Origin of the sequence: Streptomyces sp. NPDC056883 (genome assembly GCF_042788835.1) — a bacterium.
GTDB lineage: Bacteria > Actinomycetota > Actinomycetes > Streptomycetales > Streptomycetaceae > Streptomyces > Streptomyces stoeckheimensis.
In genome coordinates, this window is sequence record NZ_JBHUBS010000027.1 from 20,920 (window position 1) to 78,590 (window position 57,671).

The window sequence follows — 57,671 nt, forward strand, 5'->3', positions numbered from 1 at the left end:
GAGCGAAAACACCCCCCCCCCCCCCCCTATCCCTAAGGGCAAGGGCCCCTAAAACAACCACCCCACCACCCCGCCCCCCCCCCCCGCGCCCCCCCCGGCCCCCCCCGCCCCTGTTCGCGTGGTGGGCGCGGCCGGACTCAGGTGTAGTACTGCATCGCCTCCGCGACGGTCACCACGGGGATCCCGCGGGCGTCGATCTCCTTCATCATCGCGTCGAAACCCTTCTGGCTGATCTCCGTGCTGGATGCGGGGGCGCCCTCGACGATCTTGTGCATGCAGAGAATGAGCCAGTCACCGTTCTTCGCGCAGCGGTCCAGCTTGCCGCCGAGGCCCGTCACCTTCGACAGCTGCGTACCACCGATCCCCGCACCGTCATTGATACCGGTGAGTGCCTTGAGCCGGTACGGCATGGCCGGGGCGTACGACTCGATCGTCTCGGAGATGATCGAGCGGGCCGTGCTGAAGTGCCGGCTCGCGAGCAGGTCGACCGGGACGCCGTCGGACGTCTTCTGGAACGCCCCGTGCGGGTACGCGAAGTGCTCGCTGGTGAAACCGTTGGACACCAGCCACTCGCGCAGGCGACGGAAGTCTTCGTCCGCCTGCTGCGCCGTGAGCTTGGGGTAGCTCGCCGTGTGAGTGGCGGTCGCGTACGAGTGACCGGCCATCTCCCAGCCGGACGTGTCCTGCATCGACCGCATCTGGTCGATCGTGAGGAAGTCCTTGGTGCCGATCGCATCGGCGATGTTGTAGACCGTGCCGGAGTATCCGTGAGCGTCCATCGCGGGCCGCGCCAAGTCGTGGATCGACCTGTGGGAGTCGTCGAAGGTGATCGACACCGCGCCGTTCGGGAAGACCGAGCTGGTGTCCGGAACCAGCTCGACGGCCTGGAGGTGGTAGGTCACCTGGCCGGCCGAGTCGTCGTACGCCGCGAAGGAAAGATCGGTGATGCCCGTTCTCGTGGACGGCACGCCGGAGGACGAGATCGAGTAGGCACCCGCGGCGCCGGCGATGTCGGCCCACTGGAGATGGACGGTCACCCACTCCCCGGACTGGACGTAATTGGCCGACGTCTTGGAGTGGGCGTGGAACTGCCAGACGAAGTGGTTCGCCAGGGAGCCGCTGCCCGCATAGAAATCCAGTTTGGCCAGGTGGGCCACGTCCGTCACACGGAAGACGAGTCTGATCATCTTTCCGGTGAGGTCCATCGCGGGCAGCCCGACCTTGCGTACGTACGACTGCTTGCCCGTGCCGTTCGTCGTCACCCGCACCGACTGCGTCCCCCGGACGAAGGACGCCGTGTCGTTCGCCTCCGACGAAGCCGTGCCGGCACCAGCCGGAGTCCAGCCGTGCTGCGCCTGGAACTGCTGCGACCACGTCGCCCGCCGGTACTTGGGGCGGCGGCCCGTCGGCGCGAACGACGGAGTCGTCAGGCCCTCGACCGGCTGCCCGCCCGTGACGCTCATCTCGCCGGCCCCCGAGCCGGCCGTGGCGGGCTGCGCCGGCACGGTGAGCAGTGCGCCGCCGGCCGTGAGGAGCGCACCCTTGCCGGCCAGGCGCAGCGCGGAACGCCGGCTCACCGGATCCGGCGGATGACGGGACGTGTCGGACCCTGCAGAGGCTCCGGATATGGATTGATCACGGCGCACGGGACTCCCCCAAAGTGGACGCTGGTCGGATTACGCAGGGTTCAGCGGCTTCGTCATGCAGCGGCTGGAATCGTGGAAGCGGTAGTGGCCGAACTTGGCGTCCGTCAGGGTGTAGCCCTCGGAGAGGTAGAGGGCGATGGCCTCCGGCTGCTGGTCGCCGGTTTCCAGGGCCATGCGCACGCGGCCGGCCGCGCGGGCGTCCGCTTCGAGGGCGGCGAGGATGCGGCGGGCCAGGCCCAGGCCGCGGGCCTCGGGGATCACGTACATCCGCTTGAGCTCGGCGTCGCCGTCGGCGTAGCCCTCGTCGTTCGCCTCGTGGCTGCGCCAGCCGCCGCTGGCGACCGGCGCGCCCGAAGCGTCGTAGGCGAGGAGGTAGAGGCCCTTCGGCGGGACGAACATCGCCGGGTCGAGGAACGTTTCATCGCCCTCGCCCTCGTAGCGCTCCTGGTATTCGATCTGCACTTGGTCATTGAGCTTGACCGCGTCCGGGTGGTCGTACGACACGGCGCGGAGCTGGATCTCCTGAGACATTTGAGCATCCTACGGACCACGGCTCACTGCCCAAGTGGTGTAGCCCGCACCAAGGCCCCGGGGCTGTGCGTGGTGGCGCCCTTCGGAGGGCGCGTGCGCTACTTGCCCTTCAGGATTTGATCGACGCGACCGGTCGAGAGGCTCAGTCGCTCGGCGATCTCGCGCAGCTTGAGTGTCTTGCGTAGCTCGGTTACATCGCCCGTGCGGATCTTTCGCAGGTCCGCTTGCGCTTCCCGTAGGGCGCCAAGCAGTTCGGTCACCGCGACTGCGCGCTCCGCACCACCGGGCATGGCGTGCACGGCTTCGATGGCCGTTCGGAGGAGGGCTGCGGGGGCCTGAGTGTCCATGTCAGGGATTCTAGCCACCTTCGAAGATCTGCGTTCTAGGCCCCTTGAAAGTTTTTCTAGGTGTCTATAAAATTTGGCGCATCGAGGGGTTCTGCGAGAGCCGGTGCACCTTGCGTGCCCGTGAGTAAAGGAGGGGTGTGCGCGATGCGTGCACCGGACCGCCTGTCCAGGCTTGAGCGCTACGTCGGCTACATCCGGGTCTCGACCTGGAAGGAAGAGAGGATTTCCCCCGAGCTGCAGAGGGTGGCGATCGAGGACTGGGCCCGCCGTACGGGACGTCGAATCAGCGAGTGGGTTATCGATCTCGATCAGACCGGGCGTAACTTCGATCGCAAGATCGTGAGGGCCATCGCCATGGTCGAGAAGGGTGAGGCGGCTGGCATCGCGGTCTGGAAGTACAGCCGATTCGGGCGTTCTCGTGACGGCATCGCCGCGCATCTCCAAAGGGTCGAGGATGCGGGAGGCCAACTGGAATCGGCAACCGAGCAGATTGATGCCCGGACGGTGACCGGCCGCCTCCAGCGGGGCATCCTGTTTGAGTTTGCGGCCTACGAGTCCGACAAACTCGGTGAACAGTGGCGCGAAACCCACGACTACCGCCGCTACAAGCTGAGGATCCCTGCCACCGGGCGGCCCCGCAGCGGTTACATCTGGCATCCGCGTCGACTGCCCGACGGCAAGGGTGGCTGGACCGTTCAGAAAGAACGGTATGAACCTGACGTCGACGGTGATGCGCCCGTGTATGCGGAGGCGTACCGCCGCTATGTCGACGGCACGTCGTACTACGCCCTGTGCGGCTGGCTCAATACCCACGGTTGGCTCACGGTGCGGGGCAACCCGTGGAGCGTTCAAGTGCTCATGCGGTACATGGACTCGGGCTTCCCGGCTGGGCTCCTTCGCGTACATGACCCGAAATGTGCGTGTGGGCACAGCGGTAACTGTCCAAACCACATCTTCATACCCGGTGCGCACGAGGAACTCATCTCGCCGGAACTGTGGCAGCAGTACCAGGATGAACGCGACAGTCGGCGCAAGAGGCCACCGCGCTCCGTCAAGCCCCTCTATCCGCTCACCGGCCTTGCCAGATGTGATCAATGTCGTGGTACCGCCCCGGTCGAGTCCGGGGAGCGCAAAGGTCCGGACGGGCGGAAGCAGCTCGTACGGGGGTACTCCTACTGCTGTGGCCGACGCTCGGTGACGAGTACGCATGGTTGCCCCGGCTTCTGGGTTCGGAGGTCCGTGGTTGAGGGTGAGTTGTACGACTGGATCGTTCGCGAGGCAATGCTTGATCGCGCAGGCTTTGAGGCGCTGATCGTTGGGCTGGCGCAGGAGTGGGACGTGCTCCTGCACTCCGAAAAGAACGCGCTGCTCAAGCAGCTCGTTCGTCGAGTCACCTTCAGGCGGCGAGAGGGGGCATCAAGCGTGATCATCACCGTGCATCCGCTGTGGGAGCCGGACCCATGGGCCGATGTCGATGAGACGAACACTCTTCCGGATGGCGCCGCCGAGTAGGCTGTTCCCGTTTTGTGTGATGTGGGGAGCATGTCTTGATCACTGTGACGTCCGTAAACGTGAACGGAATCCGCGCCGCCGCCAAGAAGGGGTTCTCCCCGTGGCTCGCCGGGTCGGATGCCGACGTCGTCTGCCTGCAGGAAGTGCGGGCCGAGGAGGGCCAGATTCCGGAGGAGGTGCGGTCGCCCGAGGGGTGGCACACCGTGTTCGCGCCCGCCGCCGCCAAGGGGCGGGCCGGGGTCGCGCTCTACACCCGGCGGGAGCCGGAGCGGGTGCAGATCGGATTCGGGAGCGACGAGTTCGACGACAGCGGGCGGTACCTGGAGATCGACCTCCCCGGTGTGACCGTCGCCAGCCTCTACCTGCCCTCCGGGGAGGCCGGGACCGAGAAGCAGGACGAGAAGTACCGGTTCATGGAGGAGTTCCTCGTCTATCTGGAGGGGCTCAAGGTGCGGGCCGCCGCGGACGGCCGGGAGGTCGTCGTCTGCGGTGACTGGAACATCTGCCACCAGGAAGCCGACCTGAAGAACTGGAAGACCAACCGGAAGAACGCCGGCTTCCTGCCCGAGGAGCGCGAGTGGCTCGGGAAGGTGTACGACACCGCCGGGTACGTGGACGTGGTGCGGAGCCTGCACCCGGACACCGAGGGCCCGTACTCCTGGTGGTCCTACCGCGGGCGGGCCTTCGACAACGACGCCGGCTGGCGGATCGACCTGCAGGTCGCGACGCCGGGGCTGGCGGCCAAGGCCGTCAAGGCGTTCGTGGAGCGGGCCGAGACGCACCCCGAGCGGTGGTCGGACCACGCGCCCGTGACCGTGGTCTACGAGCTCGGCGTCTGAGGAGTCCCCGTGTGAGGGGTCCCCGGCTGAGGAGTCCCCGTCGGAGGGCGCAGGCGCTCCATGGCCATCGTGAGTTCCGCTTCGACCACGCTCTTGGCCAGGGGGCGCAGCCGCGGGACGGCTTCCTCCGAGATGTGGGTGGAGATGAGGTCCGCGAACAGGGCCGCCATCGCGTCCGCGTGCTCGCGCACCCGGCGGCCCGCCTCCAGGACGGCCGAGAGCGGTACGCCCTCGCGGACCAGGGCCGAGGAGACGTCCAGGAGCCGGCGGCTGACGTGGACGATCTCCTCGCCGTCGGTGGCGAGGTAGCCGAGGTCGAGCGAGGCCGCCAGGTTCTCCGGGGTGACCTCGCCCTCGAAGTAGTCGGCGAGCGCCTCGGGCGTCAGGCGGACCGGGGTCTCCTCGGACCGGTCGATGCCGAGCAGCTCACCCAGCTGGCCGACGTCGCGGCCGTTCTCGAAGGCGACGGTCAGCTCGGCGATCCCGCCGAGGGTGTGGCCGCGCTCCAGCAGGGCGGCGATGGTGCGCAGCCGGGCCAGGTGCTGGTCGTCGTACCAGGCGATGCGGCCCTCGCGGCGCGGCGGCGGCAGGAGCTTGCGCTCACGGTAGAAGCGCAGGGTGCGTACGGGTATGCCGGCGGCCTCGGCCAGCTCTTCCGTGCGGTATTCGCGCACTGTGGTCCTTGCCCCTGTCGCTTCTGCGGTTCGGATGGGGGGTGTGCCGCGTCCTGCGTCGCATTGTGCGGCACGTGCGCAGCCTAGGGCGTACTCCCGGTAACTTTCCCGGCGCGACCCCTACCCATGAGTACGGGGCTGCTCTACTCTCCCGATTGTGCCAGTGATTGCTGGCAGCATCTGAATGGGCGTTGGCATCGGCATCCGAAGGTGGCTGGCATGGGCGGTGGCATGGACGGGCGCGAGCAGGAACGCGAACACGTACGCGTGGCGGTGATCGGGTCCGGGTTCGGCGGGCTGGGCGCCGCGGTGCGGCTGCGGCGCGAGGGGATCACGGACTTCGTCATCCTGGAGCGCGCCGATTCCGTCGGCGGCACCTGGCGGGACAACAACTACCCCGGGTGCGCCTGCGACGTGCCCTCCCATCTGTACTCCTTCTCCTTCGCTCCCAATCCCGACTGGCCCCGCACGTTCTCCGGGCAGCCCGCGATCAGGGAGTACCTGGAGCACGTGGCCGACACCTTCGGGCTGCGCCGCCACATCCGGCTGAACCACGAAGTCCTGATGATGCGGTGGGACGCGGACGCGATGCGGTGGGAGGTGGAGACCTCGGCCGGGGACTTCACCGCCGACGTGGTCGTCTCCGCCACCGGGCCGCTGTCGGACCCGAAGATGCCGGACGTACCCGGACTCGCCGGCTTCCCCGGCAAGGTCTTCCACTCGGCCCGCTGGGACCACGACTACGACCTGCGCGGCAAGCGCGTGGCCATGATCGGTACGGGCGCCTCCGCCATCCAGATCGTGCCCGCCATCGCGCCCGAGGTGGAGCGGCTCACCCTCTTCCAGCGCACCCCGCCGTGGGTGATGCCGCGCACCGACCGGGCGATCACCTCGGTGGAGCGCTGGCTGCACCGCCAGCTCCCCTTCACCCGGGCGGCCCGCCGCGGGCTGCTGTGGGGGATCCGGGAGCTCCAGGTCAGCGCCTTCACCAAGCGGCCGAACCAGCTAGGGCTGATCGAATCCCTGGCCAAGGCGAACATGGCACGCTCGATCAAGGACCCGGAGCTGCGGGCCAAGCTGACGCCCTCGTACCGCATCGGCTGCAAGCGGATCCTGCTGTCCAGCGAGTACTACCCGGCGCTCGCCCGGCCCAACGTGGACCTCGTGGCCTCCGGGCTGAAGGAGATCCGGGGTTCGGTGCTGGTCGCGGCCGACGGGACCGAGACCGAGGTCGACGCGATCGTCTTCGGCACCGGCTTCCACGTCACGGACATGCCGATCGCCGACCGGGTGGTGGGCGTGGACGGCAAGACCCTCGCGGAGGCCTGGAAGGACGGGATGCAGTCCCTGCGCGGGGCCACCGCGGCGGGCTTCCCGAACTGGATGACGATCATCGGGCCGAACACCGGGCTCGGGAACAGCTCGATGATCCTGATGATCGAATCGCAGCTGAACTACATGGCGGACTACATGCGCCAGCTGGGCGTCCTGGGTGGGAAGGTCGCGCTGGCGGCGCGGCCGTCCGCGGTCAACGCCTGGAACCGGCAGGTCCAGACCCGCATGGAGCGGACCGTGTGGAACACCGGCGGCTGCACCAGCTGGTACCTGGACGCGCAGGGCCGCAACACCACGGTCTGGCCGGGCACCACCGGGGAGTTCCGCAAGGAGACCCTGGGCGTGGACCTGAGCGAGTACGAGGTCGTACGCCACCGGGAGCGCGAGCGGGTGGCTGCCGCCGGGGTGCCCGGCGCGAAGCGGGGCCGGGGCCGGGCTGGATCCGCGGAGCAGGAGGGGGCCGCGTGAGCCGGCTGATGCACGTGACCGCCGGGCCGTACGCGCCGCCCGCCGCCCGCCGGGAGCTGGTCGCCACCTCCGCCGACGGTGCGCGCCTGCACGTCGAGGTGCACGGCGAGGACGGAGCCCCGACCGTCGTGCTCTCGCACGGCTGGACCTGTTCCACCGCCTTCTGGGCCGCGCAGATACGGGCCCTGTCCACCACCGGGCACCGGGTCGTCGCCTACGACCAGCGGGGCCACGGCCGCAGCCCCGCCGGCTCCGTGTCCGGCTACGGCACCGAAGCCCTCGCCGACGACCTCGTCGCGGTCCTGGGGGCCACCCTCGCCCCCGGCGAGAAGGCCGTCGTCGCGGGCCATTCCATGGGCGGGATGACCGTCATGGCGGCCGCCGCCCGGCCGGAGTTCGCCCGGTACGTCGCCGCCGCGCTGCTGTGCAGCACCGGCAGTGGCCGGCTGGTCGAGGAGTCGCAGGTCCTGCCGTGGCGCGCCGGCCGCGCGAGGACCCGTATCACCGGAGCGGTCCTGGGATCCCGGGCCCCGCTCGGACCCGTCACCCCCGTCGCCCGCAAGGTGCTGAAGTACGCCACGATGGGCCCCGGATCCGCGCCCGACAAGGTCGAGGCCTGCGCGCGGATCGTCCACGCCTGCCCCACTCCGGTGCGGCACGCCTGGTCCGGGGTGCTGGCCTCCCTGGACCTCGACGCGCAGCTGGCCGCGCTCACCGTGCCCACCGCCGTCATCGGCGGCAAGAACGACCGGCTGACGCCGATCGTGCACGCCCGGGGGCTGGCGGCAGCGCTGCCGAACTGCGTGGGGCTCACCGAACTGACCGGGGTGGGGCACATGAGCCCCATCGAGGCCCCGGAGGCCGTCACCACCGCCGTGCGCGAGCTCGCCGCGGTGTACGTCAGCCGGTCCGACGAACGTGCAGACGTCAACGAACCCGCGAAGGAGAAGACCCCGTGAGTGCTCGCAAGAGTCTGGAAGGACAGGTCGCCGTCGTCACGGGTGCCGCGCGCGGGGTCGGCGAGCTGCTCGCCCGCAAACTGTCCGCCCGCGGCGCGAAGGTGGCCCTCGTGGGCCTGGAGCCCGAGGCCCTCAAGGAGGTCTCCGGCCGGCTGCACACCGACAGCGACCACTGGTACGCCGACGTCACCGACCACGAGGCCATGGCCCGGGTCGCGCAGGAGGTCAAGCAGCGCTTCGGCAAGGTGGACATCGTCGTCGCCAATGCCGGCGTCGCCTCCGGCGGGCCGTTCGCCGACTCCGACCCCGACGCCTGGCGCCGGGTCATCGAGGTCAACCTCATCGGCGGCGCCGTCACCGCCCGGGCCTTCCTGCCCGTGCTGATGGAGAGCCGCGGCTACTTCCTGCAGATCGCCTCCCTCGCGGCGATCACCCCGGCGCCGATGATGACCGCCTACTGCGCCTCCAAGTCCGGGGTCGAGGCCTTCGCGCACTGCCTGCGCGCCGAGGTCGGCTACAAGGGGGTCAAGGTGGGCGTCGGCTACCTGTCCTGGACCGACACCGACATGGTGCGCGGCGCCGACCAGGACGAGGTCATGCGCGAACTGCGCCAGCGGCTGCCGTGGCCGTCGAACCAGACGTACCCGCTGGGGCCGGCCGTCGACCGGATCGTGGCGGGCATCGAGCGGCGTTCCGCGCACGTCTACGCGCAGTGGTGGCTGCGCGGCATGCAGGGGGTCCGCGGGTACCTGCCCGGGATCATCTCGGCAGTCGGACAGCGCGAGATGAAGCGGTTCGAACCGCGACTGGCCAGTGTTTCCAAGGGGCTTGTGGGGGCCGGCGGGGCCGCGGACGAGCAGGAGCGCAGCCAGAGCCGCTGACCGGAATGCGAGGAATGTCCACCTGGGCGAGACTGGTCGGGTTCCCCTTACCGAACACCGTTGCAGGAGTGAGGACACATGGGTATCAAGGACCAGTTCCAGGACAAGGCCAAGGAACTCGCGGAGCGGGCGAAGGCCTCCGGCAAGCAGGACGAGGTGTCCGAGCGCGCCTCCCAGGTTGCCGACCAGGCCAAGGACAGGGCCCGCGACACCTTCGACGAGAACTTCGACAAGTAGGCCAGTGAGCTGAAGGGGTGCGACCCGCCGTCCCGGGTCGCACCCCTTTCGCATGCCCTACGGTCGCCCGCCCCGCCGAGTCACCCCCGCGGCGGCAGCTTCGGCCGGCGCCGGTCCGGTACGTCCGTGTAGCCGGGCGGTACCGCGGCCGGGTCCTGCTCCAGCAGCTCCAGCGCCAGGTGCACGGCATCGTCGAGCTGGGCGTGCCGCCCCTCCGCCCAGTCGAGCGGGGTGCGCAGGATCGGCAGGTCGGGTTCCACGCCGTGGTTCTCCACGGACCAGCCGTACTCGGGGAACCAGGCCGCGTTCATCGGCACCGTGATCACCGTGCCGTCGCCGAGGGTGTGCCGGCCGGTCATGCCGACCACCCCGCCCCAGGTGCGCTGGCCGACGACCGGGCCGAGCCCCAGCAGCTTGAAGGCGGCCGTGATCATGTCCCCGTCGGAGGAGGTCGCCTCGTCGGCCAGGGCCACGATCGGGCCCCGGGGCGCGTTGGAGGCGTAGGAGACGGGCTGCGCGTTGCGGGTCAGGTCCCAGCCGAGGATCGAGCGGGTCAGCTTCTCCACCACCAGCTCGCTGATGTGCCCGCCGGCGTTGCCGCGTACGTCCACGAGCAGGGCCGGCTTGGACATCTCGGCGCGCAGGTCGCGGTTGAACTGCGCCCAGCCCGAGCCGCCCATGTCGGGGATGTGCAGGTAGCCGCACTTCCCGCCGCTGACCTCCCGGACCACCTCGCGGCGCTTGGCCACCCAGTCCTGGTAGCGCAGCGGCCGGTCGTCGATGAGGGGGACGACCGCGACCCGGCGCGCGCGGCCCTGTCCCTCGGCCGGTTCGAAGGTGAGCTCCACGGTGGTGCCGCCGGCCGCCGACAGCAGCGGGTAGGGCCCGGTGACCGGGTCCACGGGCCGGCCGTCCACGTGGGTGAGGACCGCGCCCTCGCGGATGCCGGTGCCCGCGAGCGGGGAGCGGGCCTTGGAGTCGGAGGACTCGCCGGGCAGGATCCGGCCGACGACCCAGGCCCCGTCGCGGGGGAAGAGGTTGGCGCCGAGCAGGCCGATGGCCCGCTGGTAGTGCGGAGGGCCTTCGTTGCGGCGGGCCGGGGACACGTACGCGTGCGAGGTGCCGAGCTCGCCGAGCACCTCGCGCATCAGGTCGGCGAACTCGTCGGGGGAGGCGACCCGTTCGACGAGGAAGCGGTACTGGCGCAGCACCCCGTCCCAGTCGATGCCGCACATCTTCGGCTCCCAGAAGTAGGCGCGGATCAGCCGCCCCGCCTCCTCGTAGGCCTGGCGCCACTCCGCCGCCGGGTCCACCTCGTGCAGGATGCGCCGCAGGTCCAGGTAGACGGTGGAGTCGCTGTCGCCCGACTCGGTCGCCGGGACGGCCCGCAGGTCGCCGTCCTCGTTGACCACGAGCCGGGTGCCGTCGCCGCTGACCGCGAACCAGTCCAGCCCGGAGGCCAGTTCCGTCTTGCGGGCCTTGGTGAGGTCGAAGTACTCCAGCGTCGGCTTGCCGCTGACGTCGGCCGGATTGGCGAAGGTCTCGCCGAGCGCGCCCGAGATCGGCCAGCGCAGCCACACCAGCCCGCCGCCGTGCACCGGGTAGAGGGCGGAGTACTTGGAGGCCGACACCGGGAACGGCGTCACCCTGCTCTCCAGCCCCTCCACCTCCACGGTGACCGCGCCGTCGCCGGACTCGGAGTCCCCCTCGACCGGGTCGAGTCCGCCCGCCGCCGGGCGCCCGTCGGGGGAGAAGGCGAAGGGGGAGGGGGTGGCCGAGGACAGCGGCACCAGGTACGGGCGGCAGCCCAGCGGGAAGGACAGGTCGCCGGTGTGGACGTCGTAGACGGGGTCGAAACCGCGCCAGGACAGGAAGGCGAGGTAGCGCCCGTCCCGGGTGAAGACGGGGTTCTCGTCCTCGAAGCGGCCGTTGGTGACGTCCACGATCGTGGGGGAGCCGGGTCCGGCGATCTTGGCCATCTTGATCTGGCGCAGCGAGCGGCCGATGCCCGGGTGCGACCAGGTCAGCCAGCAGCCGTCGGGGGAGAAGGCGAGGTCGGTGACGGGCCCGTTCTCGGACCGGATCAGCTCGCTGGCCTCCCCGTTGGACTCCTCGGTGGCGTCGATCAGCAGCAGCCGGCCGTCGTTGGAGGCGATCGCGAGCCGCTCCCCGTCCGGATCGGAGAGCAGCTCCAGTACGCGGCCCAGCGCGCCCGAGGCGAGCCGGCGCGGCTCGCGGTCGCCCGAGGCGCGGGGCAGGTAGGCGATCTCGATCGCGTCCTCGCCCTCCGCGTCGGTCACGTACGCCACCTGCCCGCCGCTGCCGAGCATCTCCGGCAGCCGGACCCGTACGCCCGGGGTGTCGGCGATGGTGCGGGCGGGCCCGTCGCGGTGCGTGAGCCAGTACAGGCTGCCGCGCACGACGACGGCGCTGGCCCGCCCGGTGGCGTCGACGGACAGGGAGTCGACGTGGCTGGCGGCCGGGACCTGGTAGGTGCGGCGGCCGGCGCGGGGGCCGCCGAGGCGGACCTCCAGCTTGCGCGGGGAGGCGCCTTCGGCCAGCGATTCCACGATCCACAGGTCGCCGGCGCACTGGTAGACGATCCGGGAGCCGTCGCTGGAGGCGTGCCGGGCGTAGAACTCCTCGTGGTCGGTGTGCCGGCGCAGGTCCGTGCCGTCGGGCAGGCAGGAGTAGACGTTGCCGATGCCCTCGTGGTCGGAGAGGAAGGCGATCCGGCCGTCCACGAACATCGGCGAGTCGAGGTGGCCCTCGACGCCCTCCAGCAGCCGCTCGCCGTGCAGCCACAGCCGGCCGGTGGCGCCGCCGCGGTAGCGCTTCCACGCGGCGGGCTCGTGCGGGGGCTTGCCGGTCAGCAGCAGGGTGCGCCGCTCGCCCGGCTCGTCCCCGTCGGAGGCCTCGTCGTGGACGGCGATGTCGGAGACGGGCCCCCAGGGGAGCCGGCCGCCGGGGCTGCCGTCGGTGGGGAGGGCGTACGCCCAGGCGAAGTAGGAGAAGGGCTGGCCGTGCGAGGAGACGGCCAGGATGTCGCTGCGGCCGTCCTTGTCGGGCGGGGTCCAGCCGCAGACCCGGGTGTCGGTGGCTCCCCAGTGGCTGAGGCGGCGCGCCGGGCCGCCCGAGACGGGGGCGAGGTGGATCTCGGGGTCGAGGCTGCGCCAGGTGGTGAAGGCGATGTGCTTTCCGTCGGGGGAGAACCGGGGGTGGCCCACCCGGGTCCGGTCGACGGTGATCCGCCAGGCCCGGCCCGCGGGCTCTCCGGGAGGAACCAGGGGCGCCACCCAGAGGTCGTCCTCGGTGGCGAAGCACAGCAGATCGTCGTGGAGATGGGGGAACCGGAGGTACGCCGCGTCGTGACTCACCCCCCAATGCTTTCCGCGCGGAGGGGGGCTGGCAACTCGTACAGGTGATCCATGCGGCTTCCCGCGGGGGAGGCGGGAAGCCTCGGGTACGTGACCGACACCACGCCCCTAGCGAAACGGAACTGTTTCGTTTCGTTAGGAGGCGGGGTATGGTCGATCCGTACGAAACGGTTTCGTTCGCTTGGGAACGGTCGGGGGGGAGATGTCGAAATGGTCGAAGAAGTCATGTCGCGTCGCAGCCGGATCACCCCCGAACGGGAAGCCGAACTGCACGGTGCGGTCCTCGACCTCCTCCGCGAGGTCGGTTACGAGGCGCTGACCATGGACGCGGTCGCCGCCCGTACGAAGTCCAGCAAGGCCACCCTCTACCGCCAGTGGGGGAGCAAGCCCGAGCTGGTCGCGAAGGCCCTGCGCTGCACCCAGCCGGTCTCCCTGCGGGAGATCGACACGGGCAGCATCCGCGGGGACTTCGGGGTCATGATCGAGAACTCCGACGATGCCCAGATGGCGAAGGACACCGCGCTGATGCGGGGCCTGACCCATGCGGTGCACGAGAGCCCCGAGCTCCACCAGGCGCTGCGGGACCTGCTGGTCGATCCGGAGATCAACGGTCTGCAGGAGATGCTGCAGAGAGCGGTCGACCGGGGCGAGATCGCCCCGGACTGTCCGGCCCTGGCCTTCGTTCCGCACATGCTCATCGGGGCGTTCATCGCCCTTCCGCTCATCGAGGACCGGCCCGTCGACCGGACCTTCCTCGGTGACTTCATCGACGCCGTGGTCTTCCCCGCCCTCGGCGTCTGATCCTGCCCGGCTTCACCAGCCCGGCTGCTCACCCGGCAGCCGCCCGCCCGCGCTGTCCCCGCGCTCGATTCCTGCCTGCTCCTGACACGCCGCTCTCGTCGTCGGAACGGCATTTCATGCCCTGATCCATCCCACGACCCGAACGGGAGAACCACCGACGTGGCCACCTTCCTCTACCGACTCGGCAGGGGCGCCTTCCGGCGCCGTCGATTCGTCGCCCTCGTCTGGGTGGCGCTGCTGTTCGTCGCCGGCTTCGGCGCGGCATCTGCGTCCGCACCCACCTCAGGCTCGTTCTCCATACCCGGCACGGAGGCCCAGAGGGCCTTCGACCTGCTGGACCAGCGCTTCCCGGGGATGGCCGCCGACGGCGCCACCGCCCGCATCGTGATCAAGGCCCCGGCCGGCGAGAAGGTCGACTCCGAGGCCGTCAAGCCCCAGGTCGAGAAGATCGTCAGCGAGCTGAAGGGCGGTCCGGGCAAGGACCAGATCTCCTCGGTCACCAGCCCGTACGAGGCCCAGGCCGTCAGCCAGGACGGTTCCACCGCCTACATCAGCGTCAAGTACAAGGTCAGCGGCATGGAGCTGACGGACGCCACCCGCGAGGCCCTCACGGAGTCCGCCACGGCCGCCAAGGCCGACGGCCTGAACGTCCAGATCGGCGGCGACGCCCTGCAGGCCGCCCCCGAGACGGGTTCCGGCGAGATCATCGGCATCGCGATCGCCGCGATCGTCCTCGTCATCACCTTCGGCTCGCTCATCGCCGCGGGCCTGCCGCTGCTGACCGCCCTCATCGGCGTGGGCATCGGCATCTCCTCCATCACCGCGCTCGCCAACGTGCTGGACCTCGGCTCCACCACCTCCACCCTCGCGATGATGATCGGCCTCGCCGTCGGCATCGACTACGCCCTCTTCATCGTCTCCCGCTACCGCGCGGAGCTCGCCGAGGGCCGCGAGCGCGACGAGGCCGCGGGCCGGGCCGTGGGAACCGCCGGTTCCGCCGTCGTCTTCGCCGGACTGACCGTGGTCATCGCCCTCGTGGGCCTGGCCGTCGTCAACATCCCGATGCTCAGCAAGATGGGCTTCGCCGCCGCCGGCACCGTGGTCATCGCCGTCCTCGTCGCCCTGACGCTGGTCCCGGCCATGCTCGGTTTCGCCGGCAAGAAGGTGCTGCCCGCCGGCACCAAGTCCCGCTTCCTCGGCAGGGGCAAGGCCAAGCCGGGCGCCGAAGGCGCGGAGGCCAAGCCCAACGGCGGCACCCGCTGGGCCCGCTTCATCCTGCGCCGCCCGGTCATGGTGCTGCTCGTGGGCGTGATCGGCCTCGGCATCGTCGCCATCCCGGCGAGCAAGCTGGAGATGGGCCTGCCGGACGACGGCGCCCAGCCGGTGTCCACCACCCAGCGCCAGGCGTACGACCTGCTCTCCGAGGGCTTCGGCCCCGGCTTCAACGGCCCGCTGATGGTCGTCGTGGACGGGGACAAGGCGCTCGCCGACGCGACGGTCGAGCGGATCAAGGGCCTGGACGGCGTGGCCGCGGTCATGCCGGCCACCCAGAACGAGGCCAAGGACGCCGCCGTCATCACGGTCGTCCCGAAGGACCGTCCGTCCTCCGAGGCGACCGAGACGCTGGTCCACGAGATCCGTGACGGCAGCGACAGCGGCAAGGTGTTCGTCACCGGCGCGACCGCGATGAACATCGACTTCTCGCAGAAGATGAACGACGCGCTGCTGCCGTACCTGGCGCTCGTCGTCGGCCTCGCCTTCCTGCTGCTGATGCTCGTCTTCCGCTCGATCCTGGTCCCGCTCAAGGCGGCGCTCGGCTTCCTGCTCTCGGTGGTCGCCGCCCTCGGCGCCGTCGTGGCGGTCTTCCAGTGGGGCTGGCTCGGCTCGCTCTTCGGGGTGGAGCAGACCGGTCCGATCATGTCGATGATGCCGATCTTCATGGTCGGCGTGGTCTTCGGTCTGGCCATGGACTACGAGGTCTTCCTGGTCACCCGCATGCGTGAGGCGTACGTCCACGGGGAGCGGCCGGGCCAGGCCGTCGTCACCGGGTTCCAGTACAGCGCCCGGGTGGTCGTGGCCGCGGCCGTCATCATGATCGCGGTGTTCTCCGGCTTCATGGGCGCCAGCGACCAGATGGTCAAGATGATCGGCTTCGCCCTGGCGATCGCCGTCTTCTTCGACGCCTTCATCGTCCGCATGACCATCGTTCCGGCCGTCCTCGCGCTGCTCGGCCACAAGGCCTGGTGGCTGCCGAAGTGGCTCGACCGGATCCTGCCGAACGTGGACGTGGAGGGCGAGAGCCTGCGCAAGCACCTCGGCGACTCCTCGGACGGCACCGGTCCCGACAAGGACCGCGAGCTGGCGGGAGTCTGACCCCTCGGCCGGTGACAGACACCGGGTAGGACGCAGAACGGCCCCGCACCGGGAGGTGCGGGGCCGTTCTCGTGGGATCGGGCGGGTCCGGCTGGGCCTAACGGGTGGCCGCGGGCGCGGGTGCGTACGTACGGCGAAGGAAGCGGCGCAGGGCGGCGATGTCGAACTGGACCACCGCGACGCCCTCCGGGGAGTGGAACTCGACGACCGCTTGGACGCGGCCACAGGGCCAGACGCGTACGTCTCCGGTCCCGGTCGGGGCCTGGAGGCCGGCTTCCAGGAGGGCGCGGGGGAAGACCCACTCGTTGTCGGTGCCCTCGGGGGAGAGGTCGGCGGGGAAGACGATCCGTACGGCCAGCGGCTCGTCGGGGACGAAGCGCAGGGCGACCGGGATGGCCCGGTAGAGGGGATCGTCGGTGATCACTCGGGCGCGCACGCGCTCCTCGACGAAGGGGGCCTCGGCGAAAGGGGCCCCGGCGAGGGGGGCCGTGGCGGTCGCGGCCCGGGTGGCGGTGGCACCTGCGGATGGATTCTCGGCGGCGGCTGACATCGACAAGACTCCTCGAATCGGAACATTTGCGTCCGTATTGCCCCCAGCCTCGCACATTCCCACGAATCCGCACGGGGCTATTTGTGGCGCCACCGCTCTTGCCAAGCATTCGCAAGAAGGCCCTATTCTTGAACGGTTAAAGACTTTGTCAGGTCAACGGACCGGTCGCCGGACCGCAGGAAGCGGAGCAGAACCATGCATGTGCCCGACGGCTTCATCGATGCCCCCGTCTCCCTCGCCGCAGGTGTCGCCGCCGCCGGAGCCGTGGCGGTCAGCCTCCGCGGTGCCCGCCGGGAGCTCGACGAGCGCACCGCGCCGCTCGCCGGCCTCGTCGCCGCCTTCATCTTCGCCGTGCAGATGCTGAACTTCCCCGTGGCGGCCGGAACGAGCGGCCACCTGCTGGGAGGCGCGCTCGCCGCGATCCTCGTCGGCCCCTATACGGGTGTGCTGTGCGTGTCCGTGGTCCTGCTCATGCAGGGCCTCCTGTTCGCCGACGGCGGCCTGACCGCCCTCGGCGTCAACATCGTCACCATGGGCGTCGTCACCGTGGTCGTCGCCTACGCCGTCTTCCGCGGGCTGGTCAGGCTGCTGCCCGACACCCGCCGCTCGGTCACCGTCGCCGCCTTCGCCGGAGCCCTGCTCTCGGTACCCGCCGCGGCCGCCTTCTTCACCCTCCTCTACGCCCTCGGCGGCACCACCGACGTCCCCGTGGCCAAGGTGTTCGGCGCCATGGTCGGCGTCCACGTCCTCATCGGCATCGGCGAGGCCGTCATCACGGCCGCCACCGTCGGCGCCGTGATCGCCGTCCGCCCCGACCTCGTCCACGGCGCCCGCGGCCTGTCCGCCCCGCTGAAGCTGCGCGTCGGCGGCGAACTCGTCGACGCCCCCGGCTCCGCCGCCGTGCCGGCCGCCGCCCGCTCCACCAAGCCCGTGTGGATCACCGGCCTGGTCGCCGCGCTGGCCCTGGCCGGCATCGTCTCCTTCTACGCCTCCTCCAGCCCGGACGGACTGGAGAAGGTGGCCGCCGACAAGGGCATCGACCAGAAGGTCACCGAGCACGCGGCCGCCGACTCCCCCCTCGCCGACTACAGCGTCAAGGACGTCTCCGACGCCCGCCTCTCCGGCGGCCTCGCCGGGGTCATCGGCGTGGGCGCGACCGTCGTCGTCGGGACCGGCGTGTTCTGGACCGTGCGCCGCCGCCGCAGCGCCGACCTGACGGCCGCCTCCACGGCCGTACCGGCCGCCTGACATGGGCGCGGGCCACGCCCACAAGCTCTACCGGCCGGGGCGCTCGCCGGTCCACGACCTGCCGCCGCACTGCAAGCTCGCCGCGACCTTCGGTTTCGTGGCCGTCGTCGTGTCCACACCGCGCGAGGCGGTGTGGGCCTTCGGCCTGTACGCCGTCCTCATCGGGGCCGCCACCACCGTGGCCCGGATCCCGCTCGGCTTCCTGCTGCGCCGCCTCCTGATCGAGGTGCCCTTCGTCGCCTTCGCCGTCCTGATGCCCTTCGTGGCCCAGGGGGAGCGGGTGGAGTTCCTCGGCATGTCGCTCAGCGTCTCCGGCCTCTGGGGCGCCTGGAACGTCCTGGCCAAGGGCACCCTCGGCGTGGCCGCGTCCGTGCTCCTGGCCTCCACCACCGAACTGCGCGCCCTGCTGCTGGGCCTCCAGCGGCTCAAGCTGCCGCCGCTGCTCGTCCAGATCGCCTCCTTCATGATCCGGTACGGGGACGTCATCAGCGACGAGCTGCGCCGGATGTCCATCGCCCGGCGCTCCCGCGGCTTCGAGGCGCGCGGGATCCGGCACTGGGGGGTCCTCGCGAAGACCGCCGGAGCCCTGTTCATCCGCTCCTACGAGCGCGGCGAGCGGGTCTACCTCGCGATGGTCAGCCGCGGCTACACCGGCTCGATGCCGGTGATCGACGAGGTGGCGGCCACCCGCACGCAGTGGGCGTACGCGGCCGCCCTCCCGGTGACGGCGCTCGCCGTCTGTCTGATGGGATGGACCCTGTGAACGCAGCCCCGGCCCCGGCCCCGATTCCGCCCTCGCTGGAAGTCTCCGGCCTCGCCTACGCCTATCCCGACGGCCATCAGGCCCTCTTCGGGGTCGACCTCGCCGTCGGGCGCGGTGAGCGGGTGGCGCTGCTCGGTCCCAACGGCGCCGGCAAGACCACCCTGGTGCTGCACCTCAACGGCATCCTGAGCGGCGGCGTCGGCTCCGTGAGCGTGGCCGGGCTGCCCGTGGCGAAGCGCAACCTCGCCGAGATCCGCCGCCGGGTCGGGATCGTCTTCCAGGACCCCGACGACCAGCTGTTCATGCCGACCGTCCGGGAGGACGTGGCCTTCGGCCCGGCCGCCGCCGGGCTGCGCGGCGCCGAGCTGGAGGAGCGGGTGCGCGAGGCCCTGGAGCAGGTCGGGATGGCCGCCTTCGCGGACCGGCCCCCGCACCACCTCTCCTTCGGGCAGCGCCGCCGGGTCGCGGTGGCGACCGTCCTGGCCATGCGGCCCGAGATCCTCGTCCTGGACGAGCCGTCCTCCAACCTGGACCCGGCCTCGCGCCGCGAGCTCGCGGACATCCTGCGCTCGCTCGACGTCACCGTGCTGATGGTGACGCACGACCTGCCCTACGCCCTGGAGCTCTGCCCGCGCGCGGTGATCCTCAGCGAGGGGGCCATCGTGGCCGACGGCAGGACCCAGGACGTGCTCTGCGACGAGCCGCTGATGCGGGCGCACCGGCTGGAACTGCCCTTCGGTTTCGACCCGCGCTCCGTCGTGATCGGCTGACCCGGGGACCCTCGGCGACGGCATAACCGCCGGTCGGAGGTTGTTGCACAGGCCGTGGACATCCAAGGTGTGGTGGCGGAGGGCTTCGAGCCCGTCAGGGACGCGTTCGTACGCAACTTCCAGGTCCTCGGGGACCGGGGTGCGGCGGTGTCCGTGTACCGGGACGGGCGCAAGGTCGTCGACCTCTGGGGCGGGACCAAGGACGCCGAAGGCACCGAACCCTGGGCCGAGGACACCGCCCAGATCGTCCGCTCCGCGACCAAGGGCGTGGCCGCGGCCGTACCGCTGCTGCTCCAGCAGCGCGGACTGCTGGACCTGGACGCGCCCGTGAGCTCGTACTGGCCGGAGTTCAAGGCGGGCGGCAAGGAGCGGACCCGGGTCCGCGACCTGCTCGCGCACCGCGCGGGCGTCCCGGCCCTGGACCGCGGGCTGACGGTGGCCGAGGCCGCGGACGGGGTCTCCGGAGCGCGTGCGGTCGCCGCCCAGCAGGCCTTCTGGGAGCCCGGCACCGAGCACGGCTACCACGCGCAGACCTTCAGCTGGCTGCTGTCCGAGCTGGTACTGCGGGCGACCGGCCGTTCGCTGGGGGGCATCCTGGCCGAGGAGATCGCGGAGCCGCTGGGCCTGGACTTCTGGATCGGCCTGCCGGAGTCCGAGGAGCACCGGGTGGGCCGGGTGGCACCGGTCGAGCCGCCGGAGAGCGCGGGCACACTCCGGACCCGGCCGAAGCGAAACGTTTCCGCGGCCTACGCCGATCCGGACTCCCTCACCCGCCGCGCCTTCGCGGCCATCGACCCGCTGCCCGACGAGAACGACCCCGCCTACCGGGCGGCCGAGCTGCCGGCCTCCGCGGGCATCGGTACCGCCCGCGCCCTGGCCCGCTTCTACGCGGCCACCATCGGCGTGGTGGAGGACGGCGCGCGGATCTTCACCCCGGCCACCACCGCGCTGGCCGGCAAGGAGTTCTCCTCGGGACCCGACCGGGTGCTGGTGGTCAACACGCGCTTCGGCCCCGGCTACATGCTGCACGGCCCCGCGTCCCCGCTGCTGTCCCCGGCTTCCTTCGGGCACCCGGGTCGCGGCGGCTCGCTGGCCTTCGCGGACCCGGAGGCGGGCATCGGCTTCGGCTACGTCACCAACGCCCACGCCAAGTCGGTCACCGCCGACCCGCGCGCCCAGGCCCTGGTCCGGGCCGTCCGCTCGGCGCTGTAACGGCGTCGCGCGGCCGGGGCGGGGAGCGCTAGCGTGCCGTCATGACGACCACCGCGCACCCCCTCTTCGCCGAAGCCCTCGCCGCCCTGGGGCTGGAGCCGGACGTACGGAGCTTTCCCGACGGGACCCGGACGGCCGCCGACGCCGCCGCCGCGATCGGCTGCGAGCTCAGTCAGATCGTGAAGTCGCTGATCTTCGCGGCCGACGGGGTTCCCGTACTGGTCCTGATGGACGGGGCCTCCCGGGTGGACGTGGAGGCGGTGCGCCGCGAGCTCGGGGCGGGCGCCGTGACCCGGGCGGACGCGGCCCTGGTCCGGGAGACCACGGGCTACGCCATCGGAGGGGTGCCGCCCTTCGGGCACCGCACCCGCACTCGGGTCCTCGCGGACCGCTCCCTGCTGGCCCACGAGGTGGTGTGGGCGGCCGCGGGCACCCCGCACACGGTGTTCCCCATGGATCCGCGCGAGCTGATCCGGCACGCGGGGGCCGTGCTGGCCGCCGTACGGGAGGGTTGAGGGGCCGGGAGAGCTGAGGGGCCGGGAGGGCCGAGCGGCCGGGAGGGCCGAGCGGCCGCCGCCGTCCGGTCCCCGGTCAGCGCGCCGGGCCGGTGCGCCCGTGCGGGGGCACGGCGACGACGGTGAGGGCCAGGCCGCCGCGCACCTGCCAGCGGCCGTCGAAGCCGGTCAGCGGGGGGCCGGCCGTCGTGGTGCCCGGGACCAGCAGGGCGGCGGCGAAGGTGCCGTCCGGGCGCAGGGTGATGTGGGCGTCCTGGAAGCCGAGCGGGCGGCCGGTGAGCGGGGACCAGGCCTTGTAGACGGACTCCTTCGCGCTGAACAGCAGCCTGTCCCAGGGGACTCCGGGGCCGTGGGCGGCGAGTTCGCGCAGCGCGGTGCGTTCGGCGGGGAGGGAGATCAGGTTCAGCGTGCCCTCGCCCCGCAGCGGTTCGGCCGGTTCGGCGTCGATGCCGAGGGAGGCCACCGTCGTGTTGCGGGCGACGGCCGCCGCCCGGTATCCGTCGCAGTGCGTGAGGCTGCCGACCATGCCGTCGGGCCAGCGGGGCGCGCCACCGGCGCCGGGGAGGATCGGTGCGGGCGGCAAGCCGAATCCGGCCAGAGCCGCGCGTGCGCACTGGCGGACCGTGGTGAATTCGTGCCGCCGCTTGGCCACGGCCTTGGCGACCAGTGCCTCCTCCTCGGGGAACAGGAAGGGTTCGGCGCTGTCGTGGAAGGTGTCGACGGCGGTCACCTGCGGGGGGAGCAGCGGGGCCAGTAATCCCGCGGGAGCCGGGCCGCCGTCCGGAAGCAACGTCATGAACGGTCACGGTACCGGGGCCCGGCGCACGGCCCGGAGCGGCGCTGGATGCCGTATAGGCCGGATATAGCCGGTGAACGCACGCTCGACTCATTCGAACGGATGGGGGCAGCATGCCGGACCAAGAGGCACAGGTGGCACTGGTGACCGGAGGGTCGCGTGGGATCGGGAGGGCGGTGGCCACCCGGCTCGCACGCGATGGCTTCGACGTCGCCATCTGCTACCGCTCCGACGACGCGGCGGCGGAGCAGGTCGAGAAGGAGATCCTGGCGGCGGGCCGGCGGGCGCTGATCCGCCGGGTCGACGTCGCCGACCGGGTCGGTGTCCGGTCGTTCGTCGCGGACGTCGAGGCGGGGCTGGGACCGGTGTCGGCGGTGGTCACCTCCGCGGGGATCACCCGCGACCGGCCGCTGGCGCTGATGTCGGACGACGAGTGGGACTCGGTGCTGCGCACCAACCTCGACGGCACGTACAACCTGCTGCGCTCGGTGGTCCGCTCGATGATCCGGCGCCGTGCGGGCACGGTCGTCACCCTCTCGTCGGTGGCCGGAGTCGTCGGCAACGCGGGACAGACGAACTACTCGGCCTCGAAGGCCGGGATCATCGGACTGACGCAGGCGCTGGCCAAGGAGTTCGGCCGCTACGGAGTGCGGGCCAACGCGGTCGCACCGGGCTTCATCGACACGGAGATGGTCGCCGGTGTGCCGGAGGCCGTCGCGAAGGACGCCCTGACCCGCATCCCGATGGGATGCTTCGGGACTCCCGAGCAAGTGGCCGCACTGGTCTCCTTCCTGGCCTCCCCGCAGGCCGAGTACATCACCGGCCAGGTGGTCCGGATCGACGGGGGCATGGCGCTGTGAGTGCCGCCTCGGAGATCTGGTTCCGCAGGTATGCGCGGACGGGCGTGCCGCGGCTGCGGCTGGTCTGCTTCCCCCATGCCGGCGGCAACGCCCAGCTGTTCCACGGCTGGTCCTCGCGGCTCCCCGCCGATGTCGAGGTGCTCGCCGTCCGGTACCCGGGCAGGCAGGAGCGGATGGCCGAGCCGTGCATCGAGTCGATGGACGAGCTCGCCGACCGGATCACCGAGGCGCTCGCCGCGTACGGCGACCTGCCGATGGCCCTCTTCGGCCACAGCATGGGCGCCGCGGTGGCCTACGAGGTGGCGGTGCGGCAGGAGGCCGGTGCGGGCGAGGGCCCGGTCCGGGTCCTGCTCTCGGGGCGCAACGCCCCGCACCGCACGTCTCCCACGACCCTCCACAAGGCCGCCGACGACGTACTGGTCGCCGGGGTGTCACGCCTGGGCACCCTGGGCGGAGACCCGTACGCGGTCCCGGAACTGCGGGAGCTGCTGCTGCCCGTGCTGCGCTCCGACTACAAGCTCATCGAGACCTACCACCCGCACCGCCCGGTGGCGCTGCGCGCTCCGATCGTCGCCTACCAGGGCGACAGGGACCCGGGCACCTCCTACGAACAGTTGCTGGCCTGGGGGGAGCTGACGACCGGGACCTTCGAGGTGCGGTCGTTCCCCGGGGACCACTTCTACCTCGCCCCCCGGGAGGCGGAGCTGACCGCGGACATCGCGGGGCGGCTGGCTCGTATCCCGTCCGGCCTGCAGGCCGGATAGCCGAAGGCTTCACCACCACAGCGAGAGGAGCGACGCCGTGACGAGTCCGACGTCCTGGGCACCACTGGAGATCGAAGCGAAGGGCGAGGGCGGGACCGGCGAACTGCTGAGCCGCCTGTCGGAACTGGAGCTCGGCCTGGCCGCGACCCTGGTCCAGGAGAAGGCGCTGGTCTTCCGCGGCTTCGGGATCACCCCGCAGACGCTGGACGCGGCGCTGGACCGGCTGCTGCCGAACCGGCTGGCGTACGTGCACGGCAACTCGCCGCGCACCAAGGTCGGCGGCAACGTCTACACCTCGACCGAGTACCCGCAGGAATTCACCATCTCCATGCACAACGAGATGAGCTACGCCCACGCGTGGCCGTCCCGCCTGGCCTTCTTCTGCCAGGTGCAGCCGGGCACCGGCGGGGCCACCCCGGTGCTGGACGCCGAGCGCTGGCTCGCCGTCCTGGACCCGGAGGTGCGCGAGGCGTTCGCCGGCGGCGTGCGCTACGTGCAGAACCTGCACGACGGCTACGGCCTCGGCAAGAGCTGGCAGGACACCTTCGAGACCGGCGAACGCGCGGACGTGGAGGCGTTCTTGAAGAACGCCGGAGCCGAGTGGGAATGGCGGCGCGACGGGAGCCTGCGCGTGGAGTCCCTCCGGCCGTCCACCACCAGGCACCCCGTCACCGGCGTCGAGGTGTGGTTCAACCAGGCCGACCAGTGGCACCCGGCCGGCCTCGGCGACGAGACCGCGGCCGAGCTCGCCCAGATCCTGTCCGAGGACGAGATGCCGCAGTCGGTGCGGTTCGCCGACGGCAGCCCGATCCCCGCCGAGTACGTCGCCCAGGTCCGCGACCGCGGGCTGGAGGCCGCCGTGGACGTCGACTGGCGCACGGGCGATCTGCTGCTCATCGACAACGTCCTGCTGGCCCACGGCCGGCGGCCGTTCACCGGGGACCGGCGCGTCCTCGTGGCGATGTCCGACTGACGCCGTCCCCGGCGGGCCGGCCGTACCCCGCCCCGCGCCCCGACTTCTTCGACCACGGAGCAAGCTGACCATGACCATCACCTCGGAAGAGACACCCGCCGGCTGGGTGGGGAGCGGAACCGTGCCCGGGATGCGACGTCCCGTGGCCCCCGGCACCGGCATCCACGGCTACATCACCGAGAACCGGGCGGAGCTGCGCGAGCTGCTCACCGAGCGCGGCGCCCTGCTGCTGCGCGGATTCGAGGTCGGCGGTGTCGACGGCTTCGACGGCACCGTCCGGGCGTTCTCCGCCGCGCCGCCGCTGGCGTACGCCGAGCGCTCCTCGCCCCGCAGCACCATCAAGGGGCAGGTCTACACCTCGACCGACTATCCGCAGAACGAGGAGATCTTCCTCCACAACGAGAACTCCTACCAGGCGGTCTGGCCGCGGACGCTGTACTTCTACTGCGTCGAGCCGGCCGTCACGCAGGGGGCCACCCCGCTCGCCGACATCCGCCAGGTGCTCAGGTCCATCGACCCGCAGGTGCGCGCGGAGTTCGAGGCGCGCGGCTGGCAGGTCATGCGCAACTTCCACGCCGGGTTCGGAGTGCCCTGGCAGGAGGCCTTCAACACCTCGGACAAGGACGCCGTCGTGGCGTACTGCAAGGAACGCAGGATCGAGGCGGAGTGGCGGCCCGACGGCGGTCTGCGCACCACCGCGGTGCGGCAGGCGGTGCACCGTCATCCGGTCACCGGCGAGGAAGTGTGGTTCAACCACGCGACGTTCTTCCACGTCAGCACCCTGGCTCCGGAGGTCGGCTCCGGTCTGCGCGCGATCTTCGCCGACGAGGACCTGCCCACGAACACCTTCTACGGGGACGGCGGGGTCATCCCCGACGAGGTGACGGATCACCTGCGCGCCGCCTACCGGTCGGCTGCGGTCCGCTGGGACTGGCAGCGCGACGACGTCCTGGTCGTCGACAACATGCTGGCCGCGCACGCGCGCGAGCCGTTCACCGGACCGCGGCGGATCGCCGTGGCCATGGCAGAGCCGTCCGACGCCTGACGGCCGACGGCTGCCGGATCTATGGGGAGTTGAGGCAGACATGTTCGAGACGTATGGATCACGCATCTCCGGACTGGCCGTGTACCGGCCGGCCCGGCTGGTGTCCAACGAGGAACTGGCACCACTGACGACGGTCTCGCCGCAGTGGATCGAGAGCCGGACCGGCATCAAGACCCGCCACCACGCCTCCGAGGAGGAGGACCTGGTCACGATGTCGGCGGCCGCGGGCGAGAAGGCCGTCGTCTCGGCCGACATCGACCCGGGGGAGGTGGACCTGACGATCGTCGCCAGCGCCACCCGCCGCGTCCGTATGCCCGGCATCGCCCCGGAGGTGGCCTCCCGCATCGGACTGCCCAACTCCGGTGCGTACGACCTCAATGCCGTCTGTGCAGGTTTCACCTACTCGCTGGCCATGGCGTCCAACGCCGTGCGTCTCGGCGAGGCGCGCAACGTCCTGGTCGTCGGCGTCGAGCGGACCAGCGACTGGATCGACCCCACCGACCCCGACACGTTCGTCATCTTCGGTGACGGCGCCGGAGCCGCGGTGGTGTCGCGCTCGGACCAGCCCGGCATCGGCCCGGCGGTCTGGGGCAGCGACGGCGCACGGCACGACGTGCTCGGCATCACCGAGAAGGCGGACGGCCGGGAGTACGTCACCATGAACGGCCCGCTCGTCTACAAGTGGTCCACGGCCACCATGCCGGACGTCGCCCACCGGGCGTGCGCCGCCGCCGGGATCACGATGCAGGACATCGACTGGTTCGTGCCGCATCAGGCCAACAACCGGATCATCAAGACGCTCGCCGCCAATCTGGACCTCCCGCCGGACCGCGTCGTCAACGACGTCGTCGACACCGGAAACACCTCGGCGGCCTCGGTGCCGCTGGCCTTGAGCAGGCTCAAGGAGAGCGGCCGCAGCACCCCCGGCGAGAACGTCCTCCTGCTCGGCTTCGGCGCCGGCCTGACGTACGCCGGCCAGGTCATCCGGATGCCGTAACCGGCTCCGGCGCACACGACCCCCCGCTTCCACCCCCCACTTCCCCCCACTGCACCCCCACTGCACCCCCCCACTGCCCCTCTGTACGCACATCCCGCACACACCCATGGAGAGACGAAGACCATGACCAGAGACGAACTGATTGTCGAGATCATCAACCTCACGCTGCGCACGGCGCCGGACCTGGAGGGCGAGGTCACCGCCGAGTCCAGCTTCGACGAGCTCGGCATGGACTCCCTCACCCGCATCGACCTGCTGGCCGCCGTGGAGAAGGCCTTCAACCAAACGGTTCCCGACGAGCGGGTCGGTGACCTGCTGCGCATTTCCGACGTCGCGGACTTCCTGACGGCAAACAAGGCAGGAGTCTGACCCATGGGCCACACGGACCCCATAGGCGGGGCGATGCCCCTGTCGGTGGGCCAGGAGGGGCTATGGCTGCTCCACAAGCTGGCTCCCGACAGCGCGACCTACAACCTCGCGGGTGGTGTCCGGATGGAGCCCGGGCCGGACCCCGAGGTCCTGGCCCGGGCGGCCCGGGCGCTCACCGGGCGACACCCGATGCTGCGTTCGGTGTACGTCGAGGCTGACGGGAATCCCCGTCGGCTGGTGAAGAACCCGGGCGAGATCGGCGAACTCGTCGTGCGCGACGTACCGGACGCGGACGACGCCGAGCTGCGGCGGCTCGTCACGGCCGAGGCGGCCACCCCGTTCCGGCTGTCGGAGGAGGGACCGTTCCGGGTGGTGCTGTGGCGCCGCCGTGACGACGCCGTGCTGCTGGCACTCACCCATCACATCGCGACCGACGCCATCTCCCAGTGGCTGCTGTGGCGCGATCTCCTGGGCGCCTACGAGGCGTTCGCCGAGGGCAAGGAGCCCGACTGGGCTCCCCTCGTCGTCGAGTACGACCATTTCGTCGAGAGCGAGCGGGCCCTCATCGACTCCTCGCGCGGCCGGCGCCAGGCGGAGTTCTGGCAGGAGCAGTGCGCAGGTTCCGCACCCGCCGAGGTCCTGACCGACAAGCCCCGCCCGCCCGTCGCCTCGTTCACCGGGGCCAGCCTCTTACGCCGGCTGCCCGACGAGCTCTCGGAGCGGCTCAAGCGCGCCGCCGCCGAACAGGAGATCTCCCAGTTCGCCCTGGCGCTCGGTTCCCTCCAGGCCCTGCTGAACCGCTGGACCGGCCAGACCGACTTCCTCATCGCCTGCCCGGCATCGGTGCGCCGCTCGGCGGCCAAGGACGTCGTCGGCTACTACGTCAACCCGGTCCTGGTCAGGGCCGTGTTCGACAGGAACACCCCGCTGGGCGAGGTGACGGCCGCGGCCAACGATCGCCTCAGGCAGGCGACCGCACGGGCCACGTACCCGTTCCCGCTGGTCGCGCAGGCCGCGGCGGCGGCCGGGCCGCTGTTCCGGATCTCCATGACCATGGTCACCACGGACCGCTTCGGTTCCGAGATGGCCGGTGCGGCCGCCGGCGTACCCCTGGACGTGGCCGGTCTGACCACCACGTACCTGGAGATCCCGCACCTCGAGGGCCAGTGCGACATCACCTTCGAAGTCACCCGCGACGTGCAGGGGCTCACCCTGGCCCTGCGCTACGACACCGCACTCTTCGAGCGGGACACCATGGACCGGCTGCTCGACCAGCTCATCCGCTTCATGGCCGCTGCCGCGGACACACCCGAGCGCCCGGTCTCCCGGATCCCGCTGACGGACGCCGCCGAGAAGCGTTCGCTGCTGGCCCTGGGCAGCAACGCCGGCGACAGATCATGAAGCAGCCCGTTCTCCGCGGCATCCTCGACGGCGTGGGCAACACCCACCTCGTCGAACTCGGCGGGCTGCTGCCCCGCTTCGGGTCCCGCGTCTTCGCGAAGCTCGAGGCGTTCAACCCCGGCGGCAGCGTCAAGGACAGGTCGGCGCTGTCGATGCTGCTCGGCAGGATCCGCAGTGGGGAACTGGTACCGGGCCGGTCGACGGTCGTGGAATCCAGCTCCGGGAACCTGGGGATCGGCATCGCACAGATCTGCCGGTACTTCGGGATCGACTTCATCTGCGTGGTGGACCCCAAGACCACCCAGCAGAACCTCGCCATCCTGCGCGCCTACCGGGTCACGGTCGAGATGGTGACCGAGGCCGACCCGGACACCCGCGCCTTCCTGCCGGCCCGTCTGGCGCGGGTACGCGAACTGCTGGCCGCGATCCCCGGCGCGTACTGGCCCAACCAGTACGCCAACCCGCTCAACCCGCGGGCCCACGTCCAGACCATGCGGGAGATCGCCGAGGCCCTGGACGACCGGGTGGACTACCTGTTCTGCTCGACCGGTACCGGCGGCACCATGACCGGCTGCGCCCAGTACATCCGGGAGCGCGGGCTCAGCACCACGCTGGTGGGGGTCGACGCCATGGGAAGCGTGCTGTTCGGCGGCCCCTCGGGCCCACGGCTGCTTCCCGGACACGGGGCGGCGATCAAGCCCCCGCTGTTCGATCCGGCACTGGCCGACGAGGTCGTGCTCGTCTCCGACCTCGACTGCGTCGTCGCCTGCCGGACCCTGACGCACCGCGAGGCGATCCTCGCGGGCGGCTCGTCGGGTGCCGTGACCGCCGCGCTGGGGAAGATGGCCGACCGCATCCCGGCCGGCAGCAACTGCGTGATGATCTTCCCCGATCGCGGCGACCGCTATCTCGACACCATCTACTCCGACGACTGGGTACGCGCCCACTTCGGAGAGGTCTCGCACCTGTGGAACGAACCCGAACACACATTGGCGGTGGGCGCATGCTGATCATCAAGCACGGTGAAGTGGCCGGGATGCTGGCCGGACGCGAGAAGGAGATCATCGATCTCGTCGCCGAGGCCTACCGGCGTCACGACGAGGGTCGCACGGTCCTGCCGCACTCCGTGTTCCTGCGCTTCCCCGACCGCCCGAGGGACCGGATCATCGGCCTCCCCGGCTATCTCGGGGGCGACGCCGAAGTCGCCGGAATGAAGTGGATCTCCTCCTTCCCCGGCAACGTCGCCGCCGGGCTCCAGCGGGCCAGCGCCGCCGTCCTGCTGAACTCGCTGGAGACCGGACACCCCGAGGCGCTCATCGAGGGCTCACTGATCTCCGCCCGGCGCACCGCGGCCTCGGCCGCGCTCGGCGCGCGGATGCTCCTCGGCGACCGCAGGCCCTCCGGGGTCACGCTCATCGGCACCGGAGTCATCAACCGCGAGGTGCTGCGCTTCCTGGCCGCCGAGCGGCCCGAGCTCGATTCCCTCGCCGTCTACGACACGGACATGGAGCGGGCCAAACGCTTCACCGCCGACCACGCCAGGCTGCTGCCCGGCGCGAAGATCCGCCACTGCACCACCCTCGACGAGGCACTGGCCGCCCACGACCTGGTGTCCTTCGCGACGACGGCACCCACGCCGTACACCGGCCTGGACGCCTGCCCGCCCGGCACCGTGGTGCTCCACCTCTCGCTGCGCGACCTCACAGTGCCCGCCGTGCTCGGGGCGCACAACATCGTCGACGACCCCGACCACGTATGCCGTGAGCAGACCTCGCTGCACCTGGCGGAGCAGCAGACCGGCGGGCGCGAGTTCGTCGACGCCTCCATCGGCGCGCTGCTGCGCGGCACCGCCCGGCCGGCACCGGAAGCCGGACGGCCGCTCGTGTACTCCCCGTTCGGGCTGGGCGTCCTGGACCTGGCGCTGGCCCGGTTCGTCCGCGACGAGGCACGACGCTGCGGTACCGGAACCCGTATCGACGGATTCCTGCCGGCGCCGACGCTCTAGGCCGTCGCGCGCCCGGGGCACCCCCACTGAACGCTGCAACTGATCAACACCTCTGGAGAAGAGATGTCTGTCCCGCTGCACGAACTGATCGCCCAGCAGACCGTCCGTACCCCTCACGCCATCGCGGTCGACGACGCCCAAGGGTCGATGACGTACGCGCAGTTGGACCGCCGCGCGAACGGCATCGCCCGACTCCTGCGCGGGCGCGGCGTCCTCCCCGAGTCGAGGGTGGCCGTCTGCCTGCCGCGCGGTCGGGAGCTCCTCGCGGCGCTCCTGGGCGTCTGGAAGGCCGGCGCGGCCTACGTCCCCCTGGACGCGGGCCACCCGGCCGAACGCATCGCCTGGATGGTCTCGGACAGCGGGGTGCGGACGGTGCTGACCGTCGGCGCGTCGGCCGCGGCCCTGGACGGTGTCGTACCCGACGGCGTCGTCCTGCTCGACGCGGCCGGAGGCGAGGCCGACGCCGAACCCGTCGCGACGGGCCCGCAGCACGCCGCGTACATCACGTACACCTCGGGCTCGACGGGCCGCCCCAAGGGCGTGCTCGTCGAGCACGGCGGGATCGCCAACCGGGTGAACTGGTCGGTCGCCCGACAGGGCCTCACCCCGGACGACAGGGTGCTGCAGAAGACCGTCCTCACCTTCGACGCCGCGGCCCTGGAGCTCTTCGCGCCGCTCGTGGCGGGCGGCACCGTGGTGATGGCCCCCGAGGGCGCCGAATCGGACCCCGCGCTCCTCGTACGGACGGTGGCCGACCGGCACATCACCGTCCTGCAGGGCGTGCCCTCCGTGCTGCGGCTGCTCGCCGAGGAGCCCGCCTGGTCCGAGTGCACCGGGCTGCGGCTCGTCCTGTCCGCGGGTGAGGCGCTCGACGCCGAGCTGTGCCGCAGGCTCGGTGAACCCACCGGTGCCAAGGTGTGGAACACCTACGGCCCCACGGAATGCTCCATCGACGTCACGGGCCAGGAGTTCGACCCGGAGCTGCACACCGAGGCGGTGCCGATCGGCCGGCCGATCGACCACATGCGGGTGTACGTGCTCGACGAGGACCTCGACCCGGTCCCGATCGGTGTCGTCGGCGAGCTGTACGCCGGAGGCATCGGCGTGGCACGCGGCTACGTCGGCAACGCGGCGCAGACCGCACAGAGCTTCGTACCGGATCCGCACGGCCCGGCGGGCAGCCGCATGTACCGCACCGGCGACCTCGCGCGCTGGCGCTCCGACGGGGCGCTCGCCTACCTCGGCCGCGTGGACCACCAGGTCAAGGTGAACGGCGTCCGGATCGAGCCCGCCGAGGTGGAGGCCGCGCTCAACGCGCACCCCGACATCCGGGGCGCCGTGGTCGGCGCGTACGCCGTCGGCGCCGGGAAGCGGCTGGTCGCCCATCTGGTGACCGCCCGCCGCATACCCCGGGACGAGCTGCGCAGCTTCCTGCGCAAGCGGCTCCCCGAGCCGATGGTCCCCGCCCTGTTCGTGCCGATGGACGCCTTCCCGCTGACAAGCAACGGCAAGATCGACCGCAAGGCCCTGCCCGACCCCGAACAGCCGGGCACGCGGACCCCGTGGGAGGGCCCGCAGTACACCGCACCGCGCACCGTCGAGGAACGCCTCGTGGCCGAGGTGTGGGAGCAGCTGCTCCAGGTGGAGAGGGTCGGCGTGCACGACGACTTCTTCGCCCTCGGCGGCTCCTCCCTCGTCCTGACCCGGCTGGCGGACGCCCTGGGCAGGGCCTCCGGCGACAGCATCCAGCTGCGCGGCCTCTTCGCGGCCTCCACGGTCGAAGCCCAGGCCAAGCTCCTGCAGGAGGCGCGTCCCGCCGTGCCCGAGGTGGTGCCGGTGGGTCGCGACGTCCCGCTGCCGCTCTCCTCCGGGCAGCACCGGCTGTGGTTCCTGGACCGCATGCACCCGGGCAGCGCGGAATGGGTGGCGCCGCTGTTCCTGCGGCTGCCCGGGGGCACGGCCGCCGATGCCGTGCAGTCCGCACTGGACGCGCTGGAGGTCCGCCACGAGTCCCTGCGCACCCGGTACGTCCTCGAGGGCGAGGAGCCCCGGCAGGTGGTGGCCGCGGCGCAGCCGGTGGAGCTGCGCGTGGTGGACGCGAGCGAGGCGGAGATCGAGGGCCTGTTCCGCGAGCAGTTCGCCCGGGGCTTCGACCTGAGCGACGGTCCGCTGTGGCGGGCCCTGCTCGTACGGGTCCCCGTAGGCGGCCCCGTCCTGCTGGTCACGACCCACCACATCGCCAGTGACGGCTGGTCGACGGTGCTCATGGACCGGGAGCTCCGCGAACTGTGCGCCGCCTCCGCCGAGGGCCGCACACCGGAACTCCCCGACCTCCCGGTGCAGTACGCGGACTACGCGGCCTGGCAGGCCGCCCGGTCCGACGGCGCGGTCCTCGACCGCGAACTCGACTATTGGAAGAACGCGCTGCGCGGCATGCCCGAGCTGCAGTTGCACACGGACCGGCGTCGCCCGGCCCGGCGCGACGGGCAGGGCCAGGGCGTCCGCTTCTCGGTGCCGGCCGGTCTCGCCGACGCCCTCAGCGGCATCGGACGGAAGCACGGCGCGACCCAGTACGCGACCCTGCTGGCCGTCTTCGCGGCGTTGCTCTCGCGGCACAGCGGCCAGGACGACTTCGGCATCGGGAGCCCGGTCTCCGGGCGGCTCCGCCCGGAGACACAGGGCACCGTCGGCTTCTTCCTCAACTCGCTCGTCATGCGCTGCGACCTGACCGGCGATCCCACCTTCGGTGAGCTGCTGGGGCGTACGAAGAACACGGCCATGGCCGGCTTCGCCCACCAGGAGCTGCCGTTCGAGCGGCTCGTGGACGAGCTGCAGCCGGTCCGCGACCTGTCCCGTACCCCGCTGTACCAGGTGGCCTTCGACCTGCAGGACGAGGGCACCACTTCGGTGGCCGCCGACGGGGTGCTGATGGATGCCTTCCAGGGCGCCTGGCGGGTGGCCAAGACCGACCTCACGATGTTCGTGTGGCGCCAGGCCGACGGCTCACTGAACGGCGCCCTCGAGTACGCGACCTCGCTGTTCGACCGGTCGACCGTGGAGCGCATGGCCGACCACTTCGTGAGGCTCGTCGAGGGTGTCGTGGCGGCGCCGGACCTGGCGCTGTCGGCGATCGACATCACGTCGGTCCACGAACACCGGCTCCTGCGGGTCTGGAACGACTCGGCGGTGGTGGTGCCGGAGGTGTCGGTGCCGGAGTTGGTGGCGCGGTGGGTGGTGGAGTCGCCGGATGCGGTGGCTGTGGAGGCCGGTGGGCGGTCGTTGTCGTTCGCGGAGTTGGACGTGCGGGCGAATCGTCTGGCGCATCGTCTGCGTGCGGCTGGTGTGGGTCCGGAGTCGACTGTTGCCGTACTTCTGGATCGGTCCGTTGATCTGGTGGTGTCGTTGCTCGCGGTGTGGCGTGCGGGTGGTGGGTTCGTTCCGATGGACCCGGTACTGCCGGCGGGCCGGATCGCGGGGATGGTGGCCGACGCGCGCGTGACGGTCTCGGTCACCTCTGGTGCGTACGCGGACCGCTTCGACGTGACCGTGGTGCGGGTCGACGAGGAAGACCTGTCGTCGTTCCCGAATTCTGCGCCGGCTGTCGCGGTGGATCTGGATTCGGTGGCGTACACGGTGTTCACGTCGGGTTCGACGGGGCGGCCGAAGGGTGTGCAGGTTTCGCATCGCAGTCTGGTGAACCATGTGGACTGGGCGGTGCGGGAGTTGGTGGCTTCGGGTTCGGGTGGTGCGCCGGTGTTCTCGTCGGTGGCGTTCGACCTGGTGGTTCCCAATGTGTGGGCGCCGCTTGCTGCGGGTCAGCGTGCGTGGCTGTGGGACGGCGAGCTGACCGACCTCGGTGAGAGCCTGGCGGCGGCGGGTCCGTTCTCCTTCATGAAGCTGACCCCCGGACACCTGGAAGTGATCTCCGGCCAGCTCTCGGACGACCAGATTCAGGCTCTGACCTCGCGTGTGGTGGTTGCGGGGGAGGCGCTGCCCGGCGGTCTGGTGGAGCGCTGGCGGGTGCTGCTCGGTGAGGGCCGGGTGCTCAACGAGTACGGTCCGACCGAGGCCACGGTCGGTACGTGCGTCTTCCCCCTGGTCGAGGCGTTCGAGGGTGTGGTGCCGATCGGGCGCCCCCTGCCGAACATGATCATGCGCGTCCTGGACGCGGGTCTGCAACCCGTCCCGGTCGGTGCGGTGGGTGAGCTGTTCGTCGGCGGTACGGGTGTGGCACGTGGCTACGCGTTCCGTCCCGCGGCGACGGCCGAGCGGTTCATCCCCGACCCGTTCGGGCCGGCCGGCGCCCGTCTCTACCGCAGCGGTGACCTGGCCCGGTGGCGCAGCGATGGTGCGGTCGAGTTCCTCGGCCGTATCGATGACCAGGTCAAGGTGCGCGGGTATCGCATCGAGCTCGGCGAGATCCGTGCCGCGCTGATCGCCCGCCCGCAGGTCACCGATGCCACCGTGGTGGTCTCGGAGGACCAGCGGATCATCGCCTACGTCGTCGGTCCCACGGACGCGCTGGCCGAGGAGCTCGCGGCTTCGCTGCCGGAGTACATGGTCCCGTCCGTCTTCATCGGGCTCGACGCGCTTCCGCTGACGGCCAACGGCAAGATCGACCGGCGTGCCCTCCCCGACCCCGAGGCCACGGCTGCGGACGCGTTCATCGCTCCCCGCACCCCCACCGAGGAACGCATCGCCGGCATCTGGCGTGACCTGCTGGGCAAGGAGGCGAGCACCCAGGACAGCTTCTTCGACCTGGGCGGACACTCCATCCTCGCCGTCCGGCTGGTCTCGCGCCTGCAGAACGAGTTCGACCTGGACCTCCCGATGCGCGTCGCCTTCGAGAGCCCGACGATCGCGCAGCTCGCCGTCGAGATCGAGGACCGGATCCGGGCCGAGATCGACGCCGTGCTCAGCGACTCCCACTGATTCCGTCGAGACGAAGGACGTGCCATGCGACACCTCATTTCCATCGGCGACCTGACCGACGACGATCTGCAGGACCTGGTCGAGCGGGGGGCGGAGTTCGCCGCCGGGGCCCGGGCGAAGTCCCTGAAGGACGCCGTCGTCGGCATCTACTTCCGGCGGACGTCCACCCGTACCCGTACCGCGTTCACCAGCGGCGCTCTGCGGCTCGGTGCGAAGACGGTGACCTTCGGCCCCGACGATCTGCAGCTGAACACCGGGGAGACCACCGAGGACACCGGCCGGGTGCTCTCCGGCATGCTCGACCTGCTGGTGGCCCGTACCGCGGACGCCACCGAGGAGCTGCGGACCTGGGCGGCCGGCGGGCGGATGTCCGTCATCAACGCGATGAGCACGGAGGAGCACCCCACCCAGGGGCTCACCGATCTCACGACGCTGCAGCACCACTTCGGCCGCGTCGAAGGACTGCGGGTGCTGTACGTCGGTGAGGGCAACAACAGCGCCGCGGCTCTGGCGCTCGCCCTGACCCGGTTCCCCGGGACCGAGTTGGAGCTGCGGACCCCGCCCGGTTACGGGCTGGCGCCGGAGATCCTCGCCACCGCCGCCGAACAGGCGGGGCGCAGCGGATCGAAGGTGTCCGAGCAGCACGACATGGCTGCCCTGCCCTCGGGTCTCGACGCCGTCTACACCACGCGCTGGCAGACCACCGGAACCAGTAAGCCGACCGCCGACTGGCGGGACGTCTTCGCGCCGTTCCAGGTCACCCGCGAGCTGTGGGAGGAGAGCCCGGACGCGGTCTTCCTGCACGACCTTCCCGCCCACCGCGGCCAGGAGGTCACCGCCGAGGTGCTGGACGGTCCGGCGAGCATCGCCTTCACCCAGGCGACGCACAAGCTGCACAGCGCGATGGCTGTCCTGGAGTGGTGCTGGGCCGATCGGCGATGAGCGACGACGGGGGAGACAGAGTGCGGCGAACGAGCAGCCCGGCACTGCGGACGCTGCGCAGTTACCGCGACTTCCGGCTGCTGTGGACCGGCTCCGCGATGGCCGTCATGGCGGAGCGCTGCTCGGGCATGGCGTTCACGCTGCTCGTGCTGTGGGACACCCGGTCGGCGAGCGCGGCCGGACTCGTGGGCTTCGCGGGGCTGTTGCCGGCGCTGCTGGTCCAGCTGCCGGCCGGTGTTCTGGTGGACCGGCTGAACCGCCGGCGGGTGATGATGACGTGCGTCGTCGTGCGCATGGTCGCGGTCGCCACCGTGGCCGTGTCGCTGATCGGGGACACCGTCTGGGTCTGGCACATCGCGACGGTGGCGTTCGTCCAGAGCAGCATGACGGTCTTCTACCAGCTGTCCGAGCGGGCCATGGTCCGGAGTGTGGTGCCGCCCAGCCAGCTGGGGGTGGCGATGGCGACGAACGAGGCCCGGTCGCGGGCGGTCAACTTCGTCGGGCATCCGATGAGCGGTGCGATGTTCGGCCTGTCGGCGTGGATACCGTTCATGTCGAGCGTCGGGCTGTACCTGCTCTCCCTGATCACCATCGTGCGGCTGCGGGGCGAGGAGGAGGCGCCGCCCGGGCCCGGCAGGAAGCGCCGCAGGATGCGGGCGGACATCGCCGTCGGGCTGAGGTGGGTATGGGATCGGGCCTTCTTCCGCATGGCACTGCTGATCATCGCGGGAAGCAATCTGGTCTTCCAGGGGCTCGTCCTCACCGTGGCCGTCGTGGTCAGGGAGGACGGCGGCGCCGCGGGCACCGTCGGACTGATCATGGCCTCCGGGGGTATGGGTGGGCTGCTCGGAGCGTTGGCCGGCGGCTGGCTGAACCAGCGGCTGGCGATGCGCCAGATCATGATCACGGCGCATGTGGCCTGGGCGCTGGTCATGCCCGCAGCGGTATTTTTCAGACAACCCGTGGCACTTGGTGTTCTCTTCTTCATAACGTCTCATATAGGAGCCGCTGTTACTGTCTCCGGCATGTCCTACCAGGTGCGCATCACCCCCAACGACATGCAGGGACGGGTGGGCAGTGTCGTCATGCTCCTTGTCTCCGGGGCGAGTTCACTCGGTGCCCTCGGTACCGGGTTTCTGGTGGAAGCGGTCGGCACCCGGCACGCGCTCATGGTCGTGTCGATGGTGATGGTGGTGCTCGCGCTGGTCGCTGCCGTGGTCTTCACCAGACCGGGTGCGGCGCTCGAGGACCGGCAGGAAGGCACACCGCCTTCTCCGCCCGCGCCGGTTGCCCTCGCGGACAGGGCGACGGCCGATCCCCTCACCAACCTGGAATTGCGGAGAATCGATGGATGACGCAGTGCGGCTCGAGTCGCTGACCAAGACCTATGGATCCGGGGACAGCGCGGTGACGGCGCTGCGCGAGATCGATCTGTCCTTTACCCGGGGAAGCTTCACGGCCATCATGGGCCCGTCGGGATCCGGCAAGTCGACCCTTCTGCAGTGTGCCGCCGGACTCGACAGGCCCACATCGGGGCGGGTGTTCATCGACGGCAAGGACATCGTCGGGCTGAACGAGACCCAGCTCACCGAACTCCGGCGCGAGACCACGGGGTTCATCTTCCAGGCCTTCAACCTGCTGCCCTCGCTGACCGCCGAGCAGAACGTGGCGTTACCCATGCGGCTGGCCGGGCGCAAGCCCGGCCGCCGGACCGTACGGGAGGCGCTCGCCCAGGTGGGGCTGGAGAACAAGGCGGGCAGCAGGCCGAGCCAGCTCTCCGGCGGCCAGCAGCAGCGGGTCGCCATCGCCCGCGCGCTGGTGGCCCGGCCGGCGGTGCTCTTCGCCGACGAACCCACCGGCGCACTCGATCTCACCACGGGACGCGAACTGCTGGGCACCTTGCGGCAGCTGGCCGGGTCGTCCGTACAGGTTCCCGCCGTCGTCCCCGCTCCCGCCCCCGCTCCCGGTCGCGGTGAGCGCGTGACCACGACGATCGTGATGGTCACGCACGACCCGAACGTGGCCGCCTACGCGGACAGGGTGCTGTTCCTCGCCGACGGCAGCCTGGTCGGCGAGCTGCTTTCGCCCACCGCCGAGGCGGTCGCCGCGCGGATGACGGCCCTGGCGGTGTCGCGGTGATCAGGGTTGCCTTCCAGACCCTGCGCGCGCGGTGGGTGTCGTTCCTCGGCACCGTCGTGGCGCTGGTGCTCGGCGTCGCGCAGGTCGCGGCCATGGGCGTACTCATCATGACCATGCTCGATCTGCCCGACCGGCCGGTCGAACGGTTCTCCGGGGCACCCGCCGTGGTGCAGGCGTCCGACCCGGACTGGGACCCGGCCCATCACGACCTCGGGATCCGGTCGCTCGCGGCCGCCCGGGGCATCTCGCCCGAACTGAGGGAGAAGGTCGCCGCCACCGGCGAGACCGTGCTCGACCGCGCCTTCTACGCCCAGCTGGAGGGCGGCCCCGAGGGCCAGGTGGGCCACCCCTGGCCGGTGGCGCGGTTCGGCGGCTACAAGCTGGCGGACGGCAAGGAGCCGTCCGGTGCGCAGGAGGTCGTGGTCCCGTCCGACCGGGCCCGTACCGGCGACGAGGTGACGGTTCTGACCGCCTCCGGCGTCGCGCAGTACACGGTCAGCGGCACGGTCACCCCGGTCGGCTGGGAGGACGCCGTGTTCTTCACCGACGCGGAGGCCGCCCGGCTCTCCCCGCGCATCGAGTCCCTGGTCGCTCTCGGCCCGGTGGCCGCCGTGCGGACCGCCGTCGGCGACGACGCCGCGGTGCTCACCGGCCAGGACCGGCACAAGGCGGACGCCAGCGAGGCCAGTGACCGCGAAACGCTCGACAACACCATCACGCTGGTTCCGGTGATGGCCAGCGTGGCCGGCACGACCGCGATCTTCGTGGTGGCCTCCACGTTCGCCTTCGCCGTGGTCCAGCGCCGCCGGGAGGTCGCGCTCCTGCGCACGGTCGGCGCCACCCCCAAACAGGTCCGCAAGATGGTCCGCAACGAGGCGCTGCTCGTCGGCATCGTCGCCTCCGGGGCGGGCACGGTCCTGGGGCTGCTCGGTGCGCAGCTGCTCGCCGACATGCTCATCGCGATGGACATCTCGCCGGAGTGGTTCACGGTGGAACCCTCGCTGCACTGGACCATCCTGGCGCCGCTCGCCGCCGCCTTCCTCGTCGGCCTCCTGGTGGCGGTCGGCGGTGCGGCGGCCGCGGCCCGCAGGGCCGGCGGCATCCAGCCCATCGAGGCGCTGCGCGAAGCGTCGGTCGACGACACGGGGGTGACGCCCGGCCGGGCGCTGCTCGGTGTCGTCGCCCTGGTGGGCGGTGTCGGATGGACGGCGTGGATCGCCGTCGCGTCCCCGACGAGCGTGCTCTCGCCCACGGTCTACGTCGTGTCCCTGATGGTGCCGGTCCTGGCCGCCGCGGTGCTCGCACCGCTGGTCGTCGGGCCGCTCACCAAGCTGCTGATGCTGCCCTTCCGGGGCGCCTCGGGGCCCACCGCGATGCTGGTACGGGAGAGCGCGCTGACCGCGCGGCGGCGGACCGCGGCCACCGCGGCGCCCGTCCTGCTCACCGTCGGGCTCTCCTTCTCGCTGCTGGCCGCCACCGACTCGCTCGGTGCCGCGCGCGACAACGGCCTGCAGAACCGGGTCAGTTCGCAGTACGCGCTGGCGCCCGACGGTACGCCGGGCATCAGCCCGCAGGTGATCGAGCGCGTCGCGGCGATCCCGGGCGTACACATCGCGGCGCCGATCCTCACCACCATCTACACCAAGGACGAGGACCGGTACGAGGAGAACGACGGGCTCGTGGTCGATCCGGCCGCGCTCAAGAAGACGATGGACCTGAAGGTCCTCGAAGGGTCCCTGGACGATCTCGACGACAACAGCACGGCCGTGGCCGATCTGTGGGGCATGGACGTCGGCTCCAAGCTCGCCGTGGAGATGCCCGACGGCGAGAAGGCGGAGCTGAGGGTCGCTGCGACCTACAAGGCGCTGCGGGGCGAGGACGTGGCCTACCTGCCGCAGCGGTTCGCCCCTTCGGCCATCTATGCCCGGGACGGACTGGCCCGGCGCGCCTACATCACGCTGGACTCCGGTGCCGATCACGCCGCGGTCACCGCACAGATCCGCAAGGCGGTGGCCGGCGGAGGCGCGGCCTTCATGACGAGGGACCAGCTGGTCGCCTCGGAGAGCGCGTACGCACGTCATCTCACCGAGGTGCGACAGCGCTCCACCGCGGCGATCATCATGCTCTTCTGCTTCATCGCGATCCTCAACACGCTCCTCATGGCGACGGCCGACCGGCGCCGCGACCTCGCGGTGCTGCGCATGGCAGGGGCCACGCCGAAACAGGTCGTCCGGTTCTTCGTCGCCGAGTCCCTGCTGGTCTCGGCCATCGGGGTGGTGCTGGCCCTGGCGGCCACGGCGGTCAACCTGGCCGGCCTGTGGGGAGCGCTGTTCCAGCTGTTCGGCACGACACCGATCGTCGTTCCGTACCTGATCGTCCTCGCCGTCGCCGTGGTGTCCACGCTGCTCGCCGTGATCGGCACGGTGCTGCCCGTCGGTGCGGCGCTGAGGGCGCGAACCGTCCAGTTCCTCGGCTCGCGCGAGTAGCAGCAGCCCGGCCACGCCCGTAGGGGGCGCCCGACGGCTTCAGGCCCCAGGGCGCCCCACCCGTACCACCCGTACCACCCCGAGACCCACGCGGTCCGGTCCCGCCTCCCCCGACGGGACCGGGCCGCGTGCTGCGTTGTGGGCGCGTGCACGCGGATGTGTCCAGTAGAGGGCCGGTATAGGCGGGCGTCCGAAGCTGAAGGCGAATCCGACCACCGAAGGGAAACCGTCATGGCTGACGAGCAGACCGACAACCGCGTCTACCGAGTCGTCCTGAACGACGAGGAGCAGTACTCGATCTGGGACGCGGACCGGGAGCTGCCGGCCGGCTGGCACACCGAGGGCACCGAGGGTGCCCGGCAGGTCTGCCTCGACCGGATCGAAGAGGTCTGGACGGACATGCGGCCCGCGAGCCTGCGCCGCCGCATGGAGACCTCCGGCGCCTGAGCAGGGCCGCCGGCCGGACCGGCGGCAGGACCACGCAGGACACCCAGTGAGACGTACGGAACGAAGGTCGGGAGGGGCGCTCAGCATGAGTACTGGCGAAGTTCGCACGGGCGGACAGGCCGAGGAGAGGCGCGAGGAACTGGTCCGTGCCCGACTCGCCGGAGGCCGCAGCGGCCGGCGTGCCGCAGTGGTGCCGGTCGAGCGGGGCGGCCCGCTGGCGCTCTCCCACGGCCAGCAGCAGATGTGGTTCCTGAGCAGGCTCGACCCGGACAGCTGGGAGTACAGCGTCCCGGTCGCACTGCGGCTGCACGGACCGCTCGACGCCTCGGTGCTGCGCCGCAGCTTCGAGGAACTGGTGGCGCGGCACGAGATCCTGCGGACCCGGTACCGCCTCGACGGTGCCGAGCCGGTCCAGCTGATCGACCCTCCCGCCCCGTTCGGCCTTCCGGTCGACGACCTCACGGGCACGGCGGACGCGGCAGAGCGGGAGCAGCGCGCCCTCGCCCTGGCCGAGGCCGAGCCCGGCCGCCCCTTCGACCTGGAGAACGGCTCGCCGCTGCGGGCCCGGCTCATCCGGATCGCGGATGACGACCACCTGCTCGTCGTGGTCTTCCACCACGTCGCCTGCGACGAATGGTCCGTCGGCCTGTTCATGTCGGAACTCTCCGACGTGTACGGCGCGTTCGCCGAGGGCAAGCCGTCACCGCTGGCGCCGATGGCCGTCCAGTACGCCGACTACGCGGCCTGGCAGCACACCCGCCTCGCCGGCGACGGCCTGACCAAGCAGCTCGACTACTGGCGCGGCCGGCTCGCCGGCAGCACCCCGCTCGAGGTGCCCACCGACCGGCGCCGCCCGGCCTTCCGCAGCTACGACGGCGACGCGGTGACCGTCGAGATCCCGGCCCCGCTGGCGGAGAAGCTGCGCACGCTCGGCTCCGCACACGGTGCCACCCCGTTCCAGACCCTGCTCGCCGGCTACCAGGCGCTGCTCTCCCGGTACACCGGGCGCGAGGACATCGCGGTCGGCACCGTGGTGTCGGGCCGGAGCCGACCCGAACTGGAACGGCTCATCGGCTACGGCATCAACACCCTCGTCCTGCGCGGGCAGTGGCAGGGCGACCCGACCTTCCGGGACCTGCTCGTCGGCGCTCGCGCGACCGTGCTGGACGCCTTCGACAACCAGGAGTTCCCCTTCGCGAGGATCGCGGACGAACTCGTCCCCGTGCGGGACATGTCCCGCACACCCCTGTGCCAGGTGGCCTTCACCATGCACCGGGAGCGCACCCGGGACTTCCGGCTGCCCGGTGTCGACGCGGAGACCCTGCACGCGACCTCGCGCGTCTCGCGCTTCGACCTCACCCTCCAGCTGAGCGAGTCCGAGGACGGCGGCATCCGGGGCACGCTGGAGTACAGCACCGCCCTCTACGACCGGACCACCGTCGAGCGCATGGCCCGGCACTTCGTGCGCCTGCTCGCATCGGCCGTCGCCGACCCGGACCTGCGGCTCTCCCGCCTCGACATGCTGGACGAGTCCGACCTGGCCGTCCTGCTGCCCGAGCCGCACTTCTTCGAAGCCCCCGACCGCTGCATCCACGAGCTCGTCGAGGACCGGGCCGCGGCCACCCCCGACGCGATCGCCCTCGTCTTCGGAAACCAGCGGCTCACCTACGCCGAACTCAACGCACGGGCCAACCGGCTCGCCCACTACCTGCGGGCCCGCGGCGCACGCCCCGGCGGACTGGTCGGCGTCAGCCTGGACCGCAACCTCGACCTGGTGCCCACCCTGCTCGCGGTGCTCAAGACGGGGGCCGGCTACCTTCCCCTGGACCCGGAGCACCCGGCCGACCGCATCAGCTACACGCTCAAGGACGCGGGCGTCCGGATCGTCGTCACCTCCGGAGCGCACGCCGCGCACCTGACCGACGTCGTCGACGGCCTGCTCGTGGTGCTGGACGGCGAAAGGGAGACGGCCGACCTGGCCGCGGCCCCGGACGGCAACCCCGTTTCCGGCGTGGTGCCCGAGGACCTCATCTACACCATCTACACCTCCGGCTCCACCGGCCGCCCAAAGGGCGTCGGCCTCAGCCACACGAACGTGCTCCGGCTGCTCACCGCGACCGAGGAACACTTCGGCTTCGACGAGAACGACGTGTGGACGCTCTTCCACTCCTACGCCTTCGACATGTCGGTCTGGGAGATCTGGGGCGCCCTCGCCTACGGCGGCCGCATCGTGGTCGTCCCGCCGGACGTGGCCCGCGCCCCCGAGGACTTCCTGCGCCTCCTCGCGGAACAGCAGGTCACCGTCCTCAACCAAACTCCGTCCGCCTTCCGCAGCCTGGTCTCCCTCGCCGCCGAGGGACACCGACTCATCGACGAACTGTCCCTGCGCGTCGTGGCGTTCGGCGGGGAACGGCTGGACATACCGGGCCTGAAACCCTGGGTCGCCCGCCGCGGACTGGACCAGACGGAACTGGCCAACCTGTACGGCATCACCGAGACCTGCGTCCACACCACGTACCACCTGCTCACCGAGTCCGACCTGGAGTCGGAGACCGGCAACGCGATCGGGCTGCCGCTGCGCGACCTGCAGGTCCACCTGTTCGGCCCGCACGGCGAGCAGGTACCCGTCGGAGTGCCCGGCGAGATCCACGTCGGCGGCCCCGGCGTCGCCCGCATGTACCTCAACCGGCCGGGCCTGACCGCGGAGCGTTTCATTCCCGACCCGTACGGAAAGCCGGGCTCCCGTCTGTACCGCAGCGGTGACCTCGCCAGCAGGCGCCCCGACGGCAGCCTCGACTACCTGGGCCGCATCGACCACCAGGTGAAGATCCGAGGTCACCGCATCGAGCTGGGCGAGATCAAGGCCGCGCTGACCACCCACCCGCGCGTACGGGACGCCGTCGTCGTCGCCCGGGAGGACACCCCCGGTGACCGCCGGCTCGTGGCGTACGTCGTACCCACCGGCGATGCCGTCGCCGCGCCCAGCGAACTGCGGACCCTGCTGGCCCGGTCGCTCCCCGACTACATGATCCCGACGGCCTTCCTCGTCGTCGGAAAGATCCCGCTGACCGTCAACGGCAAGCTGGACCAGGCCGCACTGCCCGCCCCCGACCGCAGCGCACTCGGTGTGGAGGCCACCCACGTCGCGCCGCGCACCGCCGCCGAAGAAGAAATGGTCGCGGTCTGGCGCGACGTGCTCGGGGTCGAACAGGTCGGCGTCGAGGACAACTTCTTCGACCTGGGCGGCGACTCGCTGCGTGCGGTCGCACTGGTCGGCGCACTGCGCGACGGCGAGTACGACGTGACGGTCCGCGACGTGTTCGAGTACCGGACCCCCGCCGAACTGGTCGCGTTCATCACCGGCCGCCCCGCTCCCGCCAAGGCCGAACGGGCCGTCGAGCCCTTCGCCCTGCTCGCCCAGGAGGACCTCGACCGGCTGCCCGCAGGCCTGGTCGACGCCTACCCGCTGGCGCAGGTGCAGCTCGGCATGGTCGTCGAGATGCTCGCCGACGACGGCCGCAATCACTACCACAACTCGACCTGCTTCCGGATCCTCGACGACCAGACCTTCGACCCCGAGCTGCTTCAGCAGGCCGTGGACACGGTGCTGGCCCGGCACGAGATCCTGCGCTCCTCGTTCGAGATCGAGGGCTACTCCGTACCGCTCCAGCTCGTCCACGCCCCGTCCGAGGTCACCTCGCCGGTCGAGGCGCGGGATCTGCGGGGGCTCGACGCCGACGCCGTCGAAGCGTCGCTGCGCGCCTTCATGGCCGAGGAGCGAACCCAGCTCTTCGACCTGACCCGCGCCCCCCTCATCCGCTTCACCGGGCACGCCTGCGACGACGGCGCCTGGTGGCTGACCCTGACCGAGTGCCACGCCGTACTCGAGGGATGGAGCCACCACTCGCTGCTGATGGAACTGGCCACGACCTACCGCGCGTTGCGCGACGGATCGCCGGTCGAGGAGCCCGAACCCGCCGCCGTGCGGTACGCGGACTTCGTCGCCGCCGAGCTGGTCTCCCTGGCCGGGGACGACGACCGCGACTACTGGCGGTCGATCCTCGAGGACAACGCCTCCTTCGAGCTGCCCGCCGGCTGGGGCGACGACCCCGCGGAGACACCGCGCGGACTGCACCGCGCCTGGGTTCCGTACCACGACCTGGACGCGGGGCTCCGGACCCTGGCCAGCAAGGCGAAGGTGCCGATCAAGAGCGTCCTGCACGCGGCGCACCTCAAGGTGATGAGCCAGCTCACACCGGAGGAGTCCTTCTTCACCGCCCTGGTGACCAACGCCAGGCCGGAGGCAGTGGGAGCCGAGCGGGTGTACGGGGTCTACCTGAACCCGCTGCCCTTCGCCTTCACCCGTGGCGCCGAAACCTGGCGTGACCTGGTGCGCCAGGTCTTCGACCGGGAGATCGAGGTGTGGCCGCACCGCCGGTACCCGCTGGGCGTGATGCAGCGCGAGCTCAGCACGAGCGACCGACTGGTGAACGTCCGCTTCAGCTACCAGAACTTCCGCCAGGTCGACCAGGAGCTGGTCGACTACCCGGCCACGCTCGACGACAGCCCCACCGAGTTCCCGCTGGGTGTCTCCACCCGCGCCGGATTCATGGTGATCACCGCGAACCGGCACCTCATCGGCAGGGAGGGCACGAACCGCCTCGCCTCGATGTACCGGTCGGTGCTGGAGTCGATGGCCGCGGACGTGGACGGTGACGCCCGTCAGGTGTTCCTGCCCGGTGGTGAGCGCGAGCAGGTGCTGACCGGGTGGAACGATTCGGCGGTGGTGGTGCCGGAGGTGTCGGTGCCGGAGTTGGTGGCGCGGCGGGTGGTGGAGTCGCCGGATGCGGTGGCTGTGGAGGCCGGCGGGCGGTCGTTGTCGTTCGGCGAGTTGGACGTGCGGGCGAATCGTCTGGCGCATCGTCTGCGCGCGGCTGGTGTGGGTCCGGAGTCGACGGTCGCGGTGTTGCTGGATCGTTCGGTGGATCTGGTGGTGTCGTTGCTGGCGGTGTGGCGTGCGGGTGGTGGGTTCGTTCCGATGGACCCGGTACTGCCGGCCGGTCGCATCGCGGGGATGGTGGCCGACGCGCGCGTGACGGTAGCGGTGACCTCGTCTGCGTATGCGGACCGGTTCGACGTGGATGTGGTGCGGGTCGATGAGGAGGATCTGTCGGCGTTCCCGGAGTCTGATCCGGCGGTCGTGGTAGACCTCGACTCGGTGGCGTACACGGTGTTCACGTCGGGTTCGACGGGGCGGCCGAAGGGTGTGCAGGTTTCGCATCGCAGTCTGGTGAACCATGTGGACTGGGCGGTGCGGGAGTTGATCGCTTCGGGTTCGGGTGGTGCGCCGGTGTTCTCGTCGGTGGCCTTCGACCTGGTGGTGCCCAATGTGTGGGCGCCGCTTGCTGCGGGTCAGCGTGCGTGGCTGTGGGACGGCGAGCTGGTCGACCTGGGCCAGAGCTTGGCGGCGGCGGGTCCGTTCTCCTTCATGAAGCTGACCCCCGGACACCTGGAAGTGATCTCCGGCCAGCTCTCGGACGAGCAGATTCAGGCGCTGACGTCTCGTGTCGTGGTTGCGGGGGAGGCGCTGCCCGGCGGTCTGGTGGAGCGCTGGCGGGTGCTGCTGGGCGAGGGTCGCGTACTGAACGAGTACGGTCCGACCGAGGCCACGGTCGGGACCTGCGTGTTCCCGCTGGTCGAAGCGTTCGAGGGTGTGGTGCCGATCGGGCGTCCGCTGCCGAACATGATCATGCGGGTCCTGGACGCGGGTCTGCAGCCGGTCCCGGTCGGTGCGGTGGGTGAACTCTTCGTCGGTGGCACGGGTGTGGCGCGTGGTTACGCGTTCCGTCCGGCCGCGACGGCTGAGCGGTTCATCCCGGATCCGTTCGGGCCGTCCGGTGCTCGTCTCTACCGCAGTGGTGACCTGGCGCGGTGGCGCAGCGATGGTGCGGTCGAGTTCTTGGGCCGTATCGATGACCAGGTCAAGGTGCGGGGGTATCGCATCGAGCTCGGTGAGATCCGTGCCGCGCTGATCGCCCATCCGCAGGTCACCGACGCCACGGTCGTGGTCTCGGAGGACCAGCGGATCATCGCCTACGTCGTCGGCAGCACCGATGACCTGTCGTCCTGGCTGGCCGGCTCGCTGCCGGAGTACATGGTCCCCTCGGCGTACGTCGGACTCGACGCCCTGCCTCTGACGGCCAACGGCAAGATCGACCGGCGTGCCCTCCCCGACCCCGAGGGATCGGCCGAGGACACCTACGTGGCACCCCGCACGCCCACCGAGGAACGCATCGCCGCAGTGTGGAGCGGCGTCCTGGGGCTGGAGCGGGTCGGCGTCGCGGACAACTTCTTCGATCTGGGCGGTCACTCGATCAAGGCCATCGCCCTGGTCGGGGCCCTACGCGCCGAAGGCTTCGAAGCCGGTGTCCGGGACGTGTTCCAGCACCGTACGGTCGCCGGACTCGCCACCGCGCTCACCGGAACGGAACCTGTCACCGAGTCCGCCGTCGTCGCACCGTTCGCGCTGATCGGGGACGAGGACAGGGCGAAGCTGCCCGAGGGCCTCGTGGACGCCTTCCCGTTGGCGCAGGTACAGCTCGGCATGCTGGTCGAGATGCTGGCCGACGAAGGCCTGAACAAGTACCACAACACGACCGCGTTCCGGATCAAGGACGGTCGCCCGTTCGAGGTCGAGGCCCTGCAGCGCTCCGGGCAGGCCGTGGTCGAACGCCACGAGATGCTCCGCGCCTCCTTCGACCTCGAAGGCTTCTCCGTTCCGCTCCAGCTCATCCACGCGAGCACCGTCATCCCGGTGACCGTGCAGGATCTGCGAGGCCTCGACGCCGAGCAGCAGGCAGCGGCACGCCGGGCGCACATCACCGCCGAGCGGGCCGAGACGTTCGACCTGTCCCGCGCCCCGCTGCTCCGCATCTCCGCACTCGTCGAGTCCGACGAGGCCTGGTGGCTGTCGGTCAGCGTCTGCCACCCGATCACGGAGGGCTGGAGCCACCGCTCCCTGCTCAGCGACATCGTCGAGGGCTACCTGCGGGTGCGCGGCGGCGAGACCCTGCCCGAGGTCGCGGTCCCGGCCGTGCGCTACGCGGACTTCGTGGCCGCCGAACTGGCGTCGCTGGCCTCGGACGAGGACAGGAACTACTGGCGGGACGTACTCGGCTCGCACGCCAAGTTCGAGCTGCCCTCCGGGTGGGGCGACTCCGAGCCGGGACACCGTGCGCACACCGTGCAGGTGCCGCTCAGTGACCTCACCCCGGCGCTCCGAGCCGCCGCGAGCGGCACGGCAACGTCACTCAAGGCGGTGCTGCACGCGGCGCACCTGAAGGTGATGAGCCAGCTGACCGCCGAGGACTCCTTCTGCACCGGCCTGGTCTCCAGCGGCCGGCCCGAGGTCGTGGGCGCCGAGCAGGTCTACGGCATGTACCTCAACACCGTGCCGTTCGCCTACGAGCGCGGCGCACGGACCTGGCGGGAGCTGATCCGCCAGGTCTTCGACCAGGAAGGCGCGCTCTGGCCGCACCGGCGCTTCCCGATGCCGGTGATGCAGCGCGAACTGAGTGACGGCACGCGACTCCTCGACGTGCGCTTCAGCTATCTCGACCTGGCGGACGCCCAGGCGGAGACGGACGTCGTCGACACCGACTCCGGGGACGGTGAGGGCGCCACGGAGTTCGGGCTTGCCGTCGCCGCCCGGGGCAGCGGTCTGCTTCTCACGGTCAACCCCCAGGTGCTCGGCGACGCCGGCGCACGGCGGATCGCGGCGATGTACCGGTCGGTGCTGGAGTCGATGGCCGCGGACGTGGAGGGCGACGTTCGTCAGGTGTTCCTGCCCGGTGGCGAGCGCGAGCAGGTGCTGACCGGGTGGAACGATTCGGCGGCGATGGCACCGAAGATCTCGGTGCCCGAAATGGTGGGCCTCTGGGTTGCCGCGGAACCGGATGCGGTGGCTGTGGAAGCCGGTGACCGGTCCTTGTCGTTCGGCGAGTTGGATGTGCGGGCGAATCGTCTGGCGCATCGTCTGCGCGCGGCTGGTGTGGGTCCGGAGTCGACGGTCGCCGTGTTGCTGGATCGTTCGGTGGATCTGGTGGTGTCGTTGCTGGCGGTGTGGCGTGCGGGTGGTGGGTTCGTTCCGATGGACCCGGTGTTGCCGGCCGGTCGCATCGCGGGGATGGTCGAGGACGCCAGGGTGACGGTCGCGGTGACCTCGCCTGCGTACGCGGATCGTTTCCCGGGTGTGGAGACGATCCTGGCAGGCGACGACGTGTCGTCGTTCCCGGAGTCTGCTCCGGCTGTGGCGGTGGATCTGGATTCGGTGGCGTACACGGTGTTCACATCGGGTTCGACGGGGCGGCCGAAGGGTGTGCAGGTTTCGCATCGGAGCCTGGTGAACCATGTGGACTGGGCCGTACGGGAGTTGGTGGCATCGGGTTCGGGTGGTGCGCCGGTGTTCTCGTCGGTGGCGTTCGACCTGGTGGTGCCCAATGTGTGGGCGCCGCTTGCTGCGGGCCAGCGTGCGTGGCTGTGGGACGGCGAGCTGACCGAGCTGGGCCAGAGCCTGGCGGCGGCGGGTCCGTTCTCCTTCATGAAGCTGACCCCCGGACACCTGGAAGTGATCTCCGGACAGCTCTCGGACGACCAGATTCAGGCTCTGACCTCGCGCGTGGTGGTTGCCGGTGAGGCGCTGCCCGGCGGTCTGGTGGAGCGCTGGCGGGTGCTGCTGGGCGAGGGCCGCGTACTGAACGAGTACGGTCCGACCGAGGCCACGGTCGGGACCTGCGTGTTCCCGCTGGTCGAGGCGTTCGAGGGTGTGGTGCCGATCGGGCGCCCCCTGCCGAACATGGTCATGCGGGTGCTGGATGCGGGTCTGCAGCCGGTCCCGGTCGGTGCGGTGGGTGAGTTGTTCGTCGGTGGTGCGGGTGTGGCACGTGGCTACGCGTTCCGTCCCGCGGCGACGGCTGAGCGGTTCATCCCCGACCCGTTCGGGCCGGCCGGTTCTCGTCTCTACCGCAGTGGTGACTTGGCCCGGTGGCGCAGCGATGGTGCGGTCGAGTTCCTGGGCCGTATCGACGACCAGGTCAAGGTGCGCGGGTATCGCATCGAGCTCGGTGAGATCCGTGCCGCGCTGATCGCCCGCCCGCAGGTCACCGATGCCACCGTCGTGGTCTCGGAGGACCAGCGGATCATCGCCTACGTCGTCGGTCCCACGGACGCGCTGGCCGAGGAACTCGCGGCTTCGCTGCCGGAGTACATGCTCCCGTCCGTCTTCATCGGGCTCGACGCGCTTCCGCTGACGGCCAACGGCAAGATCGACCGGCGTGCCCTCCCCGACCCCGAGGGATCGGCGGAGGACACCTACGTGGCTCCCCGTACCCCCACCGAGGAACGCATAGCCTCCGTCTGGCGCCGTGTTCTGGGGCTGGAGCGGGTTGGGGTGGAGGACAACTTCTTCGATCTGGGAGGCCACTCGATCAAGGCCATCGCCCTGGTCGGGGCCCTGCGCGCCGAAGGCTTCGAAGCGGGAGTACGGGACGTGTTCCAGCACCGTACGGTCGCCGGACTCGCCTCCGCGCTCGCCGGGACGGAGCCCGGCCGGGAGGACGTGGCGGTCGCACCGTTCGCCCAGGTGTCGGAGGAGATCCGCGCGACGCTTCCGGCCGGCCTGGTCGACGCGTACCCGATCTCCAAGGTGCAGCTCGGCATGCTGGTCGAGATGCTCGCCGATGACGGGTTGAACAAGTACCACAACACCTCCACGTTCCGGATCAAGGACGGCCGGCCCTTCGACGCCGACGCCCTGCGCCGTGCCGGGCAGACGATCGTGGAACGCCACGAGATGCTGCGTACGTCGTTCTCCCTGGAGGAGTTCGACATCCCCCTCCAGCTGGTGCGTGCGCACGCCGTCATTCCGGTGGCCGTGCAGGATCTGCGGGGCCTCGACGCCGAGCAGTTCGCGGAAGCGCGCCGAGCGCACATCGCGGCGGAACGTGCCGAGCTGTTCGAGCTCGGGCGGCCTCCGCTGCTCCGCATCTCCGCACTCGTCGAGTCCGAGGAGGCCTGGCACCTGGGCTTCACGCACTGCCACGCCATCACCGAGGGGTGGAGTCAGCAGTCGCTGCTGATGGAGGTGCTCGACGTCTACCACGCGTACGCCGCGGGGGAGGAGCCGAAGCAGCCGGAGCCGACGGCCGTTCGCTACGCCGACTTCATCGCCGCGGAACAGGAGTCCCTGGAGTCGGACGAGGACCGGGACTACTGGCGCGGGATCGTCGACCGGTACGCCATGTGCGTGCTCCCCGCGGACTGGGGCGACGGCAACGGCGCCCCCCGGGAGGACTTCAAGCTGTCCGTGGAGTTCCGCGACATCGAGCCCGCTCTGCGTGCGCTGGCCACGTCCAGCGGCACGTCGTTCAAGGCGGTCCTGCTGGCCACGCACCTGAAGGTGCTCAGCACCGTGACCAACGAGCCGGCGTTCCACACGGGGGTGCTGTACAGCGCACGCCCGGAGGTTCCCGGGGCCGAGCGGGTCTACGGCATGTACCTCAACACGCTGCCGTTCGCCCACGACCGCACGGCACGGACCTGGCGCGAGCTGGTCCGTCAGGTCTTCGACCGCGAGGCCGAGGTGTACGGCCACCGTCGCCATCCGCTTCCCGCGGTGCAACGACTGGCCGGTGGGCGAAGGCTGTTCGACATCATGTACCGCTACCAGGACTTCCATCAGGTGGACGCCGGGACGGTCGACGTGCAGGGCGGTGCGGGGGACAGCTCCAACGAGTTCACCCTGTCGATCGCGAACGTGCCGGGACGGCTGGTCCTGAGGGCGGTCAGCACCGGTCTGAACCGTGCGAACGCCGAGCGGCTCGCCGGCATGTACCGGGCGGTGCTGGAGGCCATGGCGGCCGACCCGGACGGAGACGTGGACGCGGCGCTCCTGTCCACGGCAGAGCTGACCCAGGTGCTCGAGGACTGGAACGACACCGAGGTGGAGTGGGGATGAGCAGATACGTGCACGAGGTGATCGAGGCGACCGCCTCGGCCACCCCCGATGCGGTCGCCGTGCAGGCGGGCGCCGAAACCCTCACGTACCGCGAGCTCGATGCCCGGGCCAACCGGATCGCGCACCAGCTGCGTGACGCCGGAGTGGGGCCCGAGTCCGTGGTCGGTGTCCTGCTGAACCGCGGGCCGGACCTGCTGCCCTGTCTGCTGGGGATCTGGAAGGCCGGCGGCTCCCATCTGCCCATGGACGCCGTGCTGCCCGCGGACCGGCTGACCTACATGCTGGACGCTGCGGGAGCCCGGCTCATCGTGACGCAGGGAGGCCTGTACGAGCGCCTCGGCGGCGGCTACGACGGTGCGGTCGTCGATCTGGACCGCGACCGCGCCCTGATCGCGGCCCGTCCGGACACCACCGTGGACGCGTCGGCGGACCGGGACCCGAAGGACCCGTCCCGCCGACACCGGCTCGCCTACACGCTGTTCACCTCCGGCTCCACCGGACGCCCCAAGGGGGTGCAGATCGCGCACTCCTCCCTGCTGAACGTCCTGTTCTCGATGCGGGAGCGGTACGCGGCGAGCCCGGAGCACGTCTGGCTGGCGCTCACGTCACTGTCCTTCGACGTCTCGACGACCGAGCTCTACCTGCCGCTGATCACGGGCGGCCGGGTGGTGCTCGCCGGTGACGACGCGGCACACGACGCGGCCGCGCAGCTGCGGCTGATCGAATCCGCCGGGGTCACCCATGCGGCGGCCACCCCGGCGGGCTGGAAGGTCCTGATCGCCGCCGGGCTCGGCCGGGGCCCGCTCACCGCCATCACCGGCGGTGAGGACTGCCCGCCCGCGCTGGCCCGTGATCTGGGCGGCCGGGTGGACCGGCTGGTCAACCAGTACGGTCCGACCGAGACGACGGTCTGGGCCACCGCCTGGGAGGTCGCGCCGGACGCCGGCAGCGTGCCGATCGGGCGCCCCATCCACAACTACCGCACCTATGTGCTGGATGCCGTACAGCAGCCCGTACCGGTGGGCGTGGCCGGGGAGCTGTACATCGCGGGCGCCGGTGTGGCCCGCGGGTACGTCGGCCGGCCGGGGCTGACGGCCGATCGGTTCCTCCCGGACCCGTTCGGCCGCCGGCCGGGTTCGCGGATGTACCGGACCGGCGACCTGGCCCGGTTCAGGGCGGACGGGGAGCTGGAGTGCCTCGGCCGGATCGACAACCAGGTGAAGATACGGGGCTACCGCATCGAACTGGGCGAGATCGAGGAAGTGCTGCTGGCCCATCCCGAGGTCAGGGACGCGACCGTGATCGCACGCGAGGACGGCAACGGCGAGAAGCTGCTCGTCGCCTACGCGGTCACCGACGGGGACGTCGAGCAGGCAAGTTTGCGCGCCCACTTGGCCGCCTCATTGCCCTCGTACATGGTGCCCGCCGCGTTCGTCCTGCTCGATGCGATGCCGTTGAACGCATCCGGCAAGGTCGACCGCAAGGCACTGCCCGCACCCGGCCGTACGGCGCTGGTCGCCGACCGGGAGTACGTGGCCCCGCGCAACAGGACCGAGCGGCTGTTGGTGGAGACCTGCGCCGAGGTGCTCCAGGTACCCGAAGTGGGCGTACGGGACAGGCTGCTGGACCTGGGAGCCGACTCGATGCGGATCGTCCACGTGATGGCCGCCGCGCGGAAGGCCGGGCTCGACCTCACCCTGCGGATGCTGCTGGACAGCGAGACCATCGAGGATCTCGCGCTGACGATCGACAACGTCGCGAAGCCCGGAACCGGGCAGACCGACACGACCGGAACGAACGACACGACCGGAACGACCGGAACGACCGGAACGACCGACGAGGGGGCGGGCAGGCCGATGACGGTTGCCATCGCAGGAGGGCCGCGGCACGCGGCCGACGTGGCCGGGGCGATGGAGGCGCACGGCGTGCCGGGCGCCGCGGTCGCGCTCCTCAAGGACGGCCAGCTGGTCGGGGTGCAGGCCTACGGGATCAGGTCGACCGGGACCGGTGCTCCGGTGACGCTGCGGACACGGTTCCAGGCCGGTTCGATCAGCAAGCACGTGACGGCGTTCGCCGCGCTGCGCCTGGTCGACCGGGGCGTGCTCGATCTGGACGCGGACGTCGACGGCTATCTGACCGGCCGCCGCGCCCCCAGGGCGCCCGGCGGCAGTCCGCTGACGCTGCGGCACCTGCTGTCGAACACGGCCGGCCTGTCGCAGACGTCCGCGACCTGGTGGCGGCCCGGTGAGGCCATGCCGAAGCTTGCGGCCGTACTGGACGAGGTGGAGGCCGAGCACGAGCCCGGGGCGCTGTTCCGCAAGGCGGGCAGCCAGTGGGCCGTGATCGAGCAACTGCTGGTCGATGTGACCGGACAGGAGTTCCAGGAGCTGGCGGCGGAGCTGGTGTTCGGGCCCCTGGGCATGCGGGACACCTCCTTCCTGGCTCCCGAGGACCCGCACGCCGCCGGCCGGGACACCGCCGACGGTCACGACCAGCACGGCAGTGCGCTCCTGGACGGCTACCGGGTGCGTCCGGTGCTCGCGGGCAGCGGGCTGTGGTCCTCGCCCTCCGATCTGGCCCAGCTGGCCGTGGAGATCCGGCAGGCCCATCGGGGCTTCTCGGACCTGCTGTCCGCGAAGTCCGCCGGCGTCATGCTCACGGAGGAGTTCCCCGGGAGCTTCTACGGTCTGGGCACCGTGGTCGACGGTTCGATGGCGGACCTGGAGTTCGGGCACGGCGGGCAGACGGCCGGATTCCGTGCGCTGACCTCGCTGCAACTGCGCTCCGGCAACGGCTGTGTGGTGATGACCAACTCCGACAACGGCAAGCACGTGCACAAGGTCGTCGCGGCGCTCCTCGGCCGTGATGTGGACATCACGGCCGGCTGAACCGCAGGTCGGGCACCGGACGCGACGGGCCGTGGGTTCACCCCGCGGCCCGTCCCCCGTACCGGGGCAGGGCACGGGGGACGAGGCTTTCACCCCCTGTCACGGACGGGAGGCTTCGGTGTTACCGAACGAATAACCCGCGAATAAGGCCCCCCCATAGCTTCTGCACCGAGCACTGGTTTGCATGAGACATACGGGGGGTGCTGAATGGACTTCCGAGTCCTCGGCCCGGTTGAAGCTCACAAGGACGGCACACGCGTGGCGCTGTCCGGTTCCAAGGTGCACACGGTGCTCGCGTCCCTGCTGCTCGCCAGGGGCCGCGTGGTGTCCGATGCCCGACTCAACACGCTCCTGTGGGGCTGGGAGCCGCCGGCGACGTCCGGCGCGCAGATCTATACGTACATGTCCAGGCTGCGCAAACTGCTGGGCGACGAGGTCAGGATCGAGCGCCGCCAGCCCGGCTACCTGCTCCAGGCGCCGCACAGCAGGTTCGACCTCCTGGAGTTCGAGCGGCTGGACAAGCAGGGGCGAGAGGCGCTGCGCCGCAAGCGCTTCGGCGAGGCCGGGGCGCTGCTCACGGAGGCGCTGGAGCACTGGCGGGGAACCGCGCTCTCCAACGTCACCGAGCACCTGGCCGACGCCGAGCTCCCCCAGCTGGAGGAGGCGCGGATGCACGCGCTCGAAAGCCGGATCGAGGCGGACCTCGCGCTCGGCAGGCACGAGCAGCTGGCCGCGGAACTCACCGGACTCGTCGCGCAGTTCCCGCTCCGGGAGAAGCTCCGTGCACAGCTGATGACGGCGTACTACCGCAGCGGGCGCCAGAGCGACGCGCTGCAGAGCTACTACGAGGGCCGCAGCCTGCTCGCCGACCAGCTCGGCATCGACCCCGGCGAGGCCCTCGGATCGACGTACGAGGCCGTGCTCGCCGGCAACCGGGGACCCGGGCCGGGGAGCAGGATCCGGCAGCCCGAGCGGTACGCGTACGAGGACGACGACGTCCCTGCCATGCTGCCCCCGGACACCGAGGAGTTCATCGGGCGGCAGACCGAACTCGCCGCCCTGCGTGCCCAGCTGGCGGACTCCGCGACCGGCCGGGGCCCGCGCCATCTGCTGGTCACCGGTATGGCGGGCGTGGGCAAGACCGCGCTGGCCCTGCACGCCGCCCACACGAGTGCCGCGCGCTACCCCGGCGGCGTTCTCTTCGCCGAGGTCGCACAGCCCGACGGGCGGCCGAGGCCTCCCGCGGAGGTCCTCACGACACTGCTCCGCGGGCTGGGCGAACACGTCGGCAGAGGGGGTGCGGACGGGCCGGTGGAGCTGGACGAGCTGGTGCGCCTCTACCGCGCGCGCACGGCGGGCAGACGGCTCCTGGTCGTCCTCGACGGTGCCGTCAGCAGCCGTGGGCTCGACCCCCTGCTGTCCGGGGCGCCGGATGCCGTCGTGCTGATCACGAGCCGCACCCGGCTCACCCAGGTGACGGGCGCGCGAACGACCGCGCTCGCCCCGTTCGGCGACGCCGCCGCATTCGACCTGCTGGCCGCGTCCGCGGGCCGTGCACGGCTGCTGGCCGAGCCCGATGCGACGGACGACGTGCTCGCCTACTGTGCGGGGTTGCCGCTCGCGCTGCGCATCACCGGCAGCAGGCTCGCCGCGCGTCCCTACTGGCCGGTCGCCCGGCTGGCCGACCGGCTGGCGGATCCGCAGACCCGTCTGCGGGAGCTGTCCTTCGGCGGGAGCGGTGTGACCGGGGTGCTGATGCAGGCGCTGCGGCAGCTGCCCGGATTCGACCAGGCGCGGACCACCCTGATCCGGCTGGCCGGCATCGGCGTGGACTCGTTCCCGGCGCAGCGGGCGGCCATGTACCTCGGGACCCGGGAGCCGGCGGCGGAACAGCGCCTCGAACAGCTGGTGGACGGTGCGCTGCTCGACATCTGCGGCGTCGACCGGCAGGGCAGGCCGCTCTACCGGTTCCACGAACTGGTGCTGCTCCTCGCCGGGTTGCTGAAGGATCCGGCGCACTGTGGACAGCCCGAAACCACTGCCGCCCGATGAACGGGCCCCGCAGTGTCACGTTGCGCGCGGTGTCACGGCTCGCAGGGTAGGGCCCGGCCCGTCCGGCCGCCGGGCAGGTGGATCCGGACCGGGCCGCAGGCCGGCTCGGTCTCGGCCGGCTGGGCGACGGCCGCGGCCGCGCGTCCGGAGAGCGCCAGATCCCGTACGAGCCAGGCGGTGCGTCCGTCCGGATGGCGTGAGTCGGGGTTGCCGGGACAGTGCATCAGCACGGTGTCCGTGGCGGCGGGGTAGGACTCGATCTGGTCCGGCCGGATGCCGTCCGGTATGTGCCCCAGGGCTCGCAGGACGGCCTCCTTGCGGGTCCAGCACCGGTAGAAGACCTCTTCCCGGGCAGCGCCCCGCGGCAGCTCCAGCAGGTGGAGCGCCTCGTCCGCGGTGAGCCACGACTCGGTCAGCACGTCCTGGCGCACGGGCAGCAGACGTTCCACGGCCACGCCGATCGCGGCTCCGGTTCCCACCGCCAGGACGGTGTGGCCGCCGGTGCGGGCCAGGCTGATGGTCA

39 protein-coding genes (1 of these 39 running past the window's edge) are annotated in these 57,671 nt (G+C 71.1%); 31 read left to right on the forward strand and 8 right to left on the reverse strand.

The annotated features are described in order from the left end of the window. Positions 1-137: 137 nt before the first annotated feature. From ACFRU2_RS38475 to ACFRU2_RS38485, 3 genes are all read right to left on the reverse strand, one after another. On the reverse strand, positions 138-1,577 hold the full coding sequence (locus ACFRU2_RS38475) for a polysaccharide deacetylase family protein (protein ID WP_382980966.1): 1,440 nt from the start codon (positions 1,575-1,577) through the stop codon (positions 138-140). Positions 1,578-1,676: 99 nt separating this feature from the next. Continuing rightward, entirely contained in the window at positions 1,677-2,177 is a 501-nt protein-coding gene (locus tag ACFRU2_RS38480; RefSeq protein WP_382980967.1) for a GNAT family N-acetyltransferase, read from the reverse strand. A gap of 98 nt (positions 2,178-2,275) precedes the next feature. Then, on the reverse strand, positions 2,276-2,524 hold the full coding sequence (locus ACFRU2_RS38485) for a hypothetical protein (protein ID WP_382980968.1): 249 nt from the start codon (positions 2,522-2,524) through the stop codon (positions 2,276-2,278). Positions 2,525-2,668: 144 nt separating this feature from the next. Here ACFRU2_RS38485 and ACFRU2_RS38490 point away from each other — a divergent pair, with 144 nt between their 5' ends. Then, positions 2,669-4,036, forward strand: a complete 1,368-nt coding sequence (locus ACFRU2_RS38490) for a recombinase family protein (protein ID WP_382980969.1) — start codon at positions 2,669-2,671, stop codon at positions 4,034-4,036. 35 nt (positions 4,037-4,071) lie between these two features. Further along, the gene (locus tag ACFRU2_RS38495; protein ID WP_382980970.1) at positions 4,072-4,875 is read left to right on the forward strand and encodes an exodeoxyribonuclease III; all 804 of its coding nucleotides are present in this window, start codon (positions 4,072-4,074) and stop codon (positions 4,873-4,875) included. Here the strand turns inward: ACFRU2_RS38495 and ACFRU2_RS38500 are convergent. Continuing rightward, the gene (locus tag ACFRU2_RS38500; RefSeq protein ID WP_382980971.1) at positions 4,857-5,549 is read right to left on the reverse strand and encodes a MerR family transcriptional regulator; all 693 of its coding nucleotides are present in this window, start codon (positions 5,547-5,549) and stop codon (positions 4,857-4,859) included. The genes ACFRU2_RS38495 and ACFRU2_RS38500 overlap by 19 nt on opposite strands. 219 nt (positions 5,550-5,768) lie before the next feature. Between ACFRU2_RS38500 and ACFRU2_RS38505 the strand changes: the two genes are divergently transcribed. The 4 genes from ACFRU2_RS38505 to ACFRU2_RS38520 all read left to right on the forward strand — a co-directional run bounded on the left by ACFRU2_RS38505 (position 5,769) and on the right by ACFRU2_RS38520 (position 9,429). Further along, a complete protein-coding gene (locus ACFRU2_RS38505) occupies positions 5,769-7,352 on the forward strand; it encodes a flavin-containing monooxygenase (protein WP_382980972.1) in 1,584 nt (527 codons plus the stop codon). After that, on the forward strand, positions 7,349-8,311 hold the full coding sequence (locus tag ACFRU2_RS38510) for an alpha/beta fold hydrolase (RefSeq protein ID WP_382980973.1): 963 nt from the start codon (positions 7,349-7,351) through the stop codon (positions 8,309-8,311). The genes ACFRU2_RS38505 and ACFRU2_RS38510 overlap by 4 nt, the downstream gene beginning before the upstream one ends. Beyond that, on the forward strand, positions 8,308-9,192 hold the full coding sequence (locus tag ACFRU2_RS38515) for an SDR family oxidoreductase (protein ID WP_250737520.1): 885 nt from the start codon (positions 8,308-8,310) through the stop codon (positions 9,190-9,192). The genes ACFRU2_RS38510 and ACFRU2_RS38515 overlap by 4 nt, the downstream gene beginning before the upstream one ends. 78 nt (positions 9,193-9,270) lie before the next feature. Further along, entirely contained in the window at positions 9,271-9,429 is a 159-nt protein-coding gene (locus tag ACFRU2_RS38520; protein ID WP_382980974.1) for a hypothetical protein, read from the forward strand. 80 nt (positions 9,430-9,509) lie between these two features. On the opposite strand, the gene ACFRU2_RS38525 is transcribed toward ACFRU2_RS38520, so the two are convergent. After that, complete coding sequence (locus ACFRU2_RS38525; protein ID WP_382980975.1) at positions 9,510-12,806, reverse strand: S41 family peptidase; 3,297 nt, start codon at positions 12,804-12,806, stop codon at positions 9,510-9,512. 225 nt (positions 12,807-13,031) lie between these two features. On the opposite strand from ACFRU2_RS38525, the gene ACFRU2_RS38530 reads away from it, so the two are divergent. Beyond that, positions 13,032-13,607 carry a TetR/AcrR family transcriptional regulator gene (locus tag ACFRU2_RS38530; protein ID WP_382980976.1) on the forward strand — a complete coding sequence of 192 codons (576 nt, stop codon included), beginning with the start codon at positions 13,032-13,034 and terminating at the stop codon, positions 13,605-13,607. 159 nt (positions 13,608-13,766) lie between these two features. After that, a complete protein-coding gene (locus ACFRU2_RS38535) occupies positions 13,767-15,980 on the forward strand; it encodes an MMPL family transporter (RefSeq protein ID WP_382980977.1) in 2,214 nt (737 codons plus the stop codon). A gap of 97 nt (positions 15,981-16,077) precedes the next feature. Here the strand turns inward: ACFRU2_RS38535 and ACFRU2_RS38540 are convergent, their stop codons facing one another. Continuing rightward, positions 16,078-16,530, reverse strand: a complete 453-nt coding sequence (locus tag ACFRU2_RS38540; protein WP_382980978.1) for an SsgA family sporulation/cell division regulator — start codon at positions 16,528-16,530, stop codon at positions 16,078-16,080. A 195-nt stretch (positions 16,531-16,725) separates the two neighbouring features. Here ACFRU2_RS38540 and ACFRU2_RS38545 point away from each other — a divergent pair, with 195 nt between their 5' ends. Genes ACFRU2_RS38545 through ACFRU2_RS38565 form a run of 5 tightly spaced genes read left to right on the forward strand, consistent with a single transcriptional unit; the run spans position 16,726 to position 21,038 of the window. Next, positions 16,726-17,778 carry an energy-coupling factor ABC transporter permease gene (locus tag ACFRU2_RS38545; protein ID WP_382980979.1) on the forward strand — a complete coding sequence of 351 codons (1,053 nt, stop codon included), beginning with the start codon at positions 16,726-16,728 and terminating at the stop codon, positions 17,776-17,778. A gap of 1 nt (position 17,779) precedes the next feature. Next, positions 17,780-18,541: a cobalt ECF transporter T component CbiQ gene (gene cbiQ, locus ACFRU2_RS38550; RefSeq protein ID WP_382980980.1), complete on the forward strand. Its 762-nt coding sequence runs from the start codon at positions 17,780-17,782 to the stop codon at positions 18,539-18,541. Then, complete coding sequence (locus ACFRU2_RS38555; RefSeq protein ID WP_382980981.1) at positions 18,529-19,311, forward strand: energy-coupling factor ABC transporter ATP-binding protein; 783 nt, start codon at positions 18,529-18,531, stop codon at positions 19,309-19,311. The genes cbiQ and ACFRU2_RS38555 overlap by 13 nt, the downstream gene beginning before the upstream one ends. Positions 19,312-19,365: 54 nt before the next feature. Continuing rightward, positions 19,366-20,523, forward strand: coding sequence for a serine hydrolase domain-containing protein (locus tag ACFRU2_RS38560; protein WP_382980982.1), 1,158 nt, complete (start codon positions 19,366-19,368; stop codon positions 20,521-20,523). Positions 20,524-20,564: 41 nt separating this feature from the next. Beyond that, on the forward strand, positions 20,565-21,038 hold the full coding sequence (locus tag ACFRU2_RS38565) for a YbaK/EbsC family protein (RefSeq protein ID WP_382980983.1): 474 nt from the start codon (positions 20,565-20,567) through the stop codon (positions 21,036-21,038). 76 nt (positions 21,039-21,114) lie between these two features. On the opposite strand, the gene ACFRU2_RS38570 is transcribed toward ACFRU2_RS38565, so the two are convergent. Beyond that, entirely contained in the window at positions 21,115-21,834 is a 720-nt protein-coding gene (locus ACFRU2_RS38570) for a 4'-phosphopantetheinyl transferase (RefSeq protein WP_382980984.1), read from the reverse strand. A 113-nt stretch (positions 21,835-21,947) separates the two neighbouring features. Here ACFRU2_RS38570 and fabG point away from each other — a divergent pair, with 113 nt between their 5' ends. The 18 genes from fabG to ACFRU2_RS38660 all read left to right on the forward strand — a co-directional run bounded on the left by fabG (position 21,948) and on the right by ACFRU2_RS38660 (position 57,148). After that, positions 21,948-22,694, forward strand: a complete 747-nt coding sequence (fabG, locus tag ACFRU2_RS38575; protein WP_382980985.1) for a 3-oxoacyl-[acyl-carrier-protein] reductase — start codon at positions 21,948-21,950, stop codon at positions 22,692-22,694. Beyond that, positions 22,691-23,458 carry a thioesterase II family protein gene (locus ACFRU2_RS38580; protein ID WP_382980986.1) on the forward strand — a complete coding sequence of 256 codons (768 nt, stop codon included), beginning with the start codon at positions 22,691-22,693 and terminating at the stop codon, positions 23,456-23,458. The genes fabG and ACFRU2_RS38580 overlap by 4 nt, the downstream gene beginning before the upstream one ends. Positions 23,459-23,495: 37 nt before the next feature. Next, entirely contained in the window at positions 23,496-24,431 is a 936-nt protein-coding gene (locus ACFRU2_RS38585; RefSeq protein WP_382980987.1) for a TauD/TfdA family dioxygenase, read from the forward strand. Positions 24,432-24,561: 130 nt separating this feature from the next. Continuing rightward, entirely contained in the window at positions 24,562-25,476 is a 915-nt protein-coding gene (locus tag ACFRU2_RS38590; RefSeq protein WP_382980988.1) for a TauD/TfdA family dioxygenase, read from the forward strand. A 40-nt stretch (positions 25,477-25,516) separates the two neighbouring features. Beyond that, positions 25,517-26,473, forward strand: coding sequence for a beta-ketoacyl-ACP synthase III (locus ACFRU2_RS38595; protein ID WP_274553091.1), 957 nt, complete (start codon positions 25,517-25,519; stop codon positions 26,471-26,473). 123 nt (positions 26,474-26,596) lie between these two features. Continuing rightward, a complete protein-coding gene (locus ACFRU2_RS38600) occupies positions 26,597-26,842 on the forward strand; it encodes an acyl carrier protein (protein ID WP_274553090.1) in 246 nt (81 codons plus the stop codon). 3 nt (positions 26,843-26,845) lie between these two features. Then, positions 26,846-28,243, forward strand: a complete 1,398-nt coding sequence (locus ACFRU2_RS38605) for a condensation domain-containing protein (protein WP_382980989.1) — start codon at positions 26,846-26,848, stop codon at positions 28,241-28,243. After that, positions 28,240-29,253 (forward strand): 2,3-diaminopropionate biosynthesis protein SbnA, encoded by a 1,014-nt coding sequence (gene sbnA / locus ACFRU2_RS38610; protein WP_382980990.1) that lies wholly within the window; start codon positions 28,240-28,242, stop codon positions 29,251-29,253. Before ACFRU2_RS38605 ends, sbnA begins: the two co-directional genes overlap by 4 nt. After that, complete coding sequence (gene sbnB / locus ACFRU2_RS38615) at positions 29,247-30,248, forward strand: 2,3-diaminopropionate biosynthesis protein SbnB (RefSeq protein ID WP_382980991.1); 1,002 nt, start codon at positions 29,247-29,249, stop codon at positions 30,246-30,248. The genes sbnA and sbnB overlap by 7 nt, the downstream gene beginning before the upstream one ends. A gap of 63 nt (positions 30,249-30,311) precedes the next feature. Then, complete coding sequence (locus ACFRU2_RS38620) at positions 30,312-35,180, forward strand: amino acid adenylation domain-containing protein (protein ID WP_382980992.1); 4,869 nt, start codon at positions 30,312-30,314, stop codon at positions 35,178-35,180. A gap of 24 nt (positions 35,181-35,204) precedes the next feature. Further along, positions 35,205-36,122: an ornithine carbamoyltransferase gene (locus ACFRU2_RS38625; RefSeq protein ID WP_382980993.1), complete on the forward strand. Its 918-nt coding sequence runs from the start codon at positions 35,205-35,207 to the stop codon at positions 36,120-36,122. A gap of 20 nt (positions 36,123-36,142) precedes the next feature. Beyond that, positions 36,143-37,477: an MFS transporter gene (locus ACFRU2_RS38630; protein ID WP_382980994.1), complete on the forward strand. Its 1,335-nt coding sequence runs from the start codon at positions 36,143-36,145 to the stop codon at positions 37,475-37,477. Continuing rightward, the gene (locus ACFRU2_RS38635; RefSeq protein WP_382980995.1) at positions 37,470-38,261 is read left to right on the forward strand and encodes an ABC transporter ATP-binding protein; all 792 of its coding nucleotides are present in this window, start codon (positions 37,470-37,472) and stop codon (positions 38,259-38,261) included. Before ACFRU2_RS38630 ends, ACFRU2_RS38635 begins: the two co-directional genes overlap by 8 nt. After that, positions 38,258-40,747: an ABC transporter permease gene (locus ACFRU2_RS38640; RefSeq protein WP_382980996.1), complete on the forward strand. Its 2,490-nt coding sequence runs from the start codon at positions 38,258-38,260 to the stop codon at positions 40,745-40,747. The genes ACFRU2_RS38635 and ACFRU2_RS38640 overlap by 4 nt, the downstream gene beginning before the upstream one ends. Before the next feature lie 231 nt (positions 40,748-40,978). Next, a complete protein-coding gene (locus ACFRU2_RS38645; protein WP_274553081.1) occupies positions 40,979-41,194 on the forward strand; it encodes an MbtH family NRPS accessory protein in 216 nt (71 codons plus the stop codon). 85 nt (positions 41,195-41,279) lie between these two features. Further along, complete coding sequence (locus ACFRU2_RS38650; protein WP_382980997.1) at positions 41,280-52,208, forward strand: amino acid adenylation domain-containing protein; 10,929 nt, start codon at positions 41,280-41,282, stop codon at positions 52,206-52,208. Beyond that, positions 52,205-55,096, forward strand: a complete 2,892-nt coding sequence (locus tag ACFRU2_RS38655; protein ID WP_382980998.1) for an amino acid adenylation domain-containing protein — start codon at positions 52,205-52,207, stop codon at positions 55,094-55,096. The genes ACFRU2_RS38650 and ACFRU2_RS38655 overlap by 4 nt, the downstream gene beginning before the upstream one ends. Before the next feature lie 207 nt (positions 55,097-55,303). Next, positions 55,304-57,148 carry a BTAD domain-containing putative transcriptional regulator gene (locus ACFRU2_RS38660; protein ID WP_382980999.1) on the forward strand — a complete coding sequence of 615 codons (1,845 nt, stop codon included), beginning with the start codon at positions 55,304-55,306 and terminating at the stop codon, positions 57,146-57,148. Positions 57,149-57,180: 32 nt separating this feature from the next. On the opposite strand, the gene ACFRU2_RS38665 is transcribed toward ACFRU2_RS38660, so the two are convergent. Continuing rightward, positions 57,181-57,671, reverse strand: the 3' portion of a protein-coding gene (locus tag ACFRU2_RS38665) for a 4'-phosphopantetheinyl transferase family protein (RefSeq protein ID WP_382981000.1). 361 nt of this gene lie beyond the right edge of the window; 491 of the gene's 852 nt are visible here — the last part of the coding sequence; its start codon lies off the right edge, out of view — the gene reads right to left on this strand; it ends in the stop codon at positions 57,181-57,183.

Bases quoted from the DNA above. Each gene is read 5' to 3' on its own strand.
- ACFRU2_RS38505 (WP_382980972.1), top strand. From the start codon at position 5,769: ATGGGCGGTGGCATGGACGGGCGCGAGCAGGAACGCGAACACGTACGC.
- ACFRU2_RS38595 (WP_274553091.1), top strand. From the start codon at position 25,517: ATGTTCGAGACGTATGGATCACGCATCTCCGGACTGGCCGTGTACCGG.
- ACFRU2_RS38590 (WP_382980988.1), top strand. From the start codon at position 24,562: ATGCGACGTCCCGTGGCCCCCGGCACCGGCATCCACGGCTACATCACC.
- ACFRU2_RS38530 (WP_382980976.1), top strand. From the start codon at position 13,032: ATGTCGCGTCGCAGCCGGATCACCCCCGAACGGGAAGCCGAACTGCAC.
- ACFRU2_RS38520 (WP_382980974.1), top strand. From the start codon at position 9,271: ATGGGTATCAAGGACCAGTTCCAGGACAAGGCCAAGGAACTCGCGGAG.
- cbiQ (WP_382980980.1), top strand. From the start codon at position 17,780: ATGGGCGCGGGCCACGCCCACAAGCTCTACCGGCCGGGGCGCTCGCCG.
- ACFRU2_RS38600 (WP_274553090.1), top strand. From the start codon at position 26,597: ATGACCAGAGACGAACTGATTGTCGAGATCATCAACCTCACGCTGCGC.
- ACFRU2_RS38635 (WP_382980995.1), top strand. From the start codon at position 37,470: ATGGATGACGCAGTGCGGCTCGAGTCGCTGACCAAGACCTATGGATCC.
- ACFRU2_RS38545 (WP_382980979.1), top strand. From the start codon at position 16,726: ATGCATGTGCCCGACGGCTTCATCGATGCCCCCGTCTCCCTCGCCGCA.
- ACFRU2_RS38605 (WP_382980989.1), top strand. From the start codon at position 26,846: ATGGGCCACACGGACCCCATAGGCGGGGCGATGCCCCTGTCGGTGGGC.
- sbnB (WP_382980991.1), top strand. From the start codon at position 29,247: ATGCTGATCATCAAGCACGGTGAAGTGGCCGGGATGCTGGCCGGACGC.
- ACFRU2_RS38625 (WP_382980993.1), top strand. From the start codon at position 35,205: ATGCGACACCTCATTTCCATCGGCGACCTGACCGACGACGATCTGCAG.
- ACFRU2_RS38490 (WP_382980969.1), top strand. From the start codon at position 2,669: ATGCGTGCACCGGACCGCCTGTCCAGGCTTGAGCGCTACGTCGGCTAC.
- ACFRU2_RS38655 (WP_382980998.1), top strand. From the start codon at position 52,205: ATGAGCAGATACGTGCACGAGGTGATCGAGGCGACCGCCTCGGCCACC.
- ACFRU2_RS38555 (WP_382980981.1), top strand. From the start codon at position 18,529: ATGGACCCTGTGAACGCAGCCCCGGCCCCGGCCCCGATTCCGCCCTCG.
- ACFRU2_RS38660 (WP_382980999.1), top strand. From the start codon at position 55,304: ATGGACTTCCGAGTCCTCGGCCCGGTTGAAGCTCACAAGGACGGCACA.
- ACFRU2_RS38480 (WP_382980967.1), bottom strand. From the start codon at position 2,177: ATGTCTCAGGAGATCCAGCTCCGCGCCGTGTCGTACGACCACCCGGAC.
- ACFRU2_RS38565 (WP_382980983.1), top strand. From the start codon at position 20,565: ATGACGACCACCGCGCACCCCCTCTTCGCCGAAGCCCTCGCCGCCCTG.
- ACFRU2_RS38540 (WP_382980978.1), bottom strand. From the start codon at position 16,530: ATGTCAGCCGCCGCCGAGAATCCATCCGCAGGTGCCACCGCCACCCGG.
- sbnA (WP_382980990.1), top strand. From the start codon at position 28,240: ATGAAGCAGCCCGTTCTCCGCGGCATCCTCGACGGCGTGGGCAACACC.
- ACFRU2_RS38485 (WP_382980968.1), bottom strand. From the start codon at position 2,524: ATGGACACTCAGGCCCCCGCAGCCCTCCTCCGAACGGCCATCGAAGCC.
- ACFRU2_RS38620 (WP_382980992.1), top strand. From the start codon at position 30,312: ATGTCTGTCCCGCTGCACGAACTGATCGCCCAGCAGACCGTCCGTACC.
- fabG (WP_382980985.1), top strand. From the start codon at position 21,948: ATGCCGGACCAAGAGGCACAGGTGGCACTGGTGACCGGAGGGTCGCGT.
- ACFRU2_RS38645 (WP_274553081.1), top strand. From the start codon at position 40,979: ATGGCTGACGAGCAGACCGACAACCGCGTCTACCGAGTCGTCCTGAAC.
- ACFRU2_RS38570 (WP_382980984.1), bottom strand. From the start codon at position 21,834: ATGACGTTGCTTCCGGACGGCGGCCCGGCTCCCGCGGGATTACTGGCC.
- ACFRU2_RS38650 (WP_382980997.1), top strand. From the start codon at position 41,280: ATGAGTACTGGCGAAGTTCGCACGGGCGGACAGGCCGAGGAGAGGCGC.